Origin of the sequence: Pseudomonas sp. IT-P218 (genome assembly GCF_949767605.1) — a bacterium.
Lineage (GTDB): Bacteria > Pseudomonadota > Gammaproteobacteria > Pseudomonadales > Pseudomonadaceae > Aquipseudomonas > Aquipseudomonas putida_AE.
In genome coordinates this window covers 171,095-228,765 of sequence record NZ_CATKQQ010000044.1, presented here as the reverse complement: position 1 = coordinate 228,765, position 57,671 = coordinate 171,095, and the positions used below count along the sequence as shown (strand labels likewise).

42 protein-coding genes and 2 pseudogenes (2 of these 44 running past the window's edge) are annotated in these 57,671 nt (G+C 60.7%); 29 read left to right on the top strand and 15 right to left on the bottom strand.

The window, feature by feature from the left end:
- On the bottom strand, positions 1-264 hold the 5' portion of the coding sequence (gene mscK / locus ACM6I6_RS21410) for a mechanosensitive channel MscK (RefSeq protein WP_408599561.1). It extends 3,087 nt beyond the left edge of the window; only the first 264 of its 3,351 coding nucleotides appear in the window; its start codon is at positions 262-264; its stop codon lies off the left edge, out of view.
- A 34-nt stretch (positions 265-298) separates the two neighbouring features.
- Positions 299-2,041 (bottom strand): potassium/proton antiporter, encoded by a 1,743-nt coding sequence (locus ACM6I6_RS21405; protein ID WP_274076050.1) that lies wholly within the window; start codon positions 2,039-2,041, stop codon positions 299-301.
- 300 nt (positions 2,042-2,341) lie between these two features.
- On the opposite strand from ACM6I6_RS21405, the gene ACM6I6_RS21400 reads away from it, so the two are divergent.
- The 4 genes and pseudogenes from ACM6I6_RS21400 (at position 2,342) to ACM6I6_RS21385 (ending at position 4,906) form a co-directional block, all read left to right on the top strand.
- The gene (locus ACM6I6_RS21400; protein WP_046819963.1) at positions 2,342-2,572 is read left to right on the top strand and encodes a hypothetical protein; all 231 of its coding nucleotides are present in this window, start codon (positions 2,342-2,344) and stop codon (positions 2,570-2,572) included.
- Positions 2,569-2,868: a cell division protein ZapA gene (locus ACM6I6_RS21395; RefSeq protein ID WP_046819903.1), complete on the top strand. Its 300-nt coding sequence runs from the start codon at positions 2,569-2,571 to the stop codon at positions 2,866-2,868. Before ACM6I6_RS21400 ends, ACM6I6_RS21395 begins: the two co-directional genes overlap by 4 nt.
- Positions 2,869-2,968: 100 nt before the next feature.
- Positions 2,969-4,042: pseudogene (locus tag ACM6I6_RS21390) on the top strand (cache domain-containing protein); the annotation flags it as partial.
- 18 nt (positions 4,043-4,060) lie between these two features.
- On the top strand, positions 4,061-4,906 hold the full coding sequence (locus ACM6I6_RS21385; RefSeq protein ID WP_406591508.1) for a methyl-accepting chemotaxis protein: 846 nt from the start codon (positions 4,061-4,063) through the stop codon (positions 4,904-4,906).
- A 115-nt stretch (positions 4,907-5,021) separates the two neighbouring features.
- Here ACM6I6_RS21385 and ACM6I6_RS21380 read toward each other — a convergent pair whose 3' ends face one another.
- Together ACM6I6_RS21380 and putA are read right to left on the bottom strand one after the other, a co-directional pair.
- Entirely contained in the window at positions 5,022-6,824 is a 1,803-nt protein-coding gene (locus ACM6I6_RS21380) for an acyl-CoA dehydrogenase (protein WP_414920672.1), read from the bottom strand.
- A gap of 213 nt (positions 6,825-7,037) precedes the next feature.
- Positions 7,038-10,988 (bottom strand): trifunctional transcriptional regulator/proline dehydrogenase/L-glutamate gamma-semialdehyde dehydrogenase, encoded by a 3,951-nt coding sequence (gene putA / locus ACM6I6_RS21375; RefSeq protein WP_323606448.1) that lies wholly within the window; start codon positions 10,986-10,988, stop codon positions 7,038-7,040.
- A 462-nt stretch (positions 10,989-11,450) separates the two neighbouring features.
- Here putA and putP point away from each other — a divergent pair, with 462 nt between their 5' ends.
- From putP to ACM6I6_RS21355, 4 genes and pseudogenes are all read left to right on the top strand, one after another.
- Positions 11,451-12,935: a sodium/proline symporter PutP gene (putP, locus tag ACM6I6_RS21370; protein ID WP_323606446.1), complete on the top strand. Its 1,485-nt coding sequence runs from the start codon at positions 11,451-11,453 to the stop codon at positions 12,933-12,935.
- 288 nt (positions 12,936-13,223) lie between these two features.
- On the top strand, positions 13,224-14,636 hold the full coding sequence (locus tag ACM6I6_RS21365; protein ID WP_406591492.1) for a PAAR domain-containing protein: 1,413 nt from the start codon (positions 13,224-13,226) through the stop codon (positions 14,634-14,636).
- 569 nt (positions 14,637-15,205) lie between these two features.
- Positions 15,206-15,536, top strand: a pseudogene (locus ACM6I6_RS21360) (hypothetical protein).
- 193 nt (positions 15,537-15,729) lie between these two features.
- A complete protein-coding gene (locus tag ACM6I6_RS21355) occupies positions 15,730-16,566 on the top strand; it encodes a 23S rRNA (adenine(2030)-N(6))-methyltransferase RlmJ (RefSeq protein ID WP_323608931.1) in 837 nt (278 codons plus the stop codon).
- A 110-nt stretch (positions 16,567-16,676) separates the two neighbouring features.
- Here the strand turns inward: ACM6I6_RS21355 and msrA are convergent, their stop codons facing one another.
- From msrA to aceE, 5 genes are all read right to left on the bottom strand, one after another.
- The gene (msrA, locus tag ACM6I6_RS21350) at positions 16,677-17,324 is read right to left on the bottom strand and encodes a peptide-methionine (S)-S-oxide reductase MsrA (protein ID WP_274076042.1); all 648 of its coding nucleotides are present in this window, start codon (positions 17,322-17,324) and stop codon (positions 16,677-16,679) included.
- 62 nt (positions 17,325-17,386) lie between these two features.
- The gene (locus ACM6I6_RS21345) at positions 17,387-20,080 is read right to left on the bottom strand and encodes a putative bifunctional diguanylate cyclase/phosphodiesterase (protein ID WP_274076041.1); all 2,694 of its coding nucleotides are present in this window, start codon (positions 20,078-20,080) and stop codon (positions 17,387-17,389) included.
- A gap of 263 nt (positions 20,081-20,343) precedes the next feature.
- A complete protein-coding gene (locus ACM6I6_RS21340; protein ID WP_414920729.1) occupies positions 20,344-21,738 on the bottom strand; it encodes an alkaline phosphatase D family protein in 1,395 nt (464 codons plus the stop codon).
- 263 nt (positions 21,739-22,001) lie between these two features.
- Positions 22,002-23,963 (bottom strand): dihydrolipoyllysine-residue acetyltransferase, encoded by a 1,962-nt coding sequence (gene aceF / locus ACM6I6_RS21335; protein WP_274076040.1) that lies wholly within the window; start codon positions 23,961-23,963, stop codon positions 22,002-22,004.
- Positions 23,964-23,974: 11 nt separating this feature from the next.
- Positions 23,975-26,620 carry a pyruvate dehydrogenase (acetyl-transferring), homodimeric type gene (gene aceE, locus ACM6I6_RS21330; RefSeq protein WP_274076039.1) on the bottom strand — a complete coding sequence of 882 codons (2,646 nt, stop codon included), beginning with the start codon at positions 26,618-26,620 and terminating at the stop codon, positions 23,975-23,977.
- Positions 26,621-27,003: 383 nt separating this feature from the next.
- Here aceE and glnE point away from each other — a divergent pair, with 383 nt between their 5' ends.
- From glnE to ACM6I6_RS21250, 16 genes are all read left to right on the top strand, one after another.
- Entirely contained in the window at positions 27,004-29,943 is a 2,940-nt protein-coding gene (gene glnE, locus ACM6I6_RS21325; RefSeq protein WP_414920671.1) for a bifunctional [glutamate--ammonia ligase]-adenylyl-L-tyrosine phosphorylase/[glutamate--ammonia-ligase] adenylyltransferase, read from the top strand.
- A 307-nt stretch (positions 29,944-30,250) separates the two neighbouring features.
- Positions 30,251-31,285 carry a lipopolysaccharide heptosyltransferase II gene (gene waaF / locus ACM6I6_RS21320; protein WP_274076037.1) on the top strand — a complete coding sequence of 345 codons (1,035 nt, stop codon included), beginning with the start codon at positions 30,251-30,253 and terminating at the stop codon, positions 31,283-31,285.
- A 1-nt stretch (position 31,286) separates the two neighbouring features.
- Positions 31,287-32,348 carry a lipopolysaccharide heptosyltransferase I gene (gene waaC / locus ACM6I6_RS21315; protein WP_323608926.1) on the top strand — a complete coding sequence of 354 codons (1,062 nt, stop codon included), beginning with the start codon at positions 31,287-31,289 and terminating at the stop codon, positions 32,346-32,348.
- Complete coding sequence (locus tag ACM6I6_RS21310) at positions 32,348-33,469, top strand: glycosyltransferase family 4 protein (RefSeq protein WP_323608925.1); 1,122 nt, start codon at positions 32,348-32,350, stop codon at positions 33,467-33,469. Before waaC ends, ACM6I6_RS21310 begins: the two co-directional genes overlap by 1 nt.
- Positions 33,470-34,276, top strand: a complete 807-nt coding sequence (rfaP, locus tag ACM6I6_RS21305; protein WP_274076034.1) for a lipopolysaccharide core heptose(I) kinase RfaP — start codon at positions 33,470-33,472, stop codon at positions 34,274-34,276. It begins immediately after the preceding gene.
- Positions 34,276-35,010, top strand: coding sequence for a lipopolysaccharide kinase InaA family protein (locus ACM6I6_RS21300; protein WP_274076033.1), 735 nt, complete (start codon positions 34,276-34,278; stop codon positions 35,008-35,010). Before rfaP ends, ACM6I6_RS21300 begins: the two co-directional genes overlap by 1 nt.
- Positions 35,007-35,759: a lipopolysaccharide kinase InaA family protein gene (locus ACM6I6_RS21295; protein WP_274076032.1), complete on the top strand. Its 753-nt coding sequence runs from the start codon at positions 35,007-35,009 to the stop codon at positions 35,757-35,759. Before ACM6I6_RS21300 ends, ACM6I6_RS21295 begins: the two co-directional genes overlap by 4 nt.
- Positions 35,759-37,210: a lipopolysaccharide kinase InaA family protein gene (locus tag ACM6I6_RS21290; RefSeq protein WP_323608924.1), complete on the top strand. Its 1,452-nt coding sequence runs from the start codon at positions 35,759-35,761 to the stop codon at positions 37,208-37,210. The genes ACM6I6_RS21295 and ACM6I6_RS21290 overlap by 1 nt, the downstream gene beginning before the upstream one ends.
- A gap of 218 nt (positions 37,211-37,428) precedes the next feature.
- Complete coding sequence (locus ACM6I6_RS21285; protein WP_323608923.1) at positions 37,429-37,764, top strand: YceK/YidQ family lipoprotein; 336 nt, start codon at positions 37,429-37,431, stop codon at positions 37,762-37,764.
- A gap of 130 nt (positions 37,765-37,894) precedes the next feature.
- Positions 37,895-39,652 carry a carbamoyltransferase gene (locus ACM6I6_RS21280; RefSeq protein WP_323608922.1) on the top strand — a complete coding sequence of 586 codons (1,758 nt, stop codon included), beginning with the start codon at positions 37,895-37,897 and terminating at the stop codon, positions 39,650-39,652.
- Positions 39,636-40,766, top strand: a complete 1,131-nt coding sequence (locus ACM6I6_RS21275; RefSeq protein WP_323608921.1) for a glycosyltransferase — start codon at positions 39,636-39,638, stop codon at positions 40,764-40,766. Before ACM6I6_RS21280 ends, ACM6I6_RS21275 begins: the two co-directional genes overlap by 17 nt.
- Positions 40,766-41,662, top strand: coding sequence for an antimicrobial resistance protein Mig-14 (locus ACM6I6_RS21270; protein WP_274076027.1), 897 nt, complete (start codon positions 40,766-40,768; stop codon positions 41,660-41,662). Before ACM6I6_RS21275 ends, ACM6I6_RS21270 begins: the two co-directional genes overlap by 1 nt.
- Before the next feature lie 8 nt (positions 41,663-41,670).
- Complete coding sequence (locus ACM6I6_RS21265) at positions 41,671-43,071, top strand: PIG-L deacetylase family protein (protein WP_406591487.1); 1,401 nt, start codon at positions 41,671-41,673, stop codon at positions 43,069-43,071.
- An 85-nt stretch (positions 43,072-43,156) separates the two neighbouring features.
- Positions 43,157-44,113 (top strand): glycosyltransferase, encoded by a 957-nt coding sequence (locus ACM6I6_RS21260; protein ID WP_414920670.1) that lies wholly within the window; start codon positions 43,157-43,159, stop codon positions 44,111-44,113.
- 55 nt (positions 44,114-44,168) lie between these two features.
- The gene (locus tag ACM6I6_RS21255; protein WP_274076024.1) at positions 44,169-44,930 is read left to right on the top strand and encodes a glycosyltransferase family 2 protein; all 762 of its coding nucleotides are present in this window, start codon (positions 44,169-44,171) and stop codon (positions 44,928-44,930) included.
- A gap of 48 nt (positions 44,931-44,978) precedes the next feature.
- The gene (locus tag ACM6I6_RS21250) at positions 44,979-46,073 is read left to right on the top strand and encodes a glycosyltransferase (RefSeq protein ID WP_274076023.1); all 1,095 of its coding nucleotides are present in this window, start codon (positions 44,979-44,981) and stop codon (positions 46,071-46,073) included.
- Here ACM6I6_RS21250 and ACM6I6_RS21245 read toward each other — a convergent pair.
- Entirely contained in the window at positions 46,068-46,673 is a 606-nt protein-coding gene (locus ACM6I6_RS21245; RefSeq protein WP_274076131.1) for a toluene tolerance protein, read from the bottom strand. The genes ACM6I6_RS21250 and ACM6I6_RS21245 overlap by 6 nt on opposite strands.
- A gap of 110 nt (positions 46,674-46,783) precedes the next feature.
- Here ACM6I6_RS21245 and ACM6I6_RS21240 point away from each other — a divergent pair, with 110 nt between their 5' ends.
- The 3 genes from ACM6I6_RS21240 (at position 46,784) to hldE (ending at position 51,401) form a co-directional block, all read left to right on the top strand.
- On the top strand, positions 46,784-47,956 hold the full coding sequence (locus ACM6I6_RS21240) for an O-antigen ligase family protein (RefSeq protein WP_414920669.1): 1,173 nt from the start codon (positions 46,784-46,786) through the stop codon (positions 47,954-47,956).
- A gap of 15 nt (positions 47,957-47,971) precedes the next feature.
- Positions 47,972-49,777 carry a lipid A export permease/ATP-binding protein MsbA gene (gene msbA, locus ACM6I6_RS21235; protein ID WP_406591484.1) on the top strand — a complete coding sequence of 602 codons (1,806 nt, stop codon included), beginning with the start codon at positions 47,972-47,974 and terminating at the stop codon, positions 49,775-49,777.
- 199 nt (positions 49,778-49,976) lie between these two features.
- Complete coding sequence (hldE, locus tag ACM6I6_RS21230) at positions 49,977-51,401, top strand: bifunctional D-glycero-beta-D-manno-heptose-7-phosphate kinase/D-glycero-beta-D-manno-heptose 1-phosphate adenylyltransferase HldE (RefSeq protein WP_274076020.1); 1,425 nt, start codon at positions 49,977-49,979, stop codon at positions 51,399-51,401.
- A gap of 69 nt (positions 51,402-51,470) precedes the next feature.
- Here hldE and ACM6I6_RS21225 read toward each other — a convergent pair whose 3' ends face one another.
- The 4 genes from ACM6I6_RS21225 to ACM6I6_RS21210 all read right to left on the bottom strand — a co-directional run bounded on the left by ACM6I6_RS21225 (position 51,471) and on the right by ACM6I6_RS21210 (position 54,971).
- Positions 51,471-52,439 (bottom strand): metal ABC transporter ATPase, encoded by a 969-nt coding sequence (locus tag ACM6I6_RS21225; protein WP_274076019.1) that lies wholly within the window; start codon positions 52,437-52,439, stop codon positions 51,471-51,473.
- Between the two features lie 33 nt (positions 52,440-52,472).
- Positions 52,473-53,285 carry an aldo/keto reductase gene (locus tag ACM6I6_RS21220; RefSeq protein WP_274076018.1) on the bottom strand — a complete coding sequence of 271 codons (813 nt, stop codon included), beginning with the start codon at positions 53,283-53,285 and terminating at the stop codon, positions 52,473-52,475.
- Positions 53,282-54,457 carry an NAD(P)/FAD-dependent oxidoreductase gene (locus tag ACM6I6_RS21215; protein ID WP_414920668.1) on the bottom strand — a complete coding sequence of 392 codons (1,176 nt, stop codon included), beginning with the start codon at positions 54,455-54,457 and terminating at the stop codon, positions 53,282-53,284. Before ACM6I6_RS21215 ends, ACM6I6_RS21220 begins: the two co-directional genes overlap by 4 nt.
- Positions 54,458-54,638: 181 nt before the next feature.
- Entirely contained in the window at positions 54,639-54,971 is a 333-nt protein-coding gene (locus tag ACM6I6_RS21210; RefSeq protein ID WP_414920667.1) for a DMT family transporter, read from the bottom strand.
- A gap of 103 nt (positions 54,972-55,074) precedes the next feature.
- Between ACM6I6_RS21210 and ACM6I6_RS21205 the strand changes: the two genes are divergently transcribed.
- Both ACM6I6_RS21205 and waaA read left to right on the top strand, forming a co-directional pair.
- Positions 55,075-55,989 carry a LysR family transcriptional regulator gene (locus ACM6I6_RS21205; protein WP_274076016.1) on the top strand — a complete coding sequence of 305 codons (915 nt, stop codon included), beginning with the start codon at positions 55,075-55,077 and terminating at the stop codon, positions 55,987-55,989.
- A complete protein-coding gene (waaA, locus tag ACM6I6_RS21200) occupies positions 55,982-57,259 on the top strand; it encodes a lipid IV(A) 3-deoxy-D-manno-octulosonic acid transferase (RefSeq protein WP_414920666.1) in 1,278 nt (425 codons plus the stop codon). Before ACM6I6_RS21205 ends, waaA begins: the two co-directional genes overlap by 8 nt.
- Before the next feature lie 85 nt (positions 57,260-57,344).
- Here the strand turns inward: waaA and ACM6I6_RS21195 are convergent, their stop codons facing one another.
- A protein-coding gene (locus tag ACM6I6_RS21195) for a TolC family outer membrane protein (protein ID WP_274076014.1) crosses the window boundary here: on the bottom strand, positions 57,345-57,671 show its 3' portion. The gene runs 1,107 nt beyond the window's last position; 327 of the gene's 1,434 nt are visible here — the last part of the coding sequence; its start codon lies beyond the right edge, outside the window — the gene reads right to left on this strand; the stop codon is at positions 57,345-57,347.

Below are 57,671 nucleotides of genomic sequence, written 5' to 3'. Positions count from 1 at the left end.
GGTCAGTTTGGGCGCGGTCGCCAGTTGTTGCTTGAGGTCGACCAGCTTCTGCTCGTAGTCGCGCTGGTTGTTGAGCTGTGTCAGCGTGCTTTGCAGGACCGATTGCAGGGCCTTCTGGTCGGCTTCCGGCAGTTTGCGGTCGGCGATCTTGTCCAGGCTCGCCTGCACGGATTCGCGGTTCGGCGGTTCGGCGGCTTGTACTGTACCGACAGAGAGGCTCAGCCCCAAAAGGACCATGACGAAAAAAGTGCGCAGGCTTGACATAGAGACCGATCAAAAACAGGACGAAGAGTGGAGTTTAGAGGAAGAGTCCCGGACCCGGGCGACTTCCTTCGGGGAATCTGACGCCCACTTTGCCGATCTTGTTCCCCTCCATGACCGCGACGGTCCAGATGGTATTGTTCCATTCCACCTGGTCACCGACCACGGGTGCACCGCCGACTTTCTGGGCAATGAAGTGGCCCAGCGACATGTCCGGATCGATGCCTTCGACCTTCAACCCGTACAGGGCAGCAACCGCGGCCAGCTGGGCGTCTCCTTCGAGTACGAAGTCGCCGAAGAAGCGCAAATCGAGGCCGCGTTGCGGTGCCTGGCTGAACAGTTTTCCGAGGGCCGCCAGGTTGTGTTCGTGGCCGATAACACACAGTAAATCATCGACTTCGAGCACCGTACTACCCGACGGATGGAGCAGTTGCTGGCCACGAAACAGGGCGGCGATGCGCGTGCCTTCCGGCATTTTCAGTTCGCGAAGGGGCGAGCCGATGCACCATTTTTCGGCGCCAAGACGATAAACGAACAGTTCCCACTCGCTGGTGACGTGCACTTCCAGGGCGGAGCGGGAAATTGGCGCAGGCTCGGGCGGCACGGTTACCTTCAGGAGCTTGGCGATCCATGGCAGGCTAGTGCCTTGCACCAGCAGCGACACCAGCACGATAAAGAAGGCGAGGTTGAAGTACAGTTGGGCGTTGGGCAGGCCCGCCATCAGCGGGAACACCGCCAGAATGATCGGAACCGCACCGCGCAGACCAACCCAGGAAATAAACGCTTTCTCTCGCCCGTGGAAGGCCTTGAACGGCAGCAGGCCGACCATCACCGACAACGGCCGGGCAAACAGGATCATCCACAGCGCCAGTCCCAGCGCCGGCAATGCAATCGGCAACAGGTCGTGGGGCGTGACCAGCAGCCCCAGCACCAGGAACATGCCGATCTGCGCCAGCCAGGCCATGCCGTCGAGCATGTGCAGAATGCCGTGGCGGCTGCGCACCGGCCGGTTACCAATGACCAGACCGCACAGGTACACGGCCAGGAAGCCGCTGCCATGCAGGGCGTTGGTCAGGGCGAACACCACTAGGCCGCCGGCAATGACCAGGATGGGATAGAGGCCGGTGGCCAGGTTGATCCGGTTGACCAGTTGCAGCATGAGCCAGCCACCGCCGAGGCCGATGACGCCACCGATGCCGAACTCGCGCAGCAGGTGGGTCAGCAGGCTCCAGTGCAGGCCGGTCTGGCCACTGGCAAGCATGTCGATCAGGGTCACGGTGAGGAACACCGCCATCGGGTCGTTGCTGCCGGATTCGATCTCCAGGCTGGCGGTCACCCGTTCGTTCAGGCCTTTGCCGCCCAGTAGCGAAAACACCGCCGCGGCGTCGGTGGAGCCGACGATGGCGCCGATCAGCAGGCCCTGGATCAGGTTCAGGTCGAACAGCCAGGCCGCGGCCATGCCGGTCAGCCCGGTGGTGATCAACACCCCGACCGTGGCCAGCGACAGCGCCGGCCATAACGCCACGCGGAAACTCGACACGCGGGTACGCAATCCGCCGTCGAGCAGGATCACCGCCAATGCCAGGTTGCCGACCAGATAAGCGGTGGGGTAGTTGTCGAAGATAATGCCGCCGCCATCGACGCCGGCCGCCATACCCACGGCCAGGATGATCACCAGGATCGGGATGCCGAGGCGCGACGAGAGTGAACTCACCAGAATGCTCGCACCTACCAGCAACGCGCCGATCAAGAACAGGCTGTTGATGGTCGTCGCATTCAAAGGCAGTACTCCGGAAGGCTGGAAAGCGGGCACAAACTGACCATGCAGTCTGCGTGCCAGCGATTCTAACCTGTTGAAATGTGATGCTGTCAAAAAGCTTTGCAGGGGCACACGGTCGATGCTCGTGGATTTGCACCATGGCGACGAAGTGCAGGAACCAGATCGGCCAATCACAGTCTCTACAGTTCGCGAGAATGGTCACCGGCCAGGAAAATCAAGGCCTTGCGCCCGCATAACCCTGGCATCCATCGTGACTTTTCTTTATCGTACGCGCCCTTTGAAAATGCCCGGAAAATCAAAATGTTGGAAGCATCCCTAAGCCAATTGGAACAACTGGTCAGCGACCTCGTGCAACAGAACCAGGCGTTGGTCGGCACCAACCAGGCCCTGAGCGCCGAACTGGCCCAGGCCAAGGACGAAAACGAAAGCCTGCAACTGAGCCTGATGGAACAGGAAGAGAAGCAAGGCGCCACCGTTGCACGCATCCAGGCCCTGGTTGAGCGCGTCAGCGCTGGCCCTGTCAACGCATGAGTTACGGCCCAGGTGTGAAAGTCGTCTCGATCCTGGGGGAAGACTATTCGATCAAGGCACCGGCCGGGGAAGAGCAGACCCTGCTGGACGCTGCGTTGATGCTGAAAGCTGCCCTGGCCGACACCAAAAAGAAGTACCCGACCCTGATCGGTGACCGACTGCTGGTGCTGGCGGCGATGAATCTGTGTTCCCAGCAGATCGAAATGCAAAAGCAGCACAAACAGGAACTCGACCGTTACCAAGAGCAAGTCAGCGCCACGGTTGAAGTGATCTCCAAGACGATCAATCAGGCCTGATCGGCTTTGCGCACAACCAAAGAATAAATTGTCGGTTTAGTTGTATACAATCGGCACGGCTGTTGCAGTGTTTCAGCCTCTTATTCTTTGGGGGTGCTCCATGCAGTTCTGGCGTCGCAGTATTCAGTGGCAATTGATCCTGAGCATGGGCACCGCCCTGCTGGTCAGCATCGTGATCGTGGTTGGCGTTTATACCCTCGTGGTCAACCGCCTCGCCCAGCGCTATCTGGTCGAACAGGCGCTGCCGTCGAGCATCGAAGCGATGCGCAACGACATCGAACGCATCCTCGTCCAACCCCTCACCGCCGCCAAGGACATCGCCAGCAACAGCATGGTGCGTGACTGGCTGGCTGCGGGTGAAGACAGTGCCCAGGTCGACACCTTTACTGCCTATCTCGAAGGCATCCGCGCCGAGCACAAGGCCTTTACCACGATTATCGTCGGTACCGCGTCCAATCATTACTTCAACGAAAAAGGCCTGGACCGGACCCTCAGTCGTTCCAATCCGAAAGACGCCTGGTTCTACTCGTTTCTCGACAGCAACCAGCCGCGCACGCTCAATATCGACAACGACACGGCCACCGGAGAATTGGCGCTGTTCATCGACCTTAAAGTCGAGAAGGCAGGAAAGGTGGTGGGCGTCGCCGGGCTGGGACTGAGCATGAAAGGGCTCTCGGAGCTGATTCACAACTTCAGTTTCGGTGAGCGCGGCAAGGTCTATCTCGTGCGTTCCGACGGTTTGATCCAGGTCCATCCTGAAGCGCAATTCAGTGGCAAACGCACCTTGGCTGAGCAGGTGGGTGGCCCTGCGGCGCAAGCGGTCATGAGTCAAGGAAACGCAGCGAGCAGCAACTTCCAGCGCGATGGCGAAGATTTTCTGGCATTGAGCCTGCCCCTGCGCGATCTCGGCTGGACCCTGGTGGCCGAAGTGCCACAGGCGCAAATCTACGCGGAGGCCCGTCGCGCCATGTGGATGAGCGGCGGTATTGGCCTGGCGGTGGCACTGGTGTGCCTGCTGCTGGTGGTGTTGCTGGCCCGTGGCCTGGTACGGCCGATTCGTCAGGTAACAGCGGCGCTGGTCGCCATCGGTAGCGGTGGTGGAGATTTGACCCATCGGCTGGATGCCAGTCGCGCCGATGAACTGGGCGATCTGGCGCGTGGCTTCAATCGGTTCCTTGATAGCCAGCGCGAGATGATCGGCGAAGTGCTGGCCACCAGCGAACGCTTGCGCACCGCAGTCGGCCAGGTGGCGCGGGTGGTGGACAACACCGCAGAGCGTTCCGGGCGCCAGCAGGAGATGACCGACATGGTTGCCACCGCTGTTCACGAAATGGGCTTGACCGTGCAGGAAATTGCGCAAAACGCCGGCAACGCGGCAGTCGCTTCGCAAAACGCCCGGGATGAAGCCCTGCAGGCTCGGGAAGTGGTCGGCGGTTCGATCCGCCATATTGAAAGCATGTCCGACGAAATCGGTGTCGCCGCCAGCGCCGTGGGCGAGCTGGCCAATCAGGTGGCATCGATCGATCAGGTGCTGGCGGTGATTCGCGGGATTTCCGAACAGACCAACCTGCTGGCGCTCAATGCCGCGATCGAAGCCGCGCGAGCAGGAGACATGGGGCGCGGGTTTGCAGTGGTTGCCGATGAAGTGCGCACTTTGGCTCGACGTACCCAGGCTTCTACCGATGAGATCCAGCAGATGATCGGCAGCCTCAAGCAGGGCGCGGAGAATGCGGTGTCGTCGATGCATTCCGGGCAAGCGGCCACGGGCACGGGGGTTGAGTCAAGTCAGCGCACCGGGGCCTCATTGACGGCGATTACCGGACAGGTCGAGCGCATCAGCGACATGAACCACCAGGTGGCGACGGCGACAGAAGAGCAATCGGCGGTGACCGAGGAGATCAATCGCAACGTGCAGGGAATTTCCGATCTGGCGCGGGCGACGGCAGGGGAGGTCAGGGCTTGTCGGGAGGATTGCCAGACGTTGCAGCGGTTGGCGGATGATCTGGCGCGGCAGATGGGTGGGTTTCGCTTGAGCTGATGGGTTGTCGGTGCGGGCCTCTTCGCGAGCAAGCCCGCTCCCACAGTGGATCGCATTTCAACTGTGGGAGCGGGCTTGCTCGCGAATGGATTTCAGCTGCACCTCAAGACTTGGATCAGAACCACTCATCCTGCATGTTCAAGCAAACATCATCCCGCGCCTCAAGAATCGCTAGTTCATGGTGGCAACCCGGCACTTCCCAGGTCAGGAAGTACCGTGCCGCCTGCAACTTGCCTTTATAGAAACTCACATCCGCCGCATTCCCCTTGGCCAGCCCTTCCTCGGCGCGAATCGCCTGTTCCAGCCAGCGCCAGCCAATCACCGCATGGCCGAACACTTTCAGGTACAGCGCGGAGTTCGCCAGGCTGCTGTTGACCTTGCCCTGGGCCAGGTCCGTCAGCAGGCCAATGGTCACGGTTTGCAGGCGCGCCACCAGTTTCTCCAGCGGCTCACGCAGTGCAGTCAGCGATTCATGGGCCTGTGCGCGCTCGGTGGTGTCGGCGATCAGGCGGATCAGTTGCTTAAGCCCGGCACCGCCGTTCTGTGCCAGTTTGCGCCCCAGCAGGTCCAGCGACTGGATGCCGTGGGTGCCTTCGTGGATCGGGTTGAGGCGGTTGTCGCGGTAGTACTGTTCAACCGGATATTCGCGGGTATAGCCGTGACCGCCGAGGATCTGGATCGCCAGCTCGTTGGCTTTCAGGCAAAACTCCGACGGCCAGGATTTGGCGATGGGCGTCAGCAGGTCCAGCAGTTCATGGGCCTGCTTGCGTTCGGCTTCGGTCTCGAGGGTGGTGGTGTCGTCGAACAGGCGGGCGGTGTACAAACCCAGGTCGAACGAACCTTCGACGTAAGCCTTCTGGGTCAGCAGCATGCGTTTGACGTCGGCGTGCTGGATGATCGCCACGGGCGCAGTGTTCGGGTCCTTGCTGTCCGGCACGCGACCCTGCGGACGCTCGCGGGCGTACTCCAGGGAATACAGGTAGCCGGCGTAGCCAAGCATCACCGCGCCCATGCCGACGCCGATCCGCGCTTCGTTCATCATCTGGAACATGTAGCTCAGGCCGTGGTGCGGCTTGCCCACCAGATAGCCGACGCACTCACCGTTATCGCCGAAGTTCAGCGCGGTAGACGTGGTGCCACGCCAGCCCATCTTGTGGAACAGCCCGGCCAGCAGCACATCGTTGCGCTGGCCCAGGCTACCGTCATCGTTGACCAGGAACTTGGGCACGATGAACAGCGAAATGCCCTTCACCCCGGCGGGTGCATCCGGCAGCTTGGCCAGGACCATGTGCACGATGTTTTCCGACAGCGGATGATCGCCGCCGGAGATGAAGATCTTGTTGCCCTTGAGTCGATAGGTGCCGTCCAGCGCAGGCTCGGCACGTGTCCGAATATCCGAAAGCGACGAGCCTGCATGGGGCTCGGTCAGAGCCATGGTGCCGAAGAAGCGACCGTCGATCATCGGTTGCAGGAAGCGGCGCTTCTGTTCTTCGGTGCCGAAACTTTCGATCAGGTTCGCCGCGCCCATGGTCAGGAAGGGATAGGACGTTGTCGCCGCGTTGGCCGATTGAAAGTGGGCGAAGCAGGCCTGGGACAGCAATGTAGGCAACTGCATGCCGCCTGCGTCGAAACTGCGCGCGGCATTGAGGAAACCGGCTTCGAGGAAGGCATCCACCGCCGGTTTCACTTCGGGAATCAGGATCGCCTTGCCGTCTTCATAGCGTGGCTCGTTCTCGTCGCCCTTGCGGTTGTGCGGGGCGAAGAACTTCTCGGCGATGTTGCGGGCGGTGCCGAGGGCGGCATCGAAGGTCTCGCGATTGTGCTCGGCGAAACGCTCACGCTGGGTCAGGCCCTCGGCATCGAGGACTTCATACAGCTCGAAAGCCAGATTGCGGGAACTGAGCAACGTCTCGGACATGGCGGCCTACCTTTTGTTGGGATGGGCCGAGTCTAGGCGTGGGAATAGTGGTTGAACAGGATGATTGATGAGCGTGATGGAGAAGCAAAAGATCGCAGCCTTCGGCAGCTCCTACACTGGAATGCGTTTCCCTGTAGGAGCTGCCGAAGGCTGCGATCTCTTGATCTTGCTTCCAAAGATCGGGCAGCCGCAGCTGCCCGATCGTGTTGCGGTTTATCCGATGGTCATCAAGCTGGCATTACCACCCGCCGCAGCAGTGTTAACGCTCAAGGCCCGCTCAATCACCAGGCGCTCCAACGCAATATTGGTCTCACCCTGCGACAAGCCCTGAACCCCGACAATGGCGCCGGCACGCTTGGCCACTTGCTGGCAAACCGCGCGCAACTGGTCGGAATGGCCGTGATGCAGAACTGCATCAATCACCACTTCATCCTTGTTCCAGTCGGACACCAGTTTGATGCGTGCCTGAATGTCTTTCGGCAGGCGGGCGAACAAAGCCTTGGTCAGCTCAGCTTCCGGCCATACCGCCGAACCGCCGACAGCCAGTACTGCCGCCAGTTGCGTCAGCAGATCGCCTTCGACTTCCGCCAGGCACAGCACGTGCTCACGCGGCAGGATCGCATAACTGTTGCGCTCGCCGGTCGGGCCAGCCAGAACGCGGGTGATACCGCTTTGCGATTGTGCGGCGAACTGTACGCACAGAGTGCTCAGGTCGGCGAACTTGTTGCTGTCGGCCCAGGCTTTCAGGGCGGTCAGCGGCTTGCTCATGGCGTCGCGCAGGCGAACGTCCGGTGCGGCAATCGCGTCGCCTCGGGCGAAGGATTGTTCGATCGCATCGGTAGGACGGGTCGACAGCAGGCGGTACAGGTACAGCGGGCCACCGGCTTTCGGACCAGTACCCGACAGGCCTTCGCCGCCGAACGGCTGTACGCCGACCACGGCGCCGACGATGTTGCGGTTCACGTAGACGTTACCGGCATTGACGTTGTCGATCACCTTGGCGATGGTCTCGTCGATGCGGGTGTGCACACCCAGGGTCAGACCGTAGCCGGAAGCGTTGATCTGCGCGATCAGTTGATCGATGTCCTTGCGCTTGTAGCGCACCACGTGCAGCACCGGACCGAAGATCTCCCGTTGCAGTTCGTCGAAGCTTTCCAGTTCGATCAGCGTCGGCATCACGAAGGTGCCGCGTTTGACTTCTTCGGCGTCGGCGATGGCCACCTGGTACACGCTGCGACCTTTGTCGCGCATGGCCTGGATGTGCTTCTCGATGCCAGCCTTGGCTTCGGCGTCGATCACCGGGCCGATGTCCACGGACAGGCGCTCAGGGTTGCCGAGGCGGCTTTCAGCCATGGCGCCCTTGAGCATTTCGATCACGCGGTCGGCGGAATCTTCCTGCAGGCACAGCACGCGCAGGGCTGAGCACCGCTGGCCGGCGCTGTCGAAGGCCGAGGAAACCACGTCGATCACCACCTGTTCGGTCAGTGCCGAAGAGTCGACGATCATCGCGTTCTGGCCACCGGTTTCGGCGATCAGCGGAATCGGACGACCCTGGCTGTCCAGGCGACCGGCAATGTTGCGTTGCAGCAGACGAGCGACTTCGGTGGAACCGGTGAACATCACGCCTTTGACGCGATCGTCACCCACAAGGCCAGCGCCGACGGTTTCGCCGCGACCCGGCAGCAGTTGCAGCACGCCCTCGGGAATGCCGGCTTCGAGCAGCAGGCGCACGGCTTGAGCAGCGACCAGCGGAGTCTGTTCCGCAGGCTTGGCCAAGACCGGGTTACCGGCTGCCAGTGCCGCAGCTACCTGGCCGCTGAAAATCGCCAGCGGGAAGTTCCACGGGCTGATGCACACCACCGGGCCCAGCGGACGGTGGGCGTCATTGGTGAAGTCGTTGCGTGCCTGCACCGCGTAGTAACGCAGGAAGTCCACGGCTTCACGCACCTCGGCGATGGCGTTGGCGAAGGTCTTGCCGGCTTCGCGAGCCAACAGGCCCATCAGCGGCTGGATCTCACCTTCCATCAAATCGGCAGCGCGTTCCAGGATCGCAGCGCGTTCGGCCGGCGGGGTGGCCTGCCAGATTGGCGCGGCGTTCAGGGCGCACTGGATCGCGTTGTCGACGTCTTCGACGGTCGCTTCCTGTACATGGCCAACCACGTCACGCAGGTCGGACGGGTTCAGCACTGGCGCGGGGGGTTCGCTGCTGGACGCGCAACCGAGCATCGGCGCGGCCTTCCAGTGGTTGTGCGCGGTAGCCAGCAGGGCGCAGGACAGGGAAGCCAGACGATGTTCGTTGGCCATGTCGATGCCGCTGGAGTTGGCGCGCTCGGCACCGTACAGGTCACGCGGCAGCGGAATGCGCGGGTGCGGTAGGCCGAAACCACCTTCCACGGTCGCCATCTGCTCGATGCTGGCTACCGGGTCGGCTACCAGTTCCTGGATCGAAATCGACTGGTCGGCAATCCGGTTGACGAACGAGGTGTTCGCGCCGTTTTCCAGCAGGCGACGCACCAGGTAGGCCAGCAGGGTTTCATGGGTGCCGACCGGTGCGTACACGCGGCACGGACGGTTCAGCTTACCTTCGGAAACTTTGCCTACAACCTGTTCGTACAGCGGTTCACCCATGCCGTGCAGGCACTGGAACTCATACTGGCCCGGGTAATAGTTCTGACCGGCGATGTGATAAATGGCCGACAGGGTGTGGGCGTTGTGCGTGGCGAACTGCGGGTAGATGACTTCCGGCACCGACAGCAGTTTGCGTGCGCAAGCGATGTAGGACACGTCGGTGTACACCTTGCGGGTGTAGACCGGATAGCCTTCCAGGCCTTCGACCTGGGCGCGCTTGATCTCGCTGTCCCAGTACGCGCCTTTCACCAGGCGGATCATCAGGCGATGACGGCTGCGGCGAGCCAGATCGATCACGTAGTCGATCACGTACGGGCAACGCTTCTGGTAAGCCTGGATGACGAAACCGATGCCGTTCCAGCCAGTCAGTTGCGGCTCGAAGCACAGGCGCTCGAGCAAATCCAGCGACAGCTCCAGGCGGTCGGCTTCTTCGGCGTCGATGTTCAGGCCGATGTCGTATTGCTTGGCCAGCAGGGTCAGCGACAGCAGGCGCGGGTACAGCTCGTCCATCACACGCTCGTACTGCGCACGGCTGTAACGCGGGTGCAGGGCGGACAGCTTGATCGAAATGCCCGGGCCTTCATAAATCCCACGACCGTGGGACGCTTTGCCGATCGAGTGAATGGCTTGTTCGTACGAGGCCAGGTACTTCTGCGCATCGTGCTCGGTCAGTGCGGCTTCACCGAGCATGTCGTAGGAATAGCGGAAACCCTTGGCTTCGAACTTGCTGGCGTTGGCCAGGGCTTCGGCGATGGTTTCGCCGGTGACGAACTGCTCGCCCATCAGGCGCATGGCCATGTCGACGCCCTTGCGGATCATCGGCTCGCCGCTCTTGCCGATGATGCGGCTCAGGGACGACGTCAGGCCGGCTTCGTTGTGCGTGGACACCAGCTTGCCGGTCAGCAGCAGGCCCCAGGTCGCGGCGTTGACGAACAACGACGGGCTGTTGCCCAGGTGCGGGTGCCAGTTGCCGGTGCTGATCTTGTCGCGGATCAGGGCGTCGCGGGTGCCTTTGTCCGGGATGCGCAGCAGCGCTTCGGCCAGGCACATCAGCGCCACGCCTTCCTGGGACGACAGGGAGAATTCCTGCAGCAGGCCCTGAACGATACCGGCACGGCCGCCAGCGCTCTTCTGGTTGCGCAGTTTTTCCGCGATAGACGCAGCGAGCTTGTTGGTGGCTTCGGCCATAGGCGCCGGCAGGCGAGCCTGCTCGATCAGCATCGGCACCACTTCCGGCTCAGGGCGACGGTAGGCGGCAGTGATCGAAGCGCGCAGTACGGATTGCGGCAGGATGCTTTCGGCGAATTCGAGGAAGCACTGGTGGGCGTGATCCAGAGGCGCGTCGACGCTGTCGTCGGAATCCTTGGTCAAACCGTTCAGCTCGGACAGGGTTGCACCACCCTCGAGTTTTTCCAGGTAATTGAAGATTGCCTGCTTGATCAGCCAATGCGGCGTGCGATCAATCGAGGTCGCGGCAGCCTTGAGGCGTTCGCGGGTCGGGTCGTCAAGTTTGACCCCAAGGGTGGTGGTAGCCATGTTTTTATCCTCATGTTTGCCACGACTGCGTGGCATCAGCTGGCGGCAAGATTAGCCGCGCGACTGTTGAGGTGCAACCGGGTGCAACCCTTTTTTTGTCGGAATGTTACGCAGCTCGTCAGGAAATAAATTCTGGTACGCAAGTGCCGCCTCTGCTTGGTGCTTTTTAGGGTGGCTGCTCCTTCTTCTTGCTCCGAAAAGGAGCAAAAAACCGGTTTTGAAATTTATTTCCGACTAGGTGCAACTTATTCTCGAGAAACTGGTTGCACCTTATTTGCTTTGTTGAATAGCATTCGCGCCCAAGGTGCAACCCGAACTCGATTCGGGTGCTCCGGCTGATGGCTTTCCTGGGGAAACATCAGTCATAAATGCGCGGGATCCCGGATCGCCTGTCAAACGTCACCGTTTGCCAGCGGTTCACCAGCCGCCGCTACATAAAAACAAAGCCAGGGCGTCACTTAAATGAGCGTAAGCAATCCAACCCTGATCACGTTCGTGATCTACATCGCAGCAATGGTGCTGATCGGCTTCATGGCCTATCGCTCTACCAACAACCTTTCCGATTACATCCTGGGCGGCCGTAGCCTGGGCAGCGTCGTGACCGCGTTGTCCGCTGGTGCCTCCGACATGAGCGGCTGGTTGTTGATGGGCCTGCCGGGCGCGATCTACATGTCCGGTCTGTCCGAAAGCTGGATCGCCATCGGCCTGATCGTCGGTGCGTACCTCAACTGGCTGTTCGTCGCTGGCCGTCTGCGTGTGCAGACCGAGCACAACGGCGATGCGCTGACCCTGCCGGACTACTTCTCAAGCCGTTTCGAAGACAAAAGCGGCCTGCTGCGGATCATCTCCGCCGTCGTGATCCTGGTGTTCTTCACCATCTACTGCGCTTCCGGCATCGTGGCCGGCGCCCGTCTGTTCGAAAGCACCTTCGGCATGTCCTACGAGACTGCGCTGTGGGCCGGCGCTGCGGCGACGATTGCCTACACCTTCGTCGGCGGTTTCCTGGCAGTGAGCTGGACTGACACCGTACAAGCGACCCTGATGATCTTCGCCCTGTTGCTCACGCCGATCATCGTGCTGCTGGCCACCGGTGGCGTCGACACCACGTTCCTGGCCATCGAAGCGCAAGACGCCAGCAACTTCGACATGCTGAAGAACACCACCTTCATCGGCATCATCTCGCTGATGGGTTGGGGCCTGGGCTACTTCGGCCAGCCGCACATCCTGGCGCGTTTCATGGCAGCCGATTCCGTGAAGTCGATCGCCAAGGCCCGTCGCATCTCCATGGCCTGGATGATCCTGTGCCTGGGCGGCACTGTGGCCGTAGGCTTCTTCGGCATCGCGTACTTCTCGGCGCACCCTGATGTGGCCGGTCCTGTGACCGAAAACCACGAGCGTGTGTTCATTGAACTGGCGAAAATCCTGTTCAACCCATGGGTTGCCGGTGTACTGCTGTCGGCCATTCTGGCGGCGGTCATGAGCACCCTGAGCTGCCAGCTGCTGGTGTGCTCGAGCGCCCTGACCGAAGACTTCTACAAGACCTTCCTGCGTAAATCCGCTTCCCAGGTTGAACTGGTCTGGGTCGGCCGCGCCATGGTGCTGCTGGTTGCCCTGATTGCCATCGCGATGGCCGCCAACCCGGAAAACCGCGTACTGGGCCTGGTGAGCTACGCCTGGGCCGGTTTCGGCGCTGCATTCGGTCCGGTCGTACTGATCTCCGTGATCTGGAAAGACATGACCCGTAACGGCGCACTGGCCGGCATCCTGGTCGGCGCGATCACCGTGATCGTCTGGAAGCATTTCGAACTGCTGGGCCTGTACGAAATCATCCCTGGCTTCATCTTCGCCAGCCTGGCGATCTACATCGTCAGCAAGCTGGGCACGCCGACTAGCGGCATGCTTTCGCGCTTTGCTGCTGCCGAGGCGGATTTCCGTTTGAACAAGTGATAAGTGATGGGGTGAACGCTCCCCGTCGCTGATGAAAGAACGGCTCGCAGCCTCAAGGTGCGGGCCGTTTTTTTTGGCGTGCCAGGACCGAAAACCGGCGTTAGTCATCCCGTTTCCGTGGTCCTTTTCCGTCCAGCTCGTAAGGCATTTCCTGATTTTCTAGACCGTCTTGAGTTTCCTCTTTGTCCACGTACTTTGCGTTAAGCCGCTCATCCCGAGTCGGCTTATCGATGGTTAACAGTGGTGCGCTTTCCATGACTGGGGCGCCAGCAGAGAGGGAGATCAGCAATGGCCAAAGGACATTTCATTCGCCTGGGTGACGAGACCACTTGCGGCGGCAAGGTGTTGGAAGCCGACACACGCGTCATGATGTTTGGTATCGCCCATGCGCGTGAAGGCGACCGCGTTTCCTGCGGCAAAAACGACGAAACCTACAAGATCGTGGGAGGCGTCTCCTACATCAGCAGTCATGGCAGGATCGTGGCGGGCTCGCTGGACAGCTACAGCACCTGCCCGTGCAGAGCCAGGTTGATCCCGTCGGTTTTTAACGCCACTTATGAGTCGCGTAGCAGTGCTGCGCCCCAGACCACAGGGGCCGCGCCCCAACCGACCACACCTTTCGCCGGCAACCCGGCAGCACCACGTTCAGCCGGTTTCGCGTCTGCATCGAACACTCCCAAGCCAGTGTTCCCGGGCGGTGCAGCGGCCCAGGAACCGGGCTTCTACATCGTGCCTAAAAGCACCACCCGCGAACAGCTTGAAGCCTCCTTGTTCATCGTGCGTGACCCGGCGGTGATGGGCAAATTCAAGCTGCTCAATCCCAACTTGCGTGACGTCAAAGCCGGCTCGATGATCGTGCTGAGTGACCCCAACAACTACCAGTGCACCCGTGAAGAAGCCCTGCTCATGGACGTGGCGGCCAAGACCAACCAGATCATTGAAACGCTTAGCCCGGAAGAAGCGGATTTCATGGTGCAACACCGTGATGTCATCCAGACCTTCCTGACCTATGGCTCGAACGCTATTGGAATTGGTCAAAGCATTTTTAAAAATAATCTGGATAACGTAGATAAAACCTTACGTGACATCGAAGCTCTGCATCAGCGTTCATTCCAGCGAGATGGGCATCTGCGCTCACCGACGTTTTTTGCGGAACGCCAACACTTGTTCGCTCAACTCAATACCCATATGACAAGCCTGACCCCTAAAGGCATCGGCTTTCCGGATCATCCAAATTTGAAGCGTTCATTGGGTATTTCAAGTCGCAGCTTGGTTCACCGCTGGACCGAGGCCGGCAGCGCACAGCATGTACCCGGGTATGCCAGTCATCTTGAGGGGGTAGCCAGAGCATCCAAATACCTCAAGTACGGTGGCTGGGTCGGCACTGCGGTCGGTGGAGGGGCGTCGGCCATGAAGGTTCAGGATGTGTGTTCTGCGGGAAACACCGAAGCTTGTGAGAGAGTCAAATTCACTGAGGCGGGAAGCTTTGCTGGAGGTCTGGCCGGTGGCTGGGCATCCGGTATTGTGTTAAGTGCCCCTGTAGTTGGAGGGCTCTGCGTGGGACTTGGTGGTTATACCAGAGGATTATCCGTATTGGCTTGCGGAGTTTTGGTGGTCGGAGGAGCAACCTTTTCTGCAGGTCAAGCGGGTGAAAAAGTTGGTGAGAATATCGCTGAGAAAATTTATGAGTTAGTGAAGTGACTTTGAGCACAGCTGATAAATTATTTCTCGTAGTCGGACTAATTGATTTCGGAGGGCTCATCGCATGCATTGGATTTACCCTGTACCTGGCCTATACAAAAATGAAGGTCTTGCTGGGTTATTTCCAAAACAGCCCTGCCGTTATAAGTCTTGCACCTCTAAGCTGCGGCGGACCTTGGGGGAAATTGATGGTGGTAGGGGGGATCTCCGGGTTTGTGACATTCCCCGATTTCTACATTAAACGCGGTCGTATCAGTGCCGACGATATAAGAAGCCTACCGTCATCACTTAGATTTAGGCTGATTGTATTGCAGTGGTCTGTGATCGTTCTTCTATTGATTATGTTCTGCCTCGCAGCGATGGTTGAAATGGAGATTTTCTAGTCGGCCTCTGCAGCTTAAAGATGTCGTTTATATGCGTCCGTAAGATCAGTTGCGGCGGCTACGCGCGGGCACGCTTCGGCGTGGTCGAGTTTTCCCAAGGTCTCGATATTCCTACCCCGCGCTTAGCTGCCACCCTAGCCTGTAGGAAGGCTGATGGCAGCTCCGATTCATCTTTGGGAGCTACTAATGAAAACAATTCACCCCGATCCGCCCTACGAAAAACCAACTCCCCATCCCGACAACCGCTTCATGGCATTGACCAGCAACTGCACCGATATGCCCACCCTGTTCGTCGACACCCACGCGCCACTCGACGTCCTTGCGGACGCCGCAAACTACAGACTCCGCGCAGTTACCCAGGTGCTTGAGAACCTGTCGATGCGCGGTTCCATCGAGTGTGAGTCCCTTTATCCTCAGCGACTTTGCCTTGCTTTGCGCTATTCCGCTGCGCGATGGCTGTGACGTGCTGGATGTGGTTGGGCGGCGATTGCGGGCGCGGCATTCGGCAGGGGTGTAGGCGTCGTCACAAGATCAAGATCAAGATCAAAAGATCGCAGCCTTCGGCAGCTCCTACAGGTGTCAGATCCATCTTGCGCGATCCTTGTAGCTGCCGAAGGCTGCGATCTTTTGACGTTGAGGGCCACTCAGCCCCCAACCCCTGACTTGCTGGCCGGTAAAAGGTAAACTTGCCGGCCTTCGCAGGAGCAACCATGAATTATCGCCACGCCTTCCATGCCGGCAATCACGCCGATGTGTTCAAACACCTGACCTTGACCCGCCTCATCGCACTGATGTCGCGCAAGGAGCAGCCGTTTGCCTATCTCGACACTCACGCCGGCATTGGTCTGTACGACCTTCAAGGCGATCAGGCCAGCCGTACCGGTGAGTACCTGGAAGGCATCGCGCGTTTGTGGGATCAGCCGGATCTGCCGATCCTGACGGCTGATTACATGCAGGTGCTGCATGAGATGAACCCGGATGGACAGTTACGCTATTACCCGGGGTCGCCGGAGTTGGCGCGGCGCCTGACGCGTGCGCAGGACCGTGTGTTGCTCAACGAGAAACACCCGGAAGACGGCGTGTTGCTCAAGGACAATATGGCCGGGGATCGGCGGGTCAAGGTGCATCTTGGTGAAGGCTGGCATGTGCCGCGGGCGTTGCTTCCAGTGCCCGAGAAGCGCGCGGTGATGTTGATCGATCCGCCGTTCGAAAAGCTCGACGAGATGCAGCGCTGTGCAGCGTCCTTGAAAGAGGCTGTGGGGCGGATGCGCCAGACCGTGGCGGCGATCTGGTACCCGGTGAAGGATCAGCGCGCATTGCGCCGTTTCTATCAGGACCTGGCCGGTACCGGTGCGCCGAAGTTGTTGCGGGTCGAGTTGCTGGTGCATCCGTTGGATACGCCTAACAGCCTGAACGGCTCCGGTTTGGCGATTGCCAATCCGCCGTGGGGGCTGGAGGAAGAGTTGCGTGAGTTGCTGCCGTGGTTGTCCGAGAAGCTTGGGCAGACGCAGGGCGGGTGGCGGATGGATTGGTTGATTGCCGAGTAATGCTCGGCCTGTAGGAGCCGGCTTGCCGGCGAAGGGGCCCGTAAACCTTGTGGTGATCTATCGGCCGTCTTCGCTGGCAAGCCAGCTCCTACAAGTGATTTTGCGTCAGATCAGATAGGGCAGGTCACACCGGTACCGCCAATCCCACAATAGCCTTCCGGGTTTTTCGCCAGATACTGCTGGTGATAAGCCTCGGCGAAGAAAAACGTCGGCGCTTCGTCGATTTCGGTAGTGATGGTGCCCTTGCCGGCCTTGGTCAGTTCGACCTGGAACACCTGCGCGCTTTTTTTCGCGGCTTCCAGTTGGCTCGGGTTGGTCGCGTAGATCACCGAGCGATACTGGGTGCCGAGGTCATTGCCCTGGCGCATGCCCTGGGTCGGGTTGTGCAGTTCCCAGAACATCTTCAGCAGCGCTTCGTAGCTGACTTTTGCCGGCTCGTAGACCACCAGCACGACTTCGCTATGGCCGGTCAAGCCAGAGCAGACTTCTTCGTAAGTCGGGTTCGGGGTGAAGCCGCCAGCGTAACCCACGGCCGTACTGACCACGCCTTCACGCTGCCAGAACCTGCGTTCCGCGCCCCAGAAACAGCCAAGGCCGAAGATCGCGAAATCCACGTCCATCGCGAACGGACCCAGCAGCGGCGCGTCGTGGACGAAGTGTTTTTCCGGCACGGTCATGGGGGTTTCACGGCCAGGCAGAGCTTGTTCTTTGGTAGGGAGCACGTTTTTGTTCACCAGAATTTCCGAGCGCAGAACCATCTTCAGTCCTCTCAGTCATTGAAATAGTTAGAGATGCAGTGTGCCCGAGTGTTGGCTCGCTGTCAGGCGATCGGGCCGCGCGGATAGCGTTTGAGCCTGTCGATCAGGTCGAGGCCCGGGATCGGTTTGTCGAACAGGTAGCCCTGGCCAACGTCGCAACGGTGGCGACGCAGGAAGGCCAACTGCTCGGCGGTCTCGATGCCTTCAGCCACGACCTTGAGTTTCAGGTTGTGGGCCATGGCGATCACCGCGGAGGTGATTTCCATGTCGTCCTGGTTATCCGGGATCTCGTGGATGAAGCTTCGATCGATCTTGATGATGTCGATGGGGAATTTTTTCAAGTAGCTGAGCGACGAGTAACCGGTGCCGAAGTCGTCCATCGCCAGGGTCAGGCCCAGGCGCTTGAGCTGGTCGAGTTGCAGGTGAGTGTCTTCGGTGGCTTCCAGCAGCAGGCCTTCGGTCAGTTCCAGCTCCAGCAGGCGCGACGGCAGCGCTTCTTCCTTGAGGATGTTGGCGATGGACGCCACCAGGTCCGGGTCGGAGAACTGCTTGGGTGACAGGTTGATGGCCACCTGCAGGTTGCCCAGGCCGGCGGCCGTCAGCGCCTTGCTCATGCGGCAGGCCTGGCGGGCGATCCATTTGCCGATCGGTATGATCAGGCCGGTTTCTTCCGCGACGCTGATGAACTGGTCTGGGCGGATCATGCCTTTTTCCGGGTGATTCCAGCGCAACAGCGCTTCCATCCCCAGCAGGCGTCCGCTGCGCAGGCAGAGCTTGGGTTGGTAGAACACGTCCAGTTCGTTCTGGGTCAGGGCGCGACGCAGGTTGTTTTCGACGAACAGCTTGTAGCTGGCCTCGGCGTTCAGGGCTTCGGTGAAGACCTGCACCTGATGTTTGCCGTTGGCCTTGGCCTTGTGCAGGGCCAGCCCGGCGTTGCGCATCAGGGTCTGCGGGTCGCGCCCATGCAAGGGGGCACAGGCCAGGCCGACCGAGCCGGTCACGCTGATCAGCTGGTTGTCGACGAACATCGGTTTGTCGAGGGTCGTGAGCAATTGGTTGGCGACCTGCTGCCCGAGTTCAAGGCCCGTGTTGTCCAGCAGCACCGCGAATTCGTTACTGGCAAACCGCGCCAGGCTACCACCCGGGTTGAGGCTGTTGCGCAGGCGCCGGGCCAGGCTGATCAGCAGCTTGTCGCCGGTCTGATGGCCGAGGCTGTCGTTGATCCGCTTGAAGTTGTCGATGTCGACCAGCAACAGGCTGATCGGCGCGTCGCTGTCGCGGGCGAAGCGTTCGTCGAGGTTGCGAATGAAGGCCGGGCGGTTGCCAAGGTTGGTCAGGTTGTCGGTATAGGCCAGGCGCTCGATGCGTTGCTGGGCGAGCTTGGTCTGGGTGATGTCTTCATAGATGCCGATGTAATGGGTCAGCTCGCGGTTGTCGCCATAGACCTTGGAGATCGACAGCTGGCCCCAGTAGGGTTCGAGGTTTTTGCGGCGGCTCTTGAACTCGCCCTGCCAGCTGTTGCTCTTGGCCAACGCGGAGGGCGCGTCGAACAGCAGTTCACTGAGGTTCTCCAGTGCCGGCAATTCCGCCAGGCGCTGGCCGTGGACTTCTTCGGTGGTGTACTGGGTAATCGCCGTGAAGCTCGGGTTGACGTACTCCACGATGCCATCGCAATTGACCAGCAAAAAGGCGTTGGCGCTTTGCTCGACCGCCCGCTGGAACAAATGCAGGGCGCTGGTGGCGGTGCGTCGGTTGTGATTGTTGATGACCTGGGCAAACTGATCCGCCAGCTCACCGGCGAAAGCGATTTCGTCCGACTGCCAGGCGCGGGTCGCACCGGTTTGTTCCAGGCACAACACGCCGACCACCTGGCCGTCGACACGGATGCTGGCATCGAGCATCGCATTGACATCCCGCGGGCGCAGGCTTTCGGCCATGTCCCGGGTGCGCGGGTCGCGCATGGCGTTGTGGGCATCGATGGCGCGGCCGGTATGCAGGGCGTCGAGGTAATCGGGGAATACGCTGACGTCGATCGGCGCCGGCAACAGGTATTCCTGGGTCGAGCGGTGATAGGCCGAGATGGGCGCCAGCATCGAGCCTTCCAGGTGCCACAGGCTGGCGCAGTCGATCTGGTAAATCTCGCAGGCGCTGCGCGTGATCAGTTCGGCGGCTTCCCGCAGGGAATTGTTGCTGCTGTAGCGCTGGCGGGTCAGCAGCAGGATCAGGTCCTGCTGGGCACGCGCCCGGTCCAGATGTTGCAGTTGTTCCTGCTGGGCGCGCTGGTTGAGCTCCAGGGCGATTTGCAGGCGCGAGTTCTGGGTTTCGAGGTCCAGCGCCGGCAGCAGCGGGTCATCCTCGAACAGGCCGTCAATGACCAGCAGGTAACCGCGCAACAGGTGTCGATTGTGTTGTTTGTAGGCTTCGCCCAGCTCCAGCAGGCTCAGCGAGCCAGAGGCGGTGTGCAGGGTGTAGCGGATCAGATAGTGCGTGCTTTCGCTCAACTGCGCCTGAATCGCATCGTGCAGCTGATAGCGAGCTTCCGGCTCCATCAGGCTGGCGTAGGGCGAGCCGACCAGGGCGCACAGCTCCACCGCCGGCAGGCCGAACTGGCGTTCGCAATTGGGGTCGAGAAACAGCAGCGCCCAGCTTGGTTCATTCAGCCGTTCGAAACGCAGCATGCCGAGCCGCGAGGGCACAGGCAGCTGCGTCACTACCTCGGCCACCATACGGCTGGCGGCATCGGGTTGGCTTTTCATGGAGGGAAACTCGCTTCGAATATGCTGATCGCGCCGGGCTCTCGCCCTCTTTACTGTTGCCTGCGGCAAGGTTGCATCATTGCGACACTGACTGACAAGAGAGATGAAGGCCAAGTGCTATAAGAATATGTCGGCAGCAGTGAAGATTTCTCCAGCGCACGACTGAAAGATTGTATTAGGCCAAAAGGTTCGCAGCCTTCGGCAGCTCCTACAGGGGGTTGTGTACTCCTGTAGGAGCTGTCGAAGGCTGCGATCTTTTGCGTTTAACGCAGCAAAATACTGACCGCCTGTAACAGGCCGCCATCCCGGTCGTGATAGCGCACATGAACCTGCTCCGAATCGACGATCAGGTGCGCGAAGTTATCCTGGCTGATCACATCACTGGTCAGCGCGTGTCGGTAATCGCCCCCAGCGGTTCGGGCCAGGGGTTTGTCGAGGATGAAGGTGGAGGCCTTGGCATAGGGCAGCAGCTTGCTGTTGCACAGGGGCGAGGAGACGATGGTATGCACTTCGAAGCTCGGGTCCGTGCTGTGGGTCAGACGGCTGGTCAATGAGCCGTGGACGTCGCCTGAAATGATGAAGACATTTTTGATGGCGTATGTGCGAATCGTTTCAAGCAGCCGTAGTCGTTGCGCGGGAAAGCCTTGCCAGGCGTCGTTGTCCGGGCGTTTGTTGTCGGGGTAGAACATGACGCTGGTGACCACGAATTTGACCCGGGCCGAACTGTTGATCAGCCACTCGCACAAGGCCTGCTCCTGCTCGATATCGAGGATGCGTCGGTCGTTGGCTGCAAGATTGCGTCGGGTACGGGTGTCGGTGACGAACCATTCGATATCACCGTCGGTGAACTGGTACCAGTATTTGTCCAGTTTTCGGTTGATTTGCCCATCGGCGTACAGTTCGTATGCCGGGCCATGGCTGGCCTGGTACAACTCATAGGCGTTCATCGCATTGGCATATAGAAAGTCATCGGACTTGTTTCTGTTGGCTGGCCAATTGTCCTCGATCTCATGATCATCGAGGGTCATATAAGTTGGCAGGGCTGACATTAACTTTGCGATATGTGGCTGTGAAAAGGCCACGCGATATTTGCGAAGAATATCCTTGAGTTCGCGGTCTGGGGCAATGAAGTTCAAATCATCAACGTAGATCTGGTCACCGGTCATCAGCATTGCACTGACAGGCGGATCGGCCTGCTCGGCCAGTCTTGCTATTGACGCGAATATCCTGTCACCCAGATGCGGTTCGGCCGCAATGCCTGCGGTCAGCCGCAGATAGCGACAAGAGCCCGTGACATAGGCCTTGGGTTGTGCGGCCTGGCTCGAGCGGGTGCGCAGACGATGGATTTGCCGAGGCCACTGCAAGGGCAGTTCCTGGATTGTCTCTACAGAGGAAACAGGCTTGATCGGGTTGAACCAGCCGGCTTGATATTCATGCACGGTGTCGGCGGTCAGGTTGTTGAGAACCAGGACGGCGGACATGTCACGGGCTTTTTCGAGTTCGGCGAAAGTACCCTTTGACCAGTTCTCGTCACCGAGGCGCCGATAACGAATGCCGGCAAATGCACGGGTGTCTTTATTTGCCTCTCCACGCAAAAAGATACGTGCGTGGTTAGTTGTGGTGTGGCCAATGATTGGCCCGACTGTAGGTTTAAACATGTTCGAATCCATTCGGTTGGTATTAACGAGCAATCGGCTTTAAATGGCCGTGCAAGCAGGCTAGTTATTTGGCCTTGAAAAATACCGGGCTGAAATGGACTCGACTTGTGGGGGATATCAGCCACAAATGTAGGAACTCATCTAATGAGTAAAAAACACCGGGCAAAAAAAGCCCCGCCAAATTGGCGGGGTTGAGGTACGAGCGTGGCGCTCGGAAAACGTGAAACGCGACAGGCCCTCCGGTAAGGAAGGGCCGGCCGGTGTTACAGCAGGATGGTGCGGATGTCCGCCAGCAGGTCGCTCAGACGCTTGGTGAAGCGTGCAGCAGCGGCGCCGTTGATCACACGGTGATCGTAGGACAGCGACAGCGGCAGCATCAGTTTCGGCTGGAAGGCTTTGCCGTCCCAGACTGGCTGGATGGTTGCCTTGGAAACACCGAGGATCGCCACTTCCGGCGCGTTGACGATCGGCGTGAAGCCGGTGCCGCCAATGTGCCCGAGGCTGGAAATGGTGAAGCAGGCGCCTTGCATCTCGTCCGACGAGAGCTTCTTGGTCCGGGCTTTTTCAGCCAGGGAAGCAGCTTCGGCAGCCAGTTGCAGCAGGCTCTTCTGGTCGACGTTCTTGATGACCGGTACCAGCAGGCCATCCGGAGTGTCGACGGCGAAGCCGATATTCACGTATTTCTTGCGGATGATCGCTTTGCCGCTTGGCGCCAGCGAGCTGTTGAAGTCCGGCAGTTCCTTGAGCAGGTGCGCGCAGGACTTGAGCAGCAACGGCAGGATGGTCAGCTTGACGCCGGCCTTCTCTGCGACGGCTTTCTGGGCGGTACGGAACGCTTCCAGCTCGGTGATATCCGCCGAGTCGAATTGCGTCACGTGCGGCACGTTCAGCCAGCTGCGGTGCAGGTTGGCAGCGCCGACCTGCATCAGGCGGGTCATCGGCACTTCTTCGATTTCACCGAAGCGGCTGAAGTCCACGACCGGAATCGGCGGGATGCCCGCGCCACCGGTAGCGCCAGCAGCAGCGGCCGGTGCTTCCTTGGCCTTCTGCATCATGGCTTTGACGTAAACCTGCACGTCTTCCTTGAGGATGCGACCGTGAGGACCGCTGGCACCAACGGCGCTCAGCTCGACACCGAATTCACGGGCCAGTTGACGCACGGCAGGGCCGGCGTGAACCTTGGCGCCAGGTCGGGCTGGAGCGGCAACCGGTGCGGCGGCGGCAGGTGCTGCAGCAGCAGGAGCAGCAGCGGCTGGCGCAGGAGTACTCGGCGCGGCAGCGGCAGGTGCCGCAGCGGCGGCCGGGGCAGCGCCTTTGACTTTCAGCTTGAGGATCAGGTCGCCGGTACCGACTTCGTCGTCCAGCTTGACCGAGACGCTCTCCACCACGCCAGCGGCAGGCGATGGAATTTCCATGCTCGCCTTGTCGGATTCCAGGGTGATCAGCGACTGGTCGGCTTCAACGGTGTCGCCGGCCTTGACCAACACTTCGATGATCTTGGCCTTGCCCGCCGAACCGATGTCCGGAACGTGGATGTCCTGGACGCTGTCGGCAACCGGAGCAGCCGGAGCGGCAGCGGCTGGCGCAGGAGCAGCGGCAGCAGGAGCGGCAGCCTGGGCCGGAGCGGCAGCAGCCGGTGCCGCAGCACCCGCCACTTCCAGGTCCAGGATCAGGTCGCCGGTGCCGACTTCGTCGTTGAGCTTGACGCTGATGGCCTTGACCACGCCAGCGGCAGGCGACGGGATTTCCATGCTGGCCTTGTCGGATTCCAGGGTGATCAGCGACTGATCAGCTGCGACGGTGTCGCCGACCTTGACCTGGATCTCGATGATCTGGGCCTTGCCCGACGAACCGATGTCCGGCACGTGCACTTGCTGAACCGAAGCGGCAGCAGGCGCAGCAGCAGGAGCGGCCGGCGCTGGTGCAGCGGCCGGTTTCTCTTCTGCTTTTGCAGCAGCAGGCGCAGCTGCAGCCGCAGGAGCAGCAGCGGCACCTTCGACTTCCAGCTCCAGCAGCTCGTCGCCTTCTTTCAGGCGATCGCCCAGCTTAACTTTCAGGCTCTTGACGATACCGGCCTTCGGCGCAGGCACTTCCATGCTCGCCTTGTCCGATTCCAGCGTCAGGATGCTCTGCTCGGCTTCGATACGGTCGCCGACCTTCACAAACAGTTCAATTACTTCACCTTCACCGCTGCCGATGTCAGGTACGCGAATGAGTTCGCTCACAGAATCTCTCCTCAGCAGTCCAGTGGGTTGAGTTTTTCAGGGTTGATACCGAACTTGGCGATGGCTTCAGCCACGACCTTAGGTTCGATGTCACCACGGTCAGCCAGTGCTTCCAGGGCTGCCAACACCACGAAATGACGGTCAACTTCGAAGAAATGACGCAGTTTCTTGCGGCTGTCGCTGCGGCCGAAGCCGTCGGTGCCCAGGACTTTGAATTCCTTGGACGGTACCCACTGACGGATCTGCTCGGCGAACAGCTTCATGTAGTCGGTCGAGGCAATGACCGGACCTTTACGGCCGTTCAGGCACTCTTCCACATAGCTCAGCTTAGGCTTCTGGCCAGGGTGCAGACGGTTGGTGCGCTCAACGGCCAGGCCGTCGCGACGCAGTTCGTTGAAGCTGGTAACGCTCCACACGTCGGCGCCGACGTTGAACTCTTCACGCAGGATCTTCGCTGCTTCACGGACTTCACGCAGGATGGTGCCGGAGCCCATCAGCTGGACGTGGTGCGCCGCTTCGCGGGTGTCTTCCTCGAGCAGGTACATGCCTTTCTTGATGCCTTCTTCGGCACCGGCCGGCATGGCTGGCTGCTGGTAGGACTCGTTCATCACGGTGATGTAGTAGAAGACGTCCTGTTGCTCTTCGGTCATCTTCTTCATGCCGTCCTGAATGATCACCGCCAGCTCGTAGCCGTAGGTTGGATCGTAGGTGCGGCAGTTCGGGATGGTCGCGGCCAGCAGGTGGCTGTGACCGTCTTCGTGTTGCAGGCCTTCACCGTTCAGGGTGGTACGGCCGGCGGTGCCGCCGATCAGGAAGCCACGGGTACGGCTGTCGCCAGCGGCCCACGCGAGGTCGCCGATACGCTGGAAACCGAACATCGAGTAGAAGATGTAGAACGGCAGCATCGGCTGGTTGTGGCTGGAGTACGAAGTACCGGCAGCGATGAAGGAGCTCATGGCGCCCGCTTCGTTGATGCCTTCTTCGAGGATCTGGCCCTTCTTGTCTTCCTTGTAGAACATCACCTGGTCTTTATCGACTGGCTCGTAGAGCTGGCCGACGGACGAGTAGATGCCCAACTGACGGAACATGCCTTCCATACCGAAGGTACGGGCTTCGTCCGGGATGATCGGCACGATGCGCGGACCGATTTCCTTGTCCTTGACCAGTTGCGCGAGAATGCGCACGAAGGCCATGGTGGTGGAGATTTCACGATCGCCCGAGCCGTCGAGGATAGCCTTGAGGGTATCCAGTGGCGGCGTCGGTACGCTGAAGCTTTGTGCGCGACGCTGTGGCACGAAACCGCCCAGTGCAGTGCGGCGCTCGCTCAGGTAGCGGGCTTCGGCGCTGTTTGGCTCCGGCTTGAAGAACGGCAGGTTTTCCAGCTCTTCATCTTTCACTGGAATGTCGAAGCGATCGCGGAACAGCTTCAGGCTTTCAACATCAACCTTCTTGGTGTTGTGCGCGGTGTTCTTCGCTTCGCCGGCACCGGTGCCATAACCCTTGATGGTCTTGGCCAGGATGACGGTCGGTTGTTCCTTGTGGTTGACCGCTTCGTGGTACGCCGCGTAGACCTTGTACGGGTCGTGGCCGCCACGGTTGAGTTTCCAGATCTCGTCATCGGACAGGTCTTCGACCATCGCCTTGAGTTCTGGCGTGTTGAAGAAGTGTTCACGCACGAACGCGCCGTCTTTGGCTTTGTAGTTCTGGTACTCGCCGTCGATGACTTCGTCCATGCGACGTTGCAGGATGCCGTCGACGTCCTTGGCCAGCAGTGGGTCCCAGAAACGGCCCCAGATGACTTTGGTCACGTTCCACTGGGCACCGCGGAACACGCCTTCGAGTTCCTGGATGATCTTGCCGTTGCCGCGAACCGGGCCGTCGAGGCGCTGCAGGTTGCAGTTGATGACGAAGATCAGGTTGTCCAGCTTCTCGCGGCCAGCCAGGGAGATCGCGCCCAGGGATTCCGGCTCGTCGCACTCGCCGTCGCCCAGGAAGCACCAGACTTTCTGCTTGCCGGCAGGAATGAAGCCACGGGCTTCCAGGTACTTCATGAAACGCGCCTGGTAGATCGCCTGGATCGGGCCCAGACCCATGGATACGGTCGGGAACTGCCAGAAATCAGGCATCAGCCAAGGGTGCGGGTAGGACGACAGGCCCTGACCGTCCACTTCCTGACGGAAGTTGTTCATCTGGTCTTCGGAAATGCGGCCTTCCATGAACGCACGGGCGTAAACGCCTGGCGAGGTGTGGCCCTGGAAGTAGATCAGGTCGCCGCCGTGTTCGTCGGTCGGGGCCTGGAAGAAGTAGTTGAAGCCGATGTCATACAGGGTCGCACTGGAAGCGAAGCTGGAGATGTGGCCGCCGAGGTCAGAATCTTTCAGGTTCGTACGCATTACCATGGCCATCGCGTTCCAGCGTACCAGCGAGCGAATGCGGCGTTCCATGAACAGGTCGCCAGGCATGCGTGCTTCGTGGGTTACCGGGATGGTGTTGCGGTAAGGCGTGGTGATGGCGTAAGGCAACTGCGAACCGCTGCGGGTTGCGAGTTCACCCATACGGGTCATCAGATAGTGAGCACGGTCTTCGCCTTCTTTGTCGAGAACCGATTCCAGGGCGTCCAGCCATTCCTGGGTTTCGACGGGATCGAGGTCTTGCATGGCTTGCTCCAGGGCGGAAAGGCTACCAGAATCGGTTGCCTGAGTTAGCGACTGGCCTTGTGGGCAGACGTTATGAATTCTTGGATTGCCGATAGGTTGGTCCGGCGGTGTGTAGTTTTACTACAAATCATCCGGCATTTCAGCCTTGCTAATGTATATACGAGTAGTAAAACTACAGATGAGCGGCTTGTGGCCCCCGGCTGCGTTGTGAGAATAATCGTTAAGGTTGGTATTTTGCCAACCGAAAAAGGTGAAAGCTTGATGTTCGCTGCCGATAAAAAAGAATTTTCAGCTATTTCTAACCTTTGTTCGACACTCCTTCAGGTAGTGGGTTTGCGAGATTCACTACATGCTGACCGTCACACGCCGATCAAGGATAGACCATGAGCCTGCCCCCGCTTGCCGACCTGCCCGCCATTCTGTTGCCGTTTGTCACTCGCGCCGAGCAGTCGTTCCGTACTGCCGTCGAGGCATTGGATGACGACCATCGCCTGTCCGCGTGGACACCTGAACGCTGGGCGCAATTTGCCCGCGTCACCGCTGCCAGCGACTTCGTCACTGAACAAAGCGTGCGTGATCCGCGGATGCTGCTGGAACTGGTGCAGTCCGGCGAGCTGGACCGAAGCTTTGCCACCGGCGAGTTGTGCGCGCAAATTGCGGCAGCCGTGAACCTGGCCGAAACCGATGATCAACTCGGTCGGGCGTTGCGCCGCCAAAGGGCGCGCCACCAAGTGCGAATCATCTGGCGGGACCTGACCCGCCAGGCTGATCTGATCCAGACCTGCCGCGACCTTTCGGACATGGCTGACGCCAGCATCGATCAAGCCTATCAATGGCTATACGCGCGGCACTGTCAGCAGTTCGGCGTGCCGACCGGCCGCCGCAGCGGCGAGCCGCAGCAGATGGTCGTCCTTGGCATGGGCAAGCTCGGTGCCGTTGAGCTGAATCTGTCGTCGGATATCGACCTGATTTTCGCCTACCCCGAAGGCGGCGAAACGGTCGGCGTTAAACGCTCGCTGGATAACCAGGAATTCTTCATTCGTCTCGGCCAGCGCCTGATCAAGGCCCTGGACCCGATGACCGTCGACGGTTTCGTGTTCCGCGTCGACATGCGCCTGCGACCTTATGGATCGTCGGGCGCGCTGGTATTGAGTTTCAACGCGCTGGAGCAGTACTACCAGGACCAGGGTCGTGACTGGGAACGCTACGCGATGATCAAGTCGCGGGTGGTCGCTGGCGATCAAGTGGCCGGTGCGCAGCTGCAAGAGATGCTGCGCCCCTTCGTTTACCGGCGCTACCTGGACTTTTCCGCCATCGAAGCGCTACGCACCATGAAGCAGCTGATCCAGCAGGAAGTGCGGCGCAAGGGCATGGCCGACAACATCAAGCTCGGCTCCGGTGGCATCCGTGAGGTGGAGTTCATCGCCCAGGCCTTCCAGCTGATTCATGGCGGTCGCGATCTGAGTCTGCAGCAGCGTCCATTATTAAAAGTGCTGAGTACGCTGGAGGGTCAAGGTTACCTGCCGCCAGCGGTGATCAGTGAACTGCGCGAAGGCTACGAATTCCTGCGTTATACCGAACACGCGATCCAGGCGATTGCCGATCGCCAGACGCAAATGTTGCCCGACGGTGTCCAGGACCAGGCGCGCATTGCCTTCATGCTGGGCTTCGCCGACTGGTCGGCGTTCCATGAGCAATTGATGTACTGGCGTGGCCGTGTGGCCTGGCATTTCGGTCAGGTGATCGCCGACCCCGATGAAGAGCAGGGTGCCGAAAGCGAAGTGGTGGTGGGCGGTGAATGGCTGCCGTTGTGGGAGGAAGCCCAGGATGAGGAAGCCGCCTGCCGTCAGTTGCAGGAGGGCGGCTTCCTTGATGCCAGCAAAGCATTGAAGGCCTTGGCCAACTTGCGTGGCAGCCCGCAGTTGCGCGCCATGCAGCGTCTGGGGCGCGAACGTCTCGATGCCTTTATTCCGCGCTTGCTGGCTCAGGCCGTAGAGCATGCCAATCCGGATCTGGTGCTGGAGCGGGTATTGCCACTGGTGGAAGCCGTGGCCCGCCGTTCTGCCTACCTGGTGCTGTTGACCGAAAACCCCGGCGCACTGCGACGCTTGCTGACCCTGTGCGCGGCTAGCCCGTGGATCGCCGAACAGATCACCCGTTTTCCGCTGTTGCTCGACGAGTTGCTCAACGAAGGCCGATTGTTCAAGCCGCCGTTGGCGCCGGAGTTGGCCGCCGAGTTGCGCGAACGCCTGACGCGGATTCCCGAGGACGACCTCGAGCAGCAAATGGAAGCCTTGCGTCATTTCAAGCTGGCGCACCGCTTGCGGGTCGCCGCTTCGGAAATCGCCGGCAGCCTGCCGTTGATGAAAGTCAGCGATTACCTGACCTGGCTCGCCGAAGCGATCCTGGAGCAAGTGCTGGCCCTGGCCTGGCGGCAAACGGTCGCCAAGTACGGCACACCGCTGCGCACCGATGGCACCTTGTGCGATCCCGGCTTCATCATTGTCGGTTATGGAAAAGTCGGTGGCCTGGAATTGGGGCATGGTTCGGACCTGGACCTGGTGTTCATCCATGATGGCGATCCACAGGCAGAAACCGACGGGCCGAAGTCGATCGATGGCGCGCAATTTTTCACCCGGCTGGGGCAGCGGATCATTCACTTGCTGACGGCGCAGACCAACTCCGGTCAGCTCTATGAAGTCGACATGCGCCTGCGGCCGTCCGGTGCATCGGGGCTGCTGGTGAGTTCGCTGGGGGCCTTTGCCCGCTATCAGGAAAATGAAGCCTGGACCTGGGAGCATCAGGCGCTGGTCAGGGCGCGGGTGCTGGTGGGGAGCGAGGATGTCGGTCGGGCGTTCGAGCAGGTTCGCGCGGCGATTCTGGGCAAGGCGCGCGACTTGCCGACCCTGCGCCAGGAGGTCAGCGAGATGCGCGCCAAGATGCGCGATAACCTGGGCAGCAAGAGTACCGCGGCCGGTACCGGGGCAAATGCCTTCGAGGCCACGTCGCCCTTCGACCTCAAGCAGGACGCCGGAGGTATCGTCGATATTGAATTTATGGTGCAATACGCGGCCCTGGCGTGGTCCGAAACACACCCGCCACTGCTGCGCTGGACGGACAACATCCGCATTCTGGAAGAGCTGGAGAAGGCAGGGCTGATGCCCGTCGAGGATGCCAGCCTGTTGCGTGAGGCTTATAAAGCCTACCGCTCCGCCGCCCACCGGCAGGCTTTGCAGAAGGATGCCGGGGTGATACCGGGCGACCAGTTCGCGGACGAGCGGCGACAGGTCATGAGGATCTGGCGTGAGCTGGGGCTAAGCTGAAACGCGCCTGTCGGAGCGACTGGATTCAAATGTGGGAGTGGGCTTGCTCGCGAAAGTGGAGTGTCAGGCAACATCAATGTTGGATGTGATGGCCCCTTCGCGAGCAAGCCCGCTCCCACAGTAGATCTGCAGTGTCATGCAGGTCGAGGTACACCAATACCCAATGTGGGAGCGAGCCTGCTCGCGATAGCGGAGTGACAGTCGACAGCAATGTTGGAGGTGATGACCCATCGCAAGCCGCCTTGCTCCCACAGTGATTCTCGAGGCGGGGAGGCGTAGGCCTCCCCGGTTCGTTTATGGAAACCACATGAAAATTCTGATCGTTGGGCCCAGTTGGGTCGGTGACATGGTGATGGCGCAGACACTGTTTCAGTGTCTCAAGCAACGCCACCCGCAATGCGAAATCGACGTGCTGGCCCCCGAGTGGAGCCGGCCGATTCTTGAGCGCATGCCCGAAGTTCGCCAGGCCTTGAGCTTTCCGCTCGGCCACGGTGCACTGGAACTGGCGACGCGTCGACGCATCGGAAAATCCCTGGGCGGCCAGTACGACCAGGCGATCCTGCTGCCCAATTCCCTGAAGTCGGCACTGGTGCCGTTCTTTGCCGGCATCCCCAAGCGCACCGGCTGGCGTGGCGAGTTCCGCTACGGCCTGCTCAACGATGTGCGCACGCTGGACAAAGAACGTTACCCACTGATGATCGAGCGCTTCATGGCCCTGGCCTATGAGCCGGGCGTTGAACTGCCCAAGCCTTACCCGCGCCCGAGCCTGCGGATCGATCCGGTGACTCGCGAGGCCGCATTGGCCAAGTTTGGCCTGGCCCTCGACCGTCCGGTGCTGGCCTTGTGCCCCGGTGCCGAGTTCGGCGAGTCCAAGCGCTGGCCGTCGGAGCACTACGCCAAAGTCGCCGAAGCGAAGATTCGCGAAGGCTGGCAAGTCTGGCTGTTTGGTTCGAAGAACGATCATGCCGTGGGTGAAGACATCCGTTCGCGGCTGATCCCCGGCTTGCGTGAAGAGTCGGTGAACCTCAGTGGCGGCACCTCGTTGGCCGAGGCCATCGATTTGTTGTCCTGCGCCGATTCCGTGGTGTCCAACGATTCTGGCCTGATGCACGTTGCCGCTGCGCTGAACCGCCCGCTGGTGGCGGTCTACGGCTCGACGTCACCGGGCTTCACGCCGCCGCTGGCCGAGCATGTCGAGATCGTGCGCCTGGGCATCGAATGCAGCCCATGCTTTGATCGCACATGCCGTTTCGGCCATTACAACTGCCTGCGCCAGCTGATGCCGCAAGCGGTGAACGAAGCCTTGCAGCGTTTGCAGGGCACTGTGGTCGAGGTCAAATAGTTTGCGGGTACTGCTGATCAAGACTTCATCGCTGGGCGACGTGATTCATGCGCTGCCGGCGCTGACCGACGCCTCGCGGGCCATCCCCGGCATCACGTTCGACTGGGTGGTGGAGGAAGGCTTCGCCGAAATTCCGAGCTGGCACCCGGCGGTGGGCAAGGTGATTCCGGTGGCGATCCGTCGCTGGCGCAAGAACATCTGGCAGACCATCAAGAGTGGCGAGTGGAAACGCTTCAAGCAAAGCGTCCGCGCCTCCAAATATGATCTGGTCATCGATGCCCAGGGCCTGCTGAAAAGCGCTCTGCTCACCCGGTATGTGAAAGCCCCGGTGGCGGGTCTCGATAAAAGTTCGGCACGCGAGCCCGTCGCCGCGCGGTTCTATAACCGTCGCCTGGCGGTTGCCCGCGGACAGCATGCGGTGGAGCGGGTGCGTCAGCTGTTCGCCATCGCCCTGGGTTATGACCTGCCCAAGGGCCTGGGCGACTACGGCCTGAACGTCGAACGCCTGGTCGAGCTGCCGCGCAAGAATCCGTATGTGGTGTTCCTGCACGGCACCACCTGGGACACCAAGCACTGGCCCGAAGCCTACTGGCGCGAGCTGACCGAACGGGTCGGATATCTCGGGGTGGGCGTGAAACTGCCGTGGGGCAACGCGGCGGAGAAGGCCCGCGCCGAGCGCATCGCCGCCGGCTTCAAACACGCCGAGGTATTGCCCAAGCTGAATCTGGCCGGGGTCGGTAAAGTCCTGGCTGGCGCGCAAGCCTGCGTGGCGGTGGATACCGGTCTCGGTCATCTGGCCGCGGCACTGGATGTGCCGACGCTGTCGCTGTTCGGCCCGACCAATCCGGGCCTGACCGGGGCCTACGGCAAGTCGCAGATACACCTGGCCAGCGACTTCCCCTGCGCGCCGTGCCTGCAAAAGAAATGCACCTATCAACCGACGGCCGAAGATGCCCGTCAGTTTGACCTGAAACGCGAGTGGCCATTGTGCTTCACGCGTCTGAATCCCGAGCGTGTCGCGAGCCGACTGAGCACGTTATTACTGGCTGAGGAGCTGCGCTGATGCAATTGGCATTTGTCCTGTACAAGTATTTTCCCTTTGGTGGCCTGCAGCGCGATTTCATGCGCATCGCCCTGGAGTGCCAGAAGCGCGGCCATCAGATCCGCGTCTACACGCTGATCTGGGAAGGTGAGGTGCCGCCGGGTTTCGAAGTGCTGGTGGCGCCGGTCAAGGCCTTCTTCAACCATCGACGCAACGAAAAGCTCAGCGAGTGGATGGAAGCGGACCTGGCCAAGCGTCCGGTGGACCGCTTGATCGGCTTCAACAAGATGCCGGGCCTGGATGTCTACTACGCCGCCGACGGCTGCTTCGAAGACAAGGCGCAGAACCTGCGCAACTCGCTGTACCGACGTTGGGGCCGCTACCGCCACTTCGCCGAGTACGAGCGGGCGGTGTTCGCCAAAGAGGCGAAGACCGAAGTGCTGATGATTTCCGAGGTCCAGCAACCGCTGTTCATCAAGCATTACGGCACGCCGCTGGAACGCTTCCACCTGCTGCCGCCAGGCATTGCCCAGGATCGTCGTCGGCCGGCGGATGCGGACGAGATTCGCGCCGGGTTCCGCGCCGAATTCAATCTCAAGGACGATGACTTGCTGCTGGTGCAGATCGGCTCCGGGTTCAAGACCAAGGGTGTGGATCGCAGCCTCAAGGCCTTGGCCGCATTGCCCGCTGATCTGAAGAAGCGCACCCGGCTGTTTGTAATTGGCCAGGACGACCCCAAGTTATTCCAGATGCAGAGCGCCACGCTGGGGCTCGGCGACAACGTGACGTTCCTCAAGGGCCGCAGCGATATTCCGCGTTTCCTGTTGGGCGCCGATCTGTTGATCCACCCGGCCTACAACGAAAACACCGGTACCGTGCTGCTCGAAGCGCTGGTGGCCGGGTTGCCGGTGCTGGTGAGCGCGGTCTGCGGGTACGCCCATTACATCGCCGAGGCCGACGCTGGCCTGGTGCTGGACGAGCCGTTCGATCAAGCCCAGCTGGCCCAGTACCTGACCGGCATGTTGAACGACGCTCAAGCAAGGGCGGCCTGGAGCCGCAACGGTGTGGCCTTCGCCGAGACGGCCGACCTCTACAGCATGCCGCAGCATGCGGCCGATGTGATTCTGGCGGAGCACGCTTAAATGAAGTTGATGCTGGCTGAACCGTTCAAGAGCCTCTGGGCCGGACGCGACCCGTTCGCCGAAGTCGAGGGATTGCAGGGCGAGGTGTACCGTGAGCTCGAAGCTCGCCGTACCCTGCGCACCGAGGTGGACGGCAACGGGTTTTTCGTGAAGATCCACCGTGGCATCGGCTGGGGCGAGATCTTCAAGAACCTGCTCACCGCCAAGCTGCCGGTATTGGGTGCCGGCCAGGAGTGGAAGGCCATCCAGCGCCTGCAGGAAGTCGGCGTGCCTACCATGACCGCCGTCGCCTATGGCGAAAAAGGCAGCAACCCGGCGGACCAGCATTCGTTCATCGTCACCGAAGAGCTGGCGCCGACCGTCAGCCTTGAAGATTTCAGCATCAACTGGTCCAAGCAGCCGCCGGAGCCAAAACTCAAGCGCGCGCTGATCGCTGAAGTGGCGCGCATGACCGGCATGATGCACCGCGCCGGGGTCAACCATCGTGACTGCTACATCTGCCACTTCCTGCTGCACACCGACAAGCCGGTGACCGCAGACGATTTCAAACTCTCGGTGATCGACCTGCACCGCGCCCAGACCCGTCCGACGATCACCTCGCGCTGGCGTAACAAGGATCTGGCGGCGCTGTATTTTTCCGCCCTGGACATCGGCCTGACCCGGCGCGACAAGTTGCGTTTCCTCAAGGGTTATTTCCAGCGGCCGCTACGCCAGATCCTGGGCGAAGAAGCGGGGCTGCTGAGCTGGCTCGAAGGCAAGGCCAACAAGCTTTACGAGCGTAAACAGCGGTACGGAGACGCGCTCTGATGGCGGGTTGGAGACTGGAGCCTGCTTATCGCGATCTGGCACAAGACTTCGGCAGCCTTGATGCCGTGTTTGCGCTGCAGGGCGAGCGCCTGACCCGCGATCCGCTGTCGGAGGTCATTCGCGTCCAGCGCAATGGCGTCAACTATTACGTCAAGCGCTACGTGGGGGCAGGCAAGGGCTTGCGCCGCTACCTGGGCAAGCCACGGGTGAAGATGGAGTGGCAGAACCTCAAGCGCTTTGCCAAGTGGGGCATCCCCACCGCCGAGGTGGTGGCCTGGGGGCTGGAGCGTCGCGGTGCAGCCTATGATCGTGGGGCGATGATCACCCGCGAACTGCCACATACGGAAGATTTGTCGGCCCTGGCCGAGCGGCACGATGCGAAACTGGCGGACCGCGCCTGGGTCGACAGCATCAGCCGACAACTGGCCAATTACACCCGCACGATGCACGAGCATCACTTTACCCATAACGATTTGAAGTGGCGCAACCTGCTGGTCGATGATCAGGCCCGACTGTTCCTGATCGATTGCCCCAACGGTGATTTCTGGAGAGGTTTCTGGCTCAAGTACCGAATCACCAAGGACCTGGCCTGCCTGGACAAGGTCGCCAAGTATCAACTGTCGGCCACCCAGCGCCTGCGCTTTTACCTGCAATACCGCCAACGGACCCGGCTCAATGCCGCCGATAAAAAACGCATCCGGCACGTGGTGAGATTTTTCGAGGGACGCGAATGACTGATTTTCTGGCCGCTGAAGACCGTGCGCTGCTTGAGCGTCACGGCCTCGGCACGTTCGACGCGCTCTGGGCCCGGCAGCTCGATGCCGTGGACGAACCCAACACCCTGCGGGGTGGCTGGAGCAGCGTGTTTCGACTGGAACTGGAAGGTCGTGGCTACTACCTCAAGCGCCAGAGCAACTACCAGATGCATACCTTGCATGCGCCGTTTGGCGAGCCGAGTTTTGCCCGGGAGTTTCGCAACATCAGCCGTTACGAAAAGCTCGGCATACCGGCGCTCAAGGCGGTGTTCTTCGGTGAGCGCAAGGTGGACGGTGAAACCCGGGCCATTCTCCTGACGCGTGCCCTCGACGGTTGGGATGATCTGGATTCGCTGTTGCATCGTTGGACGGATCTCGGCGAGGCGCAGCAGGTAGCCATTCTGCAAGCTTGCGGGCACCTGGCGCAGCGTCTGCACGGCATGCGCCAGGTGCATGGCTGCTTCTACCCCAAGCATATTTTCCTGCGGGCCACCGGCGACGGGTATCAGGCGCAGCTGATCGACCTGGAAAAGACCCGGCACCTGTTGTTCGGGCTGCGCGACCGCGTAAAGGACCTGGAGCCGTTGCTGCGTCGGGCGCCCGAGTGGAGCGAAGGGCAATTGCGGGTGCTGCTGGGCGCTTATCTGGATCAACCCCAGGACAGCTCGTTGATCGACACCTGGCTGACGCGCCTGACCGCGCGGCGCAGCCATAAGGAGAAGCGCTGATGCGTTTATCCGAACTGAAAAGCGCTGGCCGTCACCCGAGCCTGCCGCTCAGTCTTTCACTGGCCGATGCTGCCGGGCCGGCGCAGCTACAGTTGCTGACCCTGTTGCGGGTCTTGCCCGGGCAGCGTTATGTCGGTGCGGGTGTCTGGCGCGGTCGGCCCGTGCTGGCCAAGTTGCTGGTTGGCAGCAAGGCGGCGCGGCATTTCCAGCGCGAGCTGGACGGTGTACGACTGCTCGCCGCCCAGGGCCTGACCACGCCGCTGCTGTTGGCTGACGGTCTGAAGGATGGCGAGGGTGGCTGGCTGCTGTTTGAATTCCTTGAGGGCGCCCAAAGCCTGGGGGATGCCTGGCAGCAGGTGGAAGGCCTGCCGGTGCTGGCCGATGAGCAGTCAGCCGTTTTGGCGCAAGCCTTGGGCGCAATCGGTCAAATGCATCGCAAAGGTTTGTGGCAGGAAGACCTGCACCTGGACAACCTGCTGCGCCAGGGCAATCGACTGTATTTGATCGATGGCGCCGGTATCTGCAGCGAAACGCCAGGCCAGCCGCTCTCGCGGCAAAAGGTCCTGGAAAATCTCGGGGTGTTTTTCGCCCAGTTGCCCAAGTCGCTGGAGCCGTTCACCGAAGAATTGCTGGTGTACTACCTGCTGAGCAACGGCGAGCATGCCCTGCCCATGGAGGCGCTGCAGAAACAGGTCGACAAGGTTCGCAGCTGGCGCCTCAAGGACTTCCTGATCAAGGTCGGTCGCGAATGCACGCTGTTCAGCGTCCAGCGCGGAGCGTTCGGCTTGCGGGCGATTCGTCGCGAAGAAGAAACGGCCATGCTGCCCGTACTGGCCCAGGCCGATGCCTTGCTGGATCAGGGGCACCTGTACAAGACCGGCGGCGCGGCGAGCGTTGGCAAGGTCGAGGTGGATGGCCGAACGCTGGTGATCAAGCGCTACAACATCAAGGGTTTCGCCCACTGGCTCAAGCGCTTCTGGCGCCCGAGCCGTGCCTGGCACTCCTGGCGCGAAGGCAATCGCCTGGCATTTCTCGGCATCGCCACGCCCAAGCCCCTGGCGGTGCTGGAGAAGCGTTTTCTCTGGTTGCGCAGCCGTGCCTATCTGATCACCGAACATCTGTCGGGGCCGGACATCATCGAGCGTTTCGCACCGTACATCGAGAGTGGTGATGCGCCTGAAGCCGAGTTGCTGGCGCTGGATCACCTGTTTGCCGAATTGATTGCCGAGCGCATCAGCCACGGCGACTTCAAGGGTCACAACCTGTTCTGGCAGCAGGATCGCTGGGCGCTGATCGATCTGGATTCTATGTGCCAGCACGGCTCGCTCGCCAATTTCGCCCCGGCGTATGCGCGGGATCGGGCGCGGTTCATGCGCAACTGGCCTGAGAGTAGTGCGCTTTATCAGGTCATCGATCAGCGTCTTCCGAAAGATATCTCCAGCGCAGTCTGAATCTCTTCGCGAGCAAGCCCGCTCCCACATTTCAACCGCGTTCACATAGATGAAAGCGGTCGAAATGTGGGAGCGGGCTTGCTCGCGAAGGGGCCGGAACAGCCAGCGAAGATAAGGGACAACTTCTTAAGCATCGTCCTACAGGAACTTGGGAAGCCATGAACTGTGGCCTGAATGACCACGATGCTAGCTTGCCTGACGTTCACGGAGGGCAAGCTTTGACGATCAAAAAGGCAGTCACATCAGGTGTCATCTCACTGGCTTTGACAGGGTGCGGGACCGTCTCGACGGTCTTGCAGGACGATGCCGACGCGGCCCAGGCGCTTCGGCGGCAAAAAACTTATTGTCAGTCCATTCCACGGGTCTACAGCGGCCTGGCCTACGATTTTTGCGTATTGAATGCGCCTCCCGATCCAACGGGTATCTTCGTTCCAGTCATTTTGCTGGACCTGGCATTGTCCGGCACGCTGGATACCGTAGTCTTGCCCTACACCCTTTACCGGCAGGGCACGGATGGCAACATCCGTATTTACTGGCGGCCTGCCCGAGGCTGATAACCGTAGGGTCATTCCCGGCATCTTTAAGCTATAATCCCGCCCTTTAGCTGTCTCTCGCCCGTTGCGAGGGCACATTAATTATTGAGGCGCATTGCGCCTGCACGCAGACTAAAGAGGCTAGACCCCTGTGGCATTGACGATTCTTGGCCTGTCCGGCGCCCTTAGCCATGATCCTTCCGCAGCCCTGTACATCGACGGCAAGCTGGTCGCGGCGGCGGAAGAAGAGCGCTTCGTACGCGATAAACATGCAAAGAACCGCATGCCCTACGAATCGGCGAAGTTCTGCCTGGAACAGGCCGGCATCAAGCCTTCCGACGTTGACGTGGTAGCGATTCCATTCGCGCCGATCAGCCTGTTCGGCAAGGCCCGCTGGCAGTACGCCAAGCGTTACTGGTACGCCCCGGATCGTGCACTCGACGCGATCCTGATGGGCAACCGTCGCTACAAACGCTATCGCAACAAGATCGTCTGGTGCCTGGAGCAACTGGGCTTCGACCCGAAGAAGATCAAGATCGAGCCGGTCGAGCACCACCTGGCCCACGCTTCCAGTGCCTACCACTGCTCCGGTTTCAAAGAGAAAACCGCGATCCTCGGGATCGACGGCAAGGGCGAGTACGCTACGACCTTCTTCGGTTATGGCGAAAACGGCAAGATCCACAAGATCAAGGAATTCTTCGATCCGGACTCCCTCGGTGGCCTATACGGCGCGATCACCGAGTTCCTCGGTTTCGATATGCTCGACGGTGAGTTCAAGGTCATGGGCATGGCGCCGTACGGCGACGCCAGCAAATACGATTTCTCGCGCCTGGCCTCGTTCGAAAACGGCGAATTGGTGATCAACACCGACTATGCCAACGTCATCGGCCTGCGTCGCTACAAAGAGAAGGGCAAGGGTTACTACTTCTCGCCGAAGCTGATCGAGTGGCTGGGTCCGAAGCGCGAAGGCGACATCGCCGACGAGCCGTACATCCACTACGCCGCGAGCATCCAGGCGCTGTTCGAAAAAATTGCGCTGCAGATGATCGACCACTACCTGGGCGACGTGCTCAAGGAAACCGGCAAGCTGGCCTACGCCGGTGGCTGTGCGTTGAACGTCAAGCTGAACCAGAAAATCATCGCCCGCGACGACGTCAAGGAACTGTTCGTCCAGCCTGCATCCGGTGACGCCGGTACCGCGGTGGGCGCGGCAGCCTATGTGTCCCACGCCCGTGGCGTCCCGGTCGAGAAGATGGAACACGTGTACCTCGGCCCGTCGTACAGCAACGAAGACGTGATCGCGGCCTGCGCCCGTCACGAGAACAAGCCGACCTGGCGCAAGCTCGACAACATGCCGGACCAGATCGCCAGGATCATGGTCGATGGTAACCCGGTGGCCTGGTTCCAGGGCCGCATGGAGTTCGGTCCGCGTGCACTGGGTGGTCGCTCGATCATCGGTTGCCCGAGCATTCCCGGCGTGGCCGACCGCATCAACCACCAGATCAAGTTCCGCGAGCGCTGGAGGCCTTTCTGCCCGTCGATGCTCGACACCGTGGCGCCGCAGATGATCAAGATCGATCACCCGGCTCCGTTCATGACCTTCACCTTCGAAGTGGCTGAGGAGTGGAAAACCCGCGTGCCGGAAGTCGTCCACGAAGACGGCACTTCCCGTGCCCAGGTGCTCAAGCGCGAATACAACCCGCGCTACTACGACATGATGAAGGCGCTGGAAGTCCTCACCGGCAATGGTGTGTCGCTGAACACCTCGCTGAACCGTCGTGGCGAGCCGATGATCTGCTCACCGACCGACGCGCTGAACATGTTCTTCGGTTCCGATCTACAGTATCTGATCATGGAAGACATCCTGGTGGTCAAAGAGGGCGCGGACACCTATGACACGCTCGGCTGAACGCCATGTGCTGCAGTTCTGCCACGGCTATGACGGGCCGTTCCTGGACTGCGCGCGGCAGTACGCCAGCCTCTTCGCGGGGACCGGTTACCGGGTGACCACGGTGTTCCTGACCGGGGTCGCCGATGCCGAGGTTGCCGCCGGTTGCGCCTCCGATGAAGTGTTGTTCATGGAATACAGCTCCAAGGCCATTCGTGGCTTGAAGCTGGGCGCCATCGGCGATCTGCGCAAGATCGCCGCTTCGCGCAATTTCAGTTTCTGCATTGCCCATCGCTTCAAGCCCATCTACATCGCCTTGCTCGGCACCTCGTTGCCGGTGATTGGCGTGCACCATGCGTTTGACGATTACAAACGCGGCACACGCAAACTCTTCGCGCAGGTTTTCCGCAAGCGCCTGAGCCTGCTCGGGGTGTCCGATGCGGTGCGCGATGACATGCGCCAATGCCTGCCGAAGTGGCCGGCGGCACGGATTCAGACGCTGTACAACCGGATCGACGTGCCGGCTTTGCAGGCAAGCCAGGTATCGGTTCGCGAGGCGCGCGAGACCCTCGGCCTGTCGGAGGACGCCTGGATTGTCGGCAACGTCGGGCGCCTGCATCCGGACAAGGACCAGGCCACCTTGCTGGACGGTTTTGCCCAGGCGCTGCCCGGGTTACCGGCCAACAGCCAGCTGGTGATCCTCGGTAGCGGTCGACTGGAGCAGGATCTGAAAGCCCAGGCGCGCGAGCTGGGGATTGGCAACCGCGTGCTGTTCCTTGGTCAGGTCCCTGAGGCCCGACGGTATTTCAAGGCATTCGATGTGTTTGCCCTGAGCTCCGATCATGAACCTTTCGGCATGGTGCTGCTCGAAGCCATGGCGGCGGGCGTGCCGTTGCTTGCAACGGCGTGTGGCGGCGCGAAGGAAGTGGTCGAAGGCGTGGGCATCCTGTTCCCGCTGGGCGATGCCGAGCACCTGGCTCAAGGCCTGCAACATCTGGCCGCAATGGACGAGCAGCAACGTCGCCAGTGTGCCGAGCTGATGCTCGAGCGCCTGCGCGAACGCTTCTCCGACCGCGCGGTGCGCGATGCTTTCTGGCACTTGCCGCACGTTACCGAACTGGCACAGAGGGGCTGATGCTCAACCGATTTCAAGGCTGGCGCGAACGTGGCTGGTCGCTCTCCGATGCCCCGACCTATGCCCAGGCCTGGCAGCGTTATGGCGGCAGCGTCGCCACTCACCCACTGGTGGTCGAGCGCCTGGCGCAGCTGGCCGGTATCCCCGTGCGATACCTGGCCTGGGAGCAGGACGGCGAAATCAAGGCCGCAATCCCGACCTGGGGGCGCGACCTCGCCTTGTCCAAGGACGTGCTCAAGCGTAACGGCAAAAAGGGCCTGTTCGACCTTGGCAATGCCGAGATCATCCTGCCGGCTGCGGCCGATGCCCAGGCACCTTTGCGCCATCGCGGGCGTTACCTGTCGGCCCTCAACGAAAACCGTTTCACCGGCATCCGGCTGCAGGCCGAGCAACTGGCCATGGCCCGCACGCCCGAAGAGTTGTCGAAGAAGTTTCGCTACAACCAGCGCCGCGAACTCAGGTTGCTGGAAGAGGCAGGCGGCGTAGTACGACCGGTCAGCGAATTTTCCAGCCAGGAGCTGGGGGCGATCTATTGCGATCTGTTCCAGCGCCGCTGGGGGTTCCCGGCGACCGGTGCCGAGCGCATGGCCGAGGTCATCGAGTTGTTGCGCGAGCTGCTGATCGGTTCGGTGATTTTCCTCAACGATGCCCCCATTGCCATTCAACTGGTGTACCGCGTCGAGACGCCGCAGTGGATCAGCGTCGAATACATCAATGGCGGTGTCGACCCCGAAACCCGCGAGTTCAGCCCCGGTAGCGTGCTGAGTTTTCTCAACACCCAAAGCGCCTGGGAGCACGCCAGGGCACTGGACAAGCCCCTGCGCTTTTCCTTTGGCCGCGCCGACCGGGAATACAAGGATCGCTGGTGCAACCCTGTGCCGGTCTACACCGTATGAGTCAGCCCATGAACCGCAAACAGCAATTGCTCAAGCGCCACCGGCGCAACAAACGCATCGGTCTGCTGGTCGCACTGGTGCTGTTGATCCTTTGCGGCATCCTGGTGGCGTGGTGGTTGCCGCTGGTGCTGGCGGTGGTGGGCTGGGTGGTCCACGAAGCCTGGTTTGCCGATCACCTGTTCTATTCGCCGAACGACCACTATCAATACACGTTTGCGCCCTACACCCCGCAGCCCAAGGTGCACCTGAACGGGGAGCATCTGCGCCTGGACGAGGGTGTCATGCTGGTCGACGACGCGACGCTGGTGCTGGCCCTGAAGGTAAAAAGCACGTGGCTGGGACGCTTCTTCGATCCTATGGTCGAGTTGTTGGGTGGCGATAACCCGGACCGGCAGACCTTCGAGCGGGGTGTGAACGGCCTGCGTTACCTCAATCTCAGTGGCCAGGCTCAGGTGCTGTCGCGTGGTGAGTTGCGTCTGCGCGGGCGTTTCTGCCGGCTGGTGGGCGAGCCGGTCCTGTGGGCATTCGAGCATCCGGACTTTCGCCGGCAACGGGTGATGGTCATCGCCCCGCACGCCGATGATGCCGAGCTGGCGGCCTACGGTTTGTACAGCCAGGCGGACGAGACCTGGATCGTGACGCTCACCGCCGGTGAAATCGAAGCCGAACATTATCAGCGCATGGGCATGGACAAGGTCGAGGCGGCGCGCCTCAAAGGCCGGTTGCGCGCCTGGGACAGCATCGCCGTGCCGCGCTGGGCCGGTGTACCGCAAGCCCATTGCGTGCAGTTGGGCTATTTCTGCCTGCAACTGGCGGCCATGCAGGCATCGCCCGCCAAGCCGATAGGCTCGCGGGAAGCGGATTTGGACGACACCCGGTTGTTTCGTCAGTTGAACCCGTTTGGCCTGCCGGGCGATGTCGATGGCGCGCCCACCTGGAACAACCTGCTGGCGGATCTGCAAGCCCTGCTGCTGCGGGCTCGGCCTGAGGTGATCGTGTTGCCGCACCCGACCCTCGACCCCCATCCCGATCACATTTGCGCGCAGGCCGCGGTGCTCGAAGCGCTAAAGGGTCTTGATTGGCAGCCGACGCTGTTGGGGTATGCCAATCACCTGCACGACAACGATCGCTGGCCCATGGGTGACACCGGAGCCGGTATTGCCCTTCCTCCTGTGTTCGATCCGGGCCAGCAGATGCATCCCTGGTGTCTGCAGCTTTCCCTGGCGCAGCAGCGTGACAAGGCCATGGCATTGGCAATGATGCACGACCTGCAGCCACCGGCTCCCTTCAAGCGTCGCCTGCGGCGTGGTTTGCAGCGGTTGCTCGCGGGGCGGGGCGGTTCGCCATACGGCGATAATGAATTTTTTCGCAAGGCTGTGCGACGCCAGGAACTGTTTTGGCGTTTGTAAGGTGTCATGGGCCTGAAGGTCGGCTGCCTGGCGGCAGGTTCGGATTCAGGTGTTGCTCCATTTGCCTGTTGTGGCAAGGAAGACGATGAAAGTTCTATTTCTGGTGCAGAAAGATCAGCGGGCCATTCTGGACCGTCTGTACGACGGGGTCGCGGCTCATTGCGAGTGCGACTTGCGGTGGTTGAGCAGCAAGGAACAGCGCAACCTGCGCAGTTATTTCCGGCGTGAAGTCGATGTGTCCCGATACGACCGGATCGTGTTTTTCCTGCGTTTCAAGCAGGAGATCCGCCAGGTCGGATTTATCCGCACGATTCCCAACCTGGTCATTCTCGAACACGATGCTTACCAGAACTACATTCCTTGCAAGTACACCGGCAAGTTCAGCGCGCACTACCGTCGCCTGCCCTGGGCGCGGGTCATCAGTTCCGGCTTCGTTGTCACCGAGCGCCTGCGTGCAGAGGGTTTCGATGCGGTGTTCGTGCCCAAGGGCTATGACCAGACGCAACTTGCGGATCAGGGGCGCGAGCGGGATATCGAGCTGGCGTTCGTCGGCAGTACCAACAGCGTCGCCTACAGCGGTCGCAAGGCCTTGCTCGATGAACTGGGTCGCGTCGAGCCTTTGGTGGTGACTCGCACCAAATCCGGCGAGGAGTACCGCGATACGCTCAACCGCATTCGCTTTTTCGTCAGTGCCGACGTCGGCATGGGCGAGTTCATGATCAAGAATTTCGAGGCCATGGCCTGTGGCTGTGTCTTGCTGACTTATGATCAGGGCGCAGCGGAAAACCAGGCGCTGGGCTTGCAGGACATGCACAACGTGGTGTTCTACCAGGACATTGCGCAGCTTCAGGAGAAACTGGCCAGACTGCGCAGCGAACCGCAACTGGCGCAGAGCATCGCTCGCAATGGTCGGGAGTTGGCGGTCAACCAATTCAGCTTTGCCCGCATCGGCCAACGTATCGTCGAAGAACTTGAGCCTGCACTGCGCCCTCGCGCGCCGTTGAGTCTGTTGGAAAGAATTCGACTCAATTTGGGTGTTTGACAAGCGTTGGCCAGCCATTGATATTGCTGGCCACTTCTACTTTGTTGAGACAACCGTGCATTTTTCCCACGAGAGTGACATCACGCTGGTGGTCACAAGCTGTGGTCGCCTGGACCTGCTCAAGACCACCCTCGAGAGCTTCGATCGATTCAATACGGCGCCCATCCGCGAAGTGTTCATCACCGAGGATGCAGGTGACGCAGAGGTACACGCGGTGATTCCAGCCCACTGGAAGGATCACTGTACGGTCTTCGTCAATCGACCCAAGCTGGGTCAGCTGGCGTCGATCGACCTGGCGTACGAACACGTCAGCACGAGCTATATCTTCCATTGCGAGGATGACTGGGAATTCTACCGCCCAGGGTTTGTGGAGGACTCCATGACCGTTCTCCAATCTCGCCCGGAAATCCTGCAAGTATGGTTGCGTAGCTATACTCATGATCTGCGGGTTCACAGCCCCTACATTCATCTGGGGCCGCGTGAAGTCGTCGGTGGAGTGGCTTGCCATCCATTGATTTCCGACAAGCCGGAGTGGCAGGGGTTCTCGCTGAACCCAGGCCTGCGACGGGTCAAGGAATATCGATTGTGCGCGCCTTTTTCCGGGCACGCTGGCGAGAAAGCGCTGTCACAGCGATACGCACAGTTGAACCTGACTGCCCTGACGCTTGAAGCGGACGCAGTCATGCACACCGGGTTTGGCCTGCACGTGCAAACGCCTGTAGAGCGACAGCGCAAGGCGCGTCGCAGCCGGCGCGAACAGGTCAAGTTCGTTTTGTTTTTGTTGTTGGGAGTCTGCATTGGCTGGTCCATCAAGTAGCGACACCGCAGCTTATCCCCATAACCTTTTGTATTGGCTGCTTGCCCTATGAGTATTCTCAACGTGATGTGGGCAGGTGGTGCTCCGTTTGCCTCGATCCACAAGGTGCATCAGCAGATACTGTCTCAAGCCTTGCCCTCGGCCCCGGTGAAAACCTGGTTGCTCCAGGGAGACGCCGCCGAATGCGGAGTGGACGTCGGTGAGATACGCGAGTGGGGACTGTCTTCTGCCCGATTGAAAGGGCGGCATTTCTGGCGATTGACCAAACCCTGGATGCGAGCCCGCTTTCACCGCGCCCTCCAGGACAGCGACGCACGACTGTTGTTGCTCGACGGATTGGGCGTAGCGCGCACGCTGTTACCGATACTCAAGTCCTTGCCGCATATCCGCGTCGTGGTCATCTTTCATGGGGCGACTCGGCTGCATGCGGGTGATCGAGTGCTCTTTCAACAGCTCCCGGCTTCCCAGCTGGCCTTGGCTGCAGTGTCGAACACCCTCGCAGCCTCACTGAGCAGTGACTTGCAAATACCGGTCATGACCTTGCGCAGTGCCTTTGAGCCTGCCGCCTTCTGTTGCGCTTTGCTTCCTCGGGAAGAGGCGCGGACCCGGTTGGGCTTGCCTGCGGACGGTGGGCCGGTATTGGGAGCGGTGGGGCGCCTGGTTTCGGAAAAGGGCTTCGGCTGCCTGCTTGATGCTTTTGCGGCGGCATTGCGGGAGCGCCCCGACCTGAAATTGGTGATTGTCGGGGAAGGCAGCACCCGCGCCTCGCTGCAGGCTCGTATTGATGAGCTGGGGCTGCATGGGCAAGTCTTGCTGCCGGGGCATCTTGATGATGCGGCGCGTCTTTATCGTGCGTTCGACTGGGTCGCGATCCCGTCGCGGGAGGAAGGTCTGGGGCTGATCATGCAGGAGGCGGTCATGGCGGGGGTTCCGGTACTGTCCAGTGACCTGGCGGTATTTCGCGAACAGCTGGCCGATAGTGGCTGGTACGCCCCGGTTGATGATGTGAACGCCTGGCGCGACGCGATCTTGCGAGCGTTCAGCGTCTCTGCCGCAGCGGTCGCCGCTGATCAGTTCCAGGCATTAGGGCCGGATCAAGCCTGGCTGAGCTTCAGCCAGACCGCCCGTGCACTACTCTCATGAGGGCAGCACTGCCTGCTCCAATGCTTGCATCGGAAAGGTGTCGTTCAGGTTCTCGCGTGCAATATAGCGCGCGAAGTGTTGCAGGTTGCGTTTGATCAGATGCCGAGGCAAAGGGGCTCGCAGGAAACGCATGTCAGCCACATCGATCAGGCCCATTTGATTGTCGGGCGTGATCACAATATTGCCCAGATGCAGTGAGCGGAAGTAGATCCCCGATTGATGCAGTCGACGTATCAATCCGGCCAGTTCAGGCAAGGCTTGCGGCCAGTTGAAACCGTCCTTGCTGGCGATCTGGCGCAGGGTCTGGCCTGGCAGCGGCTGGTACAGCACGGCTGTCATGCCGGGCGCCTGCAGTCGGTAATACTGCAGGACCTGCAAGGTCGGCACACCGAGCTTCTGCAGTTCGACGGCATTGTCGATGAAGCGTTTCGAGTAAGGCCGAAACAAGGCGGATGAAAATATACGCTTGCGACGAAACAGTTTGAGGATATTCCCGTCTTGCAACAGGTAGACTTTTGGCCCGTAACTGTCGGCCTCCAATACTTTGGCACCGTCAATCATTTGATTCAGGGTGGCTTGAGGGAGCCGGGAACATTGCATCGTAGAAAGCCTTGTTGGAAGAACGGGGCGCCATGGCGGGCAATGATGCCGAAAAAATTCAGCTTTAACCATGTCGGGTTGGGTGAGCGAACGCTTACAGGAGCAATTTGATGCAAGAAACTCGTTGGGCGCAAGCATGGATGACAGTAGGTCTTTTGTGGTTTTTGTTGGCCATCGCCATTGCGCCTACCAACAAGCTCTATCAGCAAGGCTTGGTGGTGTTTCTCTGGTTGCCTGCAATCATGCTCTGCTGGTCCGCACGGGCCCGGCTTCGGGAATTGTTCCATGAACAGCGCTGGATCTACCTGCCGTTGCTGGGGCTGGTGATCTGGTCACTGCTCAGTCTTTCATGGTCGAACACGCCTGATCCTGATCGCGCAGCCAAGCGCGTGCTGTACATCGTGGTGTTCCTGTTGTTCTTTCCGGTTTTCGCCAATGCCCGACCCGAGCGCGTGATCCGCGTCATGCAATGGGGAGGTATAGGGCTGGCTGTCACGGCGCTGGTGGCGATCGTCAAATTTTATGGAATGCATGGCAACGTCTGGGTTTCACGCGTGGAAGGGCTGGGCGAATTGTCCCATCCGATCCTGGGCGGCTACGTCATCGGGCTGGCAGCCGTGTGGCTGGTACTCTGGACACCGCGTACGGGCTTGATGCAGGTAGTCTATGCCCTTGCATTGGGCGTTCTGGGGATATTTGTCCTGCTCAGCCAGAGTCGCGGCGCGGCCCTGGCACTGTTTCTCACGATACTGGCCATGCCGGTCTGGTGCCGTGACCGACGCAGTCGTCTCGTCGCGGCGCTCGCATTGATCATCGCGATGCTGGCGTTCTGGCTTTTCGAATCCCTGGTCCTGTCGCGCGGTGTTTCCTATCGCCCGCAGATCCTGATGGCCAGTTTGCAAATGATCGCGGAACACCCATGGCGCGGCCTGGGCCTTGGCAGTAACTACAATGTGTTCGCCGATGGGCAGCATTTTGACCACGCCCATAACCTGTTCACCCACGTAGCCATCGAATTGGGCCTGCCAGGGTTGTTGTTGTGGGTGGCGACCTGGATCGCAGTACTGCGCGAGGCCTGGAAGGTTCGGGAAACGCTCTATGCCAAGGGAATCATCGGCATCTGGTTGTTCTCTACCCTGGCGATGCAATTCGATGCCGCCAGCCTGAACGGGACACCGAGGGCCGAATGGTTTATCAGCTGGTTACCCATTGGCCTGGCCAGTGTTTTGGTATGGGCGCGGGCCAATCCCGACGCTTGTGATAAAATTTCGCGTTCTTCCTAACCAGTGAGCTCTACGATGAGTGACGCACCGCCCAAAGCGGGACAGGACTCCAGCCTGAAAATCTATTTTCGGCTGTTGGGGTATGTAAAACCTTATCTCGGCCTTTTCTTGCTGAGTATCGTGGGCTTCGTGATCTTTGCCTCCACACAGCCGATGCTGGCGGGGATTCTCAAGTATTTCGTCGATGGCCTGAGCAATCCTGAAGCGGTGCTCTTCCCCAACGTCCCTTATCTGAAGGACTTGCAGCTGCTGATGGCCGTGCCATTGCTGATCATCCTGATCGCGGCGTGGCAAGGCCTGGGCTCCTTCCTTGGCAACTATTACCTGGCGAAGGTTTCGCTGGGGCTGGTGCATGACCTGCGGGTCGAGTTGTTCAACAAGTTGCTGGTTCTGCCAAACCGCTATTTCGATACGCATAATTCCGGGCATCTGATCTCGCGCATCACGTTCAACGTGACCATGGTGACCGGTGCCGCTACCGATGCAATCAAGGTGGTGATTCGCGAAGGCCTTACCGTGGTCTTCCTGTTTGCCTACCTGCTGTGGATGAACTGGAAACTGACCATCGTGATGCTGGCCATCCTGCCGCTGATTGCACTCATGGTGGGTAACACCAGCAAGAAATTCCGCAAGCAGAGCAAGAAGATCCAGGTGGCCATGGGCGATGTGACCCATGTGGCGTCCGAGACCATCCAGGGTTATCGCGTGGTGCGCAGCTTCGGTGGCGAGAGCTATGAAGAGCGGCGCTTTGCCGAAGCCAGCCAGGGCAATACCGACAAGCAACTGCGCATGACCAAGACCGGGGCGGTCTACACGCCGATGTTGCAGTTGGTGATCTACACCGCCATGGCCGTGCTGATGTTCCTGGTGCTGTTCCTGCGCGGTGATGCCACCGCCGGTGACCTGGTGGCCTACATCACGGCGGCGGGTCTGCTGCCCAAGCCGATCCGGCAGCTGTCGGAAGTCAGTTCGACCATTCAGAAAGGTGTCGCCGGTGCCGAAAGCATTTTCGAGCAACTGGACGTCGAGCCGGAAGTCGACCACGGTACCGTTGAGCGCGACCGCGTCAATGGCTACCTGGAGGTGCGCAACCTGAGCTTTACCTATCCCGGGACAGAGCGTGAAGTGCTGAAGAACATCAGCTTCACTGCGGCGCCAGGGCAGATGATCGCACTGGTTGGTCGCTCTGGCAGCGGCAAGTCGACACTCGCCAGCCTGATACCGCGCTTCTACCATCATGAAATCGGCGAGATCCTGCTCGATGATGTCGAAATCGAAGACTACCGTCTGCGCAACCTGCGTCGGCACGTAGCCCAAGTCACACAACATGTGACCCTGTTCAACGACACTATCGCCAACAATATCGCCTACGGTGACCTGGCTGGCGCACCTCGCGCAGACATTGAAAAGGCTGCTGCGGACGCCTATGCCATGGACTTCATCGCGCAGATGCCGCAAGGCCTGGATACCCAGGTCGGGGAAAACGGCGTACTGCTGTCCGGCGGCCAGCGCCAGCGCCTGGCGATTGCCCGGGCCTTGCTGAAAAATGCCCCGTTGCTGATTCTCGACGAAGCCACCTCGGCGCTCGATACCGAGTCCGAGCGGCACATTCAGGCAGCCCTGGATCAAGTCATGAAAGGTCGTACCACGCTGGTCATCGCTCACCGGTTGTCGACTATCGAAAAGGCCGACCTGATTCTGGTGATGGATCAGGGTGAAATCGTCGAGCGTGGCACCCACACGCAATTGCTGGCGCAAAATGGCTACTATTCGCGCCTGCATGCGATGGGGCTCGATACGCCGGCCGAAGACATCGCCTGACACCGACTTCAGGGTGAGCCTGGCTCACCCTGATGCTCAGCCGGCGTGCAATGCGCCGCTCGAGTGAATCCATGCGCGATTCTTGCTCAATAATTGATCAAAAAGCCTTGGCGCAAGATCCCGTTGCAGCCGTCACACAAGCCTGTGCCCACCCTGTGTTAATATCGCGCCCCTGTTCATTTTGTATGTGGGTTGCTCCATGAAGTTGTCCATGCCGCGATTCGATCAAGCCCCTGTCTTGGTGGTCGGCGATGTCATGCTCGACCGTTACTGGCATGGTGGTACCTCACGGATTTCCCCTGAGGCGCCAGTACCGGTAGTCAAGGTCGAACACATCGAGGACCGCCCGGGCGGTGCCGCCAACGTTGCGTTGAACATTGCCGCCCTTGGCGCGCCAGCCTCGCTGGTCGGCGTCACTGGCGACGATGAAGCCGCCGACAGCCTGGTCAATAGCCTCAAGGGGGCCGGTGTGCGCGCGTTGTTCCAGCGCATCGCGCACCAGCCGACCATCGTCAAACTGCGGGTCATGAGTCGTCACCAGCAACTGCTGCGAATCGACTTCGAAGAACCGTTCGCCACCGACTCCCTGGCGTTGTCCGTGCAAGTCGACGAACTGCTCGAAGGCATCAAGGTGCTGGTGCTGTCCGACTACGGCAAGGGCGCACTGAAAAACCATCAGGTGTTGATCCAGGCCGCCCGCGCCCGTGGCATTCCGGTGCTGGCCGATCCCAAGGGCAAGGATTTCTCCATTTATCGCGGAGCGAGCCTGATCACGCCGAACCTCAGCGAATTCGAAACCATCGTCGGTGGTTGCGCCGATGAGCACGAATTGGTCAGCAAAGGCGCGCAGCTGATGCACGACCTGGACCTTGGCGCCTTGCTGGTGACCCGTGGTGAGCACGGCATGACCCTGCTGCGGCCTGATCATCCGGCATTGCACCTGCCGGCACGCGCCCGTGAAGTGTTCGACGTGACCGGTGCTGGCGATACGGTGATTTCCACCCTGGCAGCGGCGATTGCTGCGGGTGAAGAGCTGCCGCACGCGGTGGGCCTGGCCAATCTGGCGGCCGGCATCGTGGTCGGCAAGCTTGGTACGGCGGCCATCAGCGCGCCGGAACTGCGTCGGGCTATCCAGCGTGAAGAAGGCTCCGAGCGCGGCGTGTTGGGCCTGGAGCAGCTGTTGCTGGCAGTCGATGATGCGCGTGCGCATAAAGAGAAGATCGTCTTCACCAACGGCTGCTTCGACATCCTGCATGCCGGGCACGTGACGTACCTGGAGCAGGCGCGGGCGCAAGGCGATCGCCTGATCGTCGCGGTCAACGACGATGCGTCGGTCAGCCGCCTGAAAGGGCCCGGCCGTCCGATCAACAGTGTCGACCGGCGCATGGCGGTGCTGGCAGGTCTGGGCGCGGTCGATTGGGTGATCAGTTTCGCTGAAGGCACACCGGAGAACCTGCTGCGCGAGGTCAAGCCGGACGTGCTGGTCAAGGGTGGGGACTACGGGATTGACCAAGTGGTCGGTGCGGACATCGTGACCGCTTACGGCGGGACCGTGAAAGTGCTGGGGCTGGTGGAAAACAGCTCAACGACCGCCATTGTCGAGAAGATCCGCAAGTCCGAATAAACCCAAAAAAAATCGCAACTTGCGGCACGTGACCCTGTAGGAGCTGCCGCAGGCTGCGATCATTTGCTTTTAAGAGTTGACCTTTTTACGCGGCACAATCTTCTTCAGCAGTTGCCTGGCCTTGCCACGCAATCGCGCCAATCCCGAAGCCTTCCCCGGCGGCGTCAAACCCTGCTGCCGCACCCAGTCCTTCCAGCGAATCCGCTCATCTTTCACCAGCCAGCCTTCCTGCCGGGCGAAACTTTCGGCCAGGTACAGCCCACGCGTGCTCGCCGGGTGCAATTGATCCTTTTTCAAGGTGTAGAGCTCGGCCAGGGGGTGGCCATCCTGCAAAGGCATCAGGTACAGGTCGGGACGCTTGCGATCCAGGCGGGCGACCAATTGATCGCCTTCCAGGCGTTCGTCGACGTGAAACAGGCTCAGGGACTTGGCTTCCTTGGGCACCTCCAGGCGCAAGTCGTAGATCAACTGCAGCGATGCGGTCGGCAAGTGCACGTAGGCCCGTGGCCGTTCGATCAATGGCAGGTTGGCGCAACGTACCGGACGTGCCGAGCCGGACAGCGGCGACAGGCGAAACGGCAGGGCTTCGCGGTAGTGCAGGGCGCTGGAGTAGGGCGCGGGTAGCCAGGTGTCGTTGAAGCGTCCGCCGAGCCAGCCTTCCGGGGTTTCCAGCAGGCATTCCTCGGCAATTTCCTGGATGGCCGTGTGCAACGGCAGGTTCAGCTCATGGGCCGGCACGTAGCCGGAAATCAGCTTGAGCACCACGTCGCCGCGGTCCTGCCGCCGTTGGCGCACCAGTACCCAGTAATCGCGATTCTGCCAATGCAGTGTCAGGCGAACCGAAACCCCGAGGTTGGCCAATTCCAGGGAAAAGCGTTGCGTATCGGCGACGGTCACCGGGCGCCGACGTTGCAGGATCTGGGAGAAATTCAGCGGCCTCCCGACGCTCTGATAACTCAGGCCTTCGGGAGTCGCTTCGACGAATAACGGCAGGGTCTTGAAGTTGCTCGGGTTCTTTCTAATGAGCGTACGCGGCATGTCGGCTCCTGCTTTAGGCCGCGTGGGGCGGCATCAGTGGCTACGTAGGACCTGGGCAACGGTCGCCACGTTATGGGCGAGGTGCAGCGGGTTGATCGTTCCGACAATAGCACTGGCCACGCCGGGATGTTCGAACAACAACTCGAAACTGGCGCGCACAGGGTCCACGCCTGGGCTCAGGCACACATGACCGCTGGCGAGGGCTTTCTTGACCAGAATGGCTTTGCCGTGAGCAGCAGCATAGTCAATCACGGCCTTTTCGCTTTGCTCGTTCAGATTGTAGGTGACCATGGCGCAATCACCTTGCTCCAGCGCCTTCAAGCCGCCTTCGACGGTTTTGCCGGAAAAGCCGAAGCCGCGAATCTTGCCTTCGGCCTTGAGTGCGGCAAGGGTTGCGTAGACTTCGCAGTCGTTGAGGATCGCCAGGTCGTTGCCGTCGGAGTGCACCAGCACCAGGTCGATAAAATCAGTTTCAAGGCGTTGCAGGCTGCGCTCCACCGAGAGGCGGGTGTGGGCGGCGCTGAAATCATGGCGGGACTGCCCGTCGGCAAACTCTTCGCCGACCTTGCTGACGATCACCCAATCCTGACGCTGACCCCGCAGCAGCGGGCCGAGGCGCTCTTCGCTGCGACCATAGGCCGGCGCGGTGTCGATCAGGTTGATGCCCATATCACGCGCGAGTTTGAGCAGCATGCGCGCTTCGTCATCATCGGGAATCTGGAAACCGTTGGGGTACTTCACCCCTTGATCGCGGCCGAGTTTTACCGTGCCCAGGCCTAGTGGCGATACTGTCAGGCCAGTGCTGCCCAAGGGGCGGTGAAGGTCGTGCAAAGTCGGTTGGCTCATGGCAGCAGTTGCTCCCAGGCCGGGACGCCCATCGGCGGTTTTGGCAGCGGCGGCAATGCGCTGGCGGGGCCCGGTTGAATGCCATCGCGGGCGAGGCTGGCGATCACCCGGTCGGCGAAGTCCGGCGCCAGTGCCAGTTTGGTTGGCCAGCCCACCAGCAGGCGACCTTCCTCGGCCACAAAGGCGTTGTCGGGGCGGGTCAGCCCCGATTGCAATGGCTCCGCGCGGTCCACGCGCAGGGTTGCCCATTGCACCGTGCTGAGGTCGATCCATGGCAACAACTGGCCGAGTTCTTTTTGCGCGGTGGCGATCTGTTCGGCGGGTTCACGGGCCACGCCTTCGGCTTCGGCAATGTCGCCGCCCAGGTACCAGACCCACTGGCCATCGGCCGCCGGGTGTGTGGTCACGGTAATGCGCGGCTTGGTTCCGCCGCCCAGGCAATGGGCGTACAGCGGTTTGAGGCTTGGGCCTTTGGCGATGATCATGTGCAGCGGGCGACGTTGCATGGCGGGCTGGGTCAACCCCAGCGCTTCGAGCAACGCCGCCGTTCCGCCACCGGCGCTCAATACGATGCGTTGGGCGCGGATCTCGCGTTCGTCCACCTTCAGGCCGACCAGCACGCCACCCTCGAGCAGCGGCTCGATCTTCTGGCCGGCGAGCAGGCCGTCGCCCGCGAGGTCTGCCAGGCGCTGGATCAGGTTCGGTACATCGATCACCAGTTCCGCGAGGCGATAGACTTTGCCCTTGAAGCGTTTGTCTTGCAGGGCCGGTGGCAATTGGTCGCCCTTGACCTGATCGACGCGACCGCGCACGGCCTTGCTGGCGAAGAAGCTGGTGAGGTTGCCGGCAATGGTCCCCGGTGACCAGAGATAGTGGGCCTCGGACAGCAGACGCACGCCCGACAGGTCCAGTTCGCCGTCGCCAGCGAGGGCTTCACGCCAGCGCCGCGGCATGTCGGCAATGGCTTCCGAGGCGCCGGTCAGTGCGCCATGCAGAGCATATTTGGCTCCGCCATGGATGATGCCCTGGGACTTCACGCTCTGCCCGCCGCCGAGGCTGGCGCTTTCCACCAGCACGGTCGAAAAACCCTGGCGGCGCAGGCGCGCATTCAGCCAGAGGCCGGCGACACCAGCGCCGACAATGAGAACGTCGGTGGAAATAACGGATGGCATGCGGCGACCTCAGTGTTCAAGACGAGGGCGCAGTATACAGACTCGAAGAAGCGTGGATTTGTTGGTGATCAATTGTGGGAGCGGGCTTGCTCGCGAAGGCGTCGTGTCAGTCGGCTTCAATGCTGGATGACACACCGCATTCGCGAGCAAGCCCGCTCCCACATTGGATTGTGCGTGAGTCTTAGTGTCCGGCGGTTTTGGAGAACAACTGAATCACCACGACACCCAGGACGATTAGCGCCATCCCCAGCATCGCCGGCAAATCCAGCTTCTGCCCGTAGATAAACAGCGCCGCGACGCTGACCATCACGATGCCCATGCCGGCCCATACCGCGTAAGCCACGCCCACCGGTACGCTGCGCACCACGAGGGTCAGCATCCAGAAGGCGATGCCGTAGCCGACGATCACCAGCAGCAGCGGCAGCGGGGTGCTGAAGCCTTTGACCGCTTTCATCGAAACAGTGGCAATCACTTCGGCGCAGATGGCAATGGCCAGGTAGTAGTAAGCGGTCATGGGTCAATCCTCGTATGAAGTGTTGCTTGTTGAGTTCGGCATTCTAGAGATTCTCCAGATGCGGTAAAGTCATTACCTATCTGTTATGAAGATGGGTTTGTCGATGCAATGGAACCTTGAACAACTGCGCCTGTTTGTCGGCGTGGCGGAGCAACGCTCGTTTTCTGCCGTGGCACGGGACCAGCGCAAAGCCCAGTCGGCGGTCAGTAGTGCAATTGCGCTGTTGGAGGAAGACCTGGGCGTGAGCCTGTTCGACCGCAGCAGCGGCCGCCAGCCGAAACTCACCGAGGCCGGCAACGCCTTGCTGGAAGAGGCGCGGGAAGTGCTGCGCCAATGTGAGCGTCTCAATGGCCGGGCGCTGGCGATGATGCGCGGCCAGGAGGCCCGTCTGCGCCTGGCCCAGGATGAGGCGATGCCGTACCAGCCGATCATCGAAAGCTTCGAAGCCCTGGCGGAAAAATTTCCCAGCATTGAAGTGCAGCTGACCAGCGCTGCCCAAGGCGATGTGGCGCGCAAACTTGTGGAGCGTCGGGCCGATTTGGGGTTGCTGTTTTACCACGATCAAATTCCTGAAGCCCTGGAGCGGCGGGTGCTGGGCAGTGTCGAGATGGTCACGGTATGCGGCGTCGGGCATCCATTGGCGGCAAAGGCTGAAGTGAACTGCCAGGAACTGGCGCAGCATCGCCAGTTGCTGATGTCCACCCAGTCCAGCGTCTACCCCGGCAGCGAACCGGCCAGCCCGCAGGTCTGGCGGGCCGACAGCTTTTATGTGATGGCTGAATGGTTGGTGCGCGGTCTTGGCTGGGCCTGGCTGCCACGGCACGTAGTTCAGTACCCGGCGTATCAGGATTTGATGGTCGAACTGGTCAGCGAATGGACCCCGCCGGCCCTGGTGGTGGAACTGGTCTGGCGGCGCGATGAGCCGCTGGGTCCGGCGGCTCGCTGGTTGGCGGAACGTTTTGCCGTGCATCTGCAGGCGATCGGTGAAAAAACCGATAAACTCCGCCGCCATGAATAGAACTCTCTACACCGTGCTGTTTTACCTGGGGCTGCCATTGGTGGCGATTCGGCTGTGGCTGCGCTCGCGCAAGGCGCCGGCCTATGCCAAGCGCATCGGCGAGCGTTTCTCCTACGGGATGCCGACGATGAAACCCGGAGGAATCTGGGTGCACGCGGTGTCCGTAGGCGAAAGCATTGCCGCCGCGCCGATGATTCGCGCCTTGCTGCAACGTTATCCACAGCTGCCGATCACCGTTACCTGCATGACCCCCACCGGTTCGGAGCGCATCCAGGCGTTGTTCGCCAACGAGCCGCGTATCCAGCACTGCTATCTGCCGTACGACTTGCCGTGCGCCGCCAAGCGTTTTTTTGATCGCGTCCAGCCAAAACTGGCGGTGATCATGGAAACCGAACTCTGGCCCAACCATATCCATCAATGCGCCAAGCGCGGGATTCCCGTGGCGCTGGCCAATGCGCGGCTGTCCGAGCGTTCGGCCAGGGGCTATGGTCGCTTCAGAAAACTGACCGCTCCGATGCTCGCCGAGATGAGCCTGTTTGCGGTGCAGACCGAAGCCGAGGCCCAGCGTTTTCGTGAGTTGGGCGCGCGGGGGGAAACCGTCGAAGTCACCGGCTCGATCAAGTTCGACCTGACCATCGACCCGCAACTGTTGCAGCGTGCCGCCGAGTTGCGCGGGCAATGGCAGGCGCAGGAACGCCCGGTGTGGATTGCCGCCAGTACCCACGATGGCGAAGACGAGGTGGTCCTGGCAGCCCATCGCCAGTTGCTCGCGAGCCATCCCGATGCCTTGCTGATTCTGGTGCCGCGCCATCCTGAGCGCTTTAACCCGGTTTTCGAATTGTGCCTTCAGCAGGGGTTCGAAACAGTCCGTCGCTCCACGGGCGAACCCGTAACCGCAAAGACTTCGGTGTTGCTGGGTGACACCATGGGCGAGTTGCTGTTTCTCTATGCCCTGGCTGACAGCGCGTTCGTCGGCGGTAGCCTGGTGCCCAATGGCGGGCATAACCTGCTTGAGCCGGCGGCACTCTCCAAGCCAGTGCTGAGCGGCCCTCATCTGTTCAACTTCCTTGAAATCGCAGCGCAGTTGCGCAGTGCCGGGGCGTTGCAGGAGGTTGAGGATGCGCAAGGTCTGGCGGTGGCGGTGCAGCGCCTGTTCGAATTGCCGCGCGATGCGCAGCGGATGTCGGAAGCGGGGTTGAAGGTGATGCGCGCCAATCAGGGGGCGCTGCAGCGGTTATTGGATGGGTTGGGGCGGTTGATCGACCGTTAGAAACAAAAAGATCGCAGCCTGCGGCAGCTCCTACAGGGGGATGCATTCCAATGTAGGAGCTGCCGAAGGCTGCGATCTTTTGCTTTTAAGGCCTTGCCTTGAGTTGCTCAGCCGCGGCCTTCGCCAGATCCGGCGGCAGGAAGTCCTTGTCCGGGTTGTAGTTGGGATTGAGCCAGCGTGCCAGATCCTGCAAGTCCCCCGGGTTCAACGTACCGGCCTGCTGCTTCAAGCGCAGGTTGTCGAGGATGTAGTCGTAGCGGGTGTTGTTGTAGTCACGCACCGACGTGTAGAGCGAGCGCTGTGCATCCAGCACGTCGACGATGTTTCGCGTGCCCACCTGATAGCCGATTTCGGTCGCTTCCACCGCGCTCTGGTTGGAGATGATCGATTGCTTGCGCGCCTGCACCTGCTC

Coding starts and splice junctions, on each gene's coding strand:
- ACM6I6_RS21400 (WP_046819963.1), top strand. CDS start 2,342: ATGTTGGAAGCATCCCTAAGCCAATTGGAACAACTGGTCAGCGACCTC.
- ACM6I6_RS21395 (WP_046819903.1), top strand. CDS start 2,569: ATGAGTTACGGCCCAGGTGTGAAAGTCGTCTCGATCCTGGGGGAAGAC.
- ACM6I6_RS21385 (WP_406591508.1), top strand. CDS start 4,061: ATGATCGGCGAAGTGCTGGCCACCAGCGAACGCTTGCGCACCGCAGTC.
- ACM6I6_RS21380 (WP_414920672.1), bottom strand. CDS start 6,824: ATGTCCGAGACGTTGCTCAGTTCCCGCAATCTGGCTTTCGAGCTGTAT.
- putA (WP_323606448.1), bottom strand. CDS start 10,988: ATGGCTACCACCACCCTTGGGGTCAAACTTGACGACCCGACCCGCGAA.
- putP (WP_323606446.1), top strand. CDS start 11,451: ATGAGCGTAAGCAATCCAACCCTGATCACGTTCGTGATCTACATCGCA.
- ACM6I6_RS21365 (WP_406591492.1), top strand. CDS start 13,224: ATGGCCAAAGGACATTTCATTCGCCTGGGTGACGAGACCACTTGCGGC.
- ACM6I6_RS21355 (WP_323608931.1), top strand. CDS start 15,730: ATGAATTATCGCCACGCCTTCCATGCCGGCAATCACGCCGATGTGTTC.
- msrA (WP_274076042.1), bottom strand. CDS start 17,324: ATGGTTCTGCGCTCGGAAATTCTGGTGAACAAAAACGTGCTCCCTACC.
- ACM6I6_RS21345 (WP_274076041.1), bottom strand. CDS start 20,080: ATGAAAAGCCAACCCGATGCCGCCAGCCGTATGGTGGCCGAGGTAGTG.
- ACM6I6_RS21340 (WP_414920729.1), bottom strand. CDS start 21,738: ATGTTTAAACCTACAGTCGGGCCAATCATTGGCCACACCACAACTAAC.
- aceE (WP_274076039.1), bottom strand. CDS start 26,620: ATGCAAGACCTCGATCCCGTCGAAACCCAGGAATGGCTGGACGCCCTG.
- glnE (WP_414920671.1), top strand. CDS start 27,004: ATGAGCCTGCCCCCGCTTGCCGACCTGCCCGCCATTCTGTTGCCGTTT.
- waaF (WP_274076037.1), top strand. CDS start 30,251: ATGAAAATTCTGATCGTTGGGCCCAGTTGGGTCGGTGACATGGTGATG.
- ACM6I6_RS21310 (WP_323608925.1), top strand. CDS start 32,348: ATGCAATTGGCATTTGTCCTGTACAAGTATTTTCCCTTTGGTGGCCTG.
- rfaP (WP_274076034.1), top strand. CDS start 33,470: ATGAAGTTGATGCTGGCTGAACCGTTCAAGAGCCTCTGGGCCGGACGC.
- ACM6I6_RS21300 (WP_274076033.1), top strand. CDS start 34,276: ATGGCGGGTTGGAGACTGGAGCCTGCTTATCGCGATCTGGCACAAGAC.
- ACM6I6_RS21295 (WP_274076032.1), top strand. CDS start 35,007: ATGACTGATTTTCTGGCCGCTGAAGACCGTGCGCTGCTTGAGCGTCAC.
- ACM6I6_RS21290 (WP_323608924.1), top strand. CDS start 35,759: ATGCGTTTATCCGAACTGAAAAGCGCTGGCCGTCACCCGAGCCTGCCG.
- ACM6I6_RS21275 (WP_323608921.1), top strand. CDS start 39,636: ATGACACGCTCGGCTGAACGCCATGTGCTGCAGTTCTGCCACGGCTAT.
- ACM6I6_RS21270 (WP_274076027.1), top strand. CDS start 40,766: ATGCTCAACCGATTTCAAGGCTGGCGCGAACGTGGCTGGTCGCTCTCC.
- ACM6I6_RS21265 (WP_406591487.1), top strand. CDS start 41,671: ATGAACCGCAAACAGCAATTGCTCAAGCGCCACCGGCGCAACAAACGC.
- ACM6I6_RS21260 (WP_414920670.1), top strand. CDS start 43,157: ATGAAAGTTCTATTTCTGGTGCAGAAAGATCAGCGGGCCATTCTGGAC.
- ACM6I6_RS21250 (WP_274076023.1), top strand. CDS start 44,979: ATGAGTATTCTCAACGTGATGTGGGCAGGTGGTGCTCCGTTTGCCTCG.
- ACM6I6_RS21245 (WP_274076131.1), bottom strand. CDS start 46,673: ATGCAATGTTCCCGGCTCCCTCAAGCCACCCTGAATCAAATGATTGAC.
- ACM6I6_RS21240 (WP_414920669.1), top strand. CDS start 46,784: ATGCAAGAAACTCGTTGGGCGCAAGCATGGATGACAGTAGGTCTTTTG.
- msbA (WP_406591484.1), top strand. CDS start 47,972: ATGAGTGACGCACCGCCCAAAGCGGGACAGGACTCCAGCCTGAAAATC.
- hldE (WP_274076020.1), top strand. CDS start 49,977: ATGAAGTTGTCCATGCCGCGATTCGATCAAGCCCCTGTCTTGGTGGTC.
- ACM6I6_RS21225 (WP_274076019.1), bottom strand. CDS start 52,439: ATGCCGCGTACGCTCATTAGAAAGAACCCGAGCAACTTCAAGACCCTG.
- ACM6I6_RS21220 (WP_274076018.1), bottom strand. CDS start 53,285: ATGAGCCAACCGACTTTGCACGACCTTCACCGCCCCTTGGGCAGCACT.
- ACM6I6_RS21215 (WP_414920668.1), bottom strand. CDS start 54,457: ATGCCATCCGTTATTTCCACCGACGTTCTCATTGTCGGCGCTGGTGTC.
- ACM6I6_RS21210 (WP_414920667.1), bottom strand. CDS start 54,971: ATGACCGCTTACTACTACCTGGCCATTGCCATCTGCGCCGAAGTGATT.
- ACM6I6_RS21205 (WP_274076016.1), top strand. CDS start 55,075: ATGCAATGGAACCTTGAACAACTGCGCCTGTTTGTCGGCGTGGCGGAG.
- waaA (WP_414920666.1), top strand. CDS start 55,982: ATGAATAGAACTCTCTACACCGTGCTGTTTTACCTGGGGCTGCCATTG.